Origin of the sequence: Alkaliphilus peptidifermentans DSM 18978 (assembly GCF_900101495.1) — a bacterium.
Classification (GTDB): domain Bacteria; phylum Bacillota; class Clostridia; order Peptostreptococcales; family Natronincolaceae; genus Alkaliphilus_C; species Alkaliphilus_C peptidifermentans.
In genome coordinates, this window is the sequence record NZ_FMUS01000022.1 from 1 (window position 1) to 56,331 (window position 56,331).

Here is a 56,331-nt window from a genome sequence, read left to right on the forward strand (position 1 = left end):
ATATTGATGAAGACTTAGCCGATAAGGCTAGAAGATTTATGAAAACTGAAAAAGGTAAGCGTTACTATAAACGCAGAAAAGAAACCGTGGAAAGAATCTTTGCTGACGCAAAGGAATTGCACGGCCTTAGGTATGCCCACTATCGTGGACTCCATTTAGTTCAGATGCAGTGTTTAATGACTGCTACTGCACAAAATATCAAAAAAATAGCCACTAAGCTATCAAAAGTCCAGGAATAATCTTGGGTTTTTGATAGTTTAGTAGCAGAAACAATTAAAAATTTCATTTAAATCAATTTACAAAGAATTTAACCACCAGATTAGATAAAATCTGGTGGTTTGTAATCAACCTCAGAACTGTAGCTTCGGCTACAGTTCTTTTAATTATCTATATTTTCATATTCAAGATATGTATCTACTTTAAAATTTTATATCAAGAATTAATGTTCTATAGTAATCCCACTTCTTGTGATAATCTCCTCCAAAGCTCTCGTAAAAATTGGTGCCCCTTTTCTACTATCATCTTTCCCATTCATTTTTCCTATATCTCCTATACCTATTATTATTGGTGGTTTGGGGCACTTTTCTATTATATCAACAGTATCACCATACAATACTTTTTGTGATGTAGGTTTTCCATCTTTATCTACAGCATTATCAGTAATTTTTCCATTTTTATCTATTGAGAAATCAACATGTACTCCCTCCACCTCCTGTGTGTTAGAAGCTACTGCAATAATACCCAATACCTCAATATCGGGATGTGTTAATAATTTTTGTAATACCTTTTCACCAATCCCAATATTTTCATTACCCTCATCATCAGTCATTACAACTACAGGGTCATTTTTTGCTTCTTTTACTAATTTAACTATTTCTCCTCCAGATAACGGTGTTGGGTTACCACCTGATTTAGAAATACATCTCCCTCCAATACGCTCTACTGCAATTTCAATTGCTCTCTGAGCACATCGGTCTCCATCAGTTACTATTATTATTTTCCTCTTGTTATTTACTGACATTTTTTCACCTACCTTAGGATTTTGATTTAGGATTAAAGAAGACTGCCATTAAATACCCAAATACTACCGCTGCCGTAATACCTCCTGATGTAGCCTCCACACCTCCAGTAAAAATTCCTAAGAACCCTTTTTCGTCAACTCCCTTAAAGACTCCTTTTGCAAGACTATATCCAAATCCAGGCAGAGGAATTGTAGCACCTGCACCACCAAATCTAACAAGAGGCTCATAAATACCTAATGCTGTTAAAACTACACCAGCAGTTACAAATATAACTAGAACTTGAGCTGGGTTAAGCTTTGTTCCATCCATCAGTAATTGACCCAATACACAAATTAAACCACCAACTATAAAAGCATTTACATATGACATTTTATACCTCCTAGTTTATTTTTTGCTTTCTATTGTTATAGCATGGGCAATTCCAGGAATTGATTCGCCTTGTTGAGCACTTGTAGGTGAAAACAAAGCTCCTGTTGAAACTAGAAGAACTCTATTTAAAATCCCTTCAGACAATTGCTTATTCAAATATCCGCAAAAAACCACTGCTGAGCAACCACAGCCACTACCTCCTGCATGAGTATCTTGCTTTTTCTCATCAAAAATTTTCTATTCCACAGTCGGTGAAATTTTTTACTATTTCAAATCCTTCTTTTTTCATTAATTCGATTGCGATATCTCTTCCATATTTCCCCAAGTCACCTGTAATTATTAAGTCATACTCCTTTGGTTGAAGTCCAGTATCCATTAGATGTGTCGTTATGGTATTTGCAGCAGCCGGTGCCATTGCTGCTCCCATATTGTTGGAATCAACAATTCCAAAATCGATTACCTTTCCGATTGTAGAGTAAGTAATAAATGGACCATTACCATTGGAGGTTAGTATCGCTGCTCCTGATCCTGTAACTGTCCATTGAGCTGTAGGTGCTCTTTGATTTCCTAATTCCAAAGGATATCTAAACTGCCTTTCTGCTGATGAGAAGTGACTGGATGTAGTTGCAACCACCTTATCGGCATATCCACCATCTATTAGTACAGCTGCTAAATTAAGGGATTCTGCCATTGTAGAGCAGGCTCCATATAGTCCATAGAATGGTATTTCTAGATCCCGTGCTGCAAATGAAGTGGACATCAGTTGATTTAATAGGTCTCCACCCAGCATAAATTCTATATCTGGAATTTTCAATTTAGCTTTTCTAATTGCAATTTTAACAGCTTCTTTAACAAGCTTGCTTTCCGCCTTTTCCCAGCTATCTTCACCAAATAAATCATCTTCTAAAACTTCATCATAATATTGGGCTAAAGGTCCTTCCCCCTCCTTAGGTCCAACAATTGAGGCTGTTGTGAGAATTGAAGGAGGGTTTAAAAATTTTATGGTTTGCCTTCCTATCTTTTTTAATGCCACCATTTCACCTCCTATTTAAGCAGATAATAGATTATTCCAACAATAACTGAAGAAGTAATACCATATACTAAAACAGGACCTGCTAGAATAAACATCCTTGCTGCAACACCAAATATAAAGCCTTCTCGTTTATATTCCATGGCTGGAGATACTACAGAATTTGCAAATCCAGTTATGGGCACAATTGAACCAGCACCAGCTTTTTTTCCAATTCGATCATAAACTCCTAAACCTGTTAATGCAGCACCTAGAAAAATCATTACTAAAATTGTGGCATTAGTGGCTTCTAGATGAGTTAAGCCCAGATTATTTTCAATCATATTATGAACAAACTGACCAATAATACAAATGATACCGCCTACAACAAATGCCCAAATACAATTAGTAAAATAATTTGGCTTTGGCGCAGTGTTCTCAACAAGTTTTTGGTAATTTTTTTTTTCATTTGTCTGTAACCTTCTAGTCATAAGAACACCTCAGTCAACGAAGCTCATTTACTGTAGCCTTTTTCTTTAAATTGTCTACAGACATTTCAAAGCTATCTTGTTCAAGCTGATGAATTTTATTCTTCTCTTCGATGTTTTGTAGTGTTAAAGGATCAAATTTTCTATTTGGATAATATGTTTTATTCTTCATCTTTTCACCTCTAATTTTATTTAATTATCAACCAGTCTAATAATGAGCCCAATACCTTACCAATAATTAATGCATATAAAATATATATTACATAACCCTCAAGGCGAAATCGTCTTATTAGAACAGGGATAACATTCATAACCTCTGCTAAAGCTGACGCCAATAAACCTATAAAAGTTCCAATAAAAAAACCAATTACTACAACTATTGGTGCCTTGAGGCTTATGGCAAAATCAGTTAATGAAGTAATGGCTGCAAATACTGCACCCATTACAATAACATTTTCATACCATTGAATATATTTATAGGTATTAGTTAATTGTGCAAGTCGAGGAACAATATCTAATAGAGTAAGCAGCGCAACAATTCCACTACCAACTATTATCCCATTTGACAAACCAGTTATAATCACTAAAACACTTCTCATCTTACATCCTTCTTTTTCATATCAGGATAATGATCATTATTTTTTATGAAGTCGTCCATATTCTGTTGATAAAGGTACATTTCAACCTCCAATGGACTAGGTTCTGTATTAATACGCTTTTTAAAAACATGATTGAAAAAAACAGACATTCCAGCACCAATACCTAGACTATATGGAATTTGCAATAGTAATGGAGATTCATTAGTTTCTCCTGTTATAATCCTATATATTGTTTTATGAGCTTGTTTCATATCTACATCCGAGTGGAAATTAATAATAGCAGTTATTGATCCAACAAATAGTAGTAACGTAACAATGGTTAATCTTAATATTTTATACTTATCTTTACCTTCCTCTGCTGTCTTAAAGGATAGAAGAATTTCTGGATCTCCCAAAACTGTAACTGTAGCTTCTGGGAATCTATTTCTAATAAGCTTTATTATTGATAGTACTGAAATAATATTTGCTTTATCTTTATTTAGAATTTTATCCTCATACTTTAAATTATCCACTTCTTCTTCTATATCTTTTTCTGAGTAGACTTCCACCAGTTCCTTAAGATATACTGGTTTTTTTCTATCAACCATAACCTTACCCTTGGTCTGAATATAGATCTGCTTATTAGTATCCATCATTTCACCCCTTAATTTCATACATTTCCAGTAGAACAAGGTCTGCCTTTTCTGGTGTTCGCTGCATTTTACGGTTACTAAATACATACCAAGTAGACATTAAAATAATGGATACTATTAAAAGTAAAATTATGTTCTTGCCTCTTTTAAAAAAGTTCATTACTATCTCACCTTCCTTGATTTTATTATTAACGTAATTTAAATTTTAATTCTTGTATCATTTTATAAAGTGCAATAAGTAATAGAAAGGCAATGAGGAATTAAGAGTGAAAAGTGAAGAGTGAAGAGATAATGAGAAATGGAAGTGATAATTAAAATCAAATATAATGAACATAAACATAAAAAAGGAATTTGATATCATCAAATTCCCTTCAAAATCACTTATTACTTATTATTCATTGCTAATTGAACCTACGCCATTTTCATTAAATCCTTCATAGATTTAAGTATTTTTTTCTCTATTCTTGAAACCTGTACCTGTGAAATGCCCAATACTTCTGCAATTTCTGTTTGAGTCTTATCCTTAAAATACCTTAATATAATTATTTGCCGTTCTCTAGGCTGTAGCTTAGCAATAACATCCTTTAGAATTATTCTATCAATTACTTCACTATCCTCCAGTGAATCAGTCTCTCCAACTTTGTCCATAAGATGTATCGGCGCCCCATCATCATGATGTATTACATCATGTAAATATTCTGGATGAGTACTGGAGTCCATTGCCATTACAATTTCCTCTTTAGAAATATTTAAGTCATCAGCTATTTCTTGTAAAGTAGCTTCTCGTCCTAATTCCTTAGATAGACGTTCCTTTGAATACTTTACCTTTGCTGCAGTTTGCTTTAATGATCGAGAAACTTTAATAATACCGTCATCACGTAGAAATCGCTTAATTTCGCCAATAATCATGGGCACTGCATATGTTGAAAAACGAACATCAAAGCTTGTATCAAATTTATTTATAGCCTTAATAAGTCCTATGCATCCAAGCTGATAAAGGTCCTCTTTCTCGTATCCACGATTTGCGAATCTTTTTATTACACTTCTTACCAATCCTAAATTATTACCAACTAAAATCTCTTGAGCTTTAACATCACCTTTTTGAGCCAAGCCTATTAATCTCATAGTCTCGTCATGCTGTAGTACTTCTCTTTGATCCCCTGATATCGCCATATGATTCATTTTTATCTACCCCTTATTTCACATCCTTACTTCTCGTTGAGGCTATTGAATTTTTTAACCATCTCTATTCTTGTTCCCTTTCCTGCCTCAGAATATACATTAACATTATCCATAAAAGTTTCCATTACTGTGAATCCCATTCCCGAACGCTCCAGCTCAGGTTTTGATGTGTAAAGGGGTTCCATTGCCTTTTTAACATCTTCAATCCCATTTCCATCATCTTCAATGATTACTTCTAGTTCATTATTTGTAATAGTGCATATTACCCTCACCATTCCCATAGTGTTTTCATAGCCGTGGATTATAGCATTTGTTACTGCCTCTGAAACGGCCGTTTTTATATCAGAAATTTCTTCTATGGTTGGGTCAAGCTGCGATGCAAAGGCGGCTACAACTACTCTTGCAAAGGCCTCATTTTGTGACTTGCTTTCGAATTCTAGTTTCATATAATTTTTATACTCCATTATTAACACTCCTTTACATACAATCAAAGGCTTCTTGTAGATTTTCGTATTTTCCAACGATTCGATATAGTCCTGACAAACTAAAAATTTTATCTATTTTATCAGAAACCTTAATAACTGCTACCTTCCCACCCATTTTTGAAACATTTTTATATCTACCCATGATTACACCAATTCCTGAACTATCCATAAATTCAAGGCCACTTAAATCAAATACAAGATGGCGACTTCTTTTCTTTTCAATAAGATCATCCAGCTCTTGCCGAATTTCTTCAGATACATGATGGTCAAGCTCACCTTCAAGCTTTACAATTAATTTATTATCAAATGCTTCATAATTAAATAGCAACCCATATCCCCTCCTCCTATGTAATATTAGATTTCCAGTATATGTTCTATTTTTTGTTGCCCATCTCCTTCATCAAAAAAACACTTGTTTTGTTTTATTTTAGATTATTTTGACGTATTGTTAATTTTAATTTTTTTTGTATACAATATACTGTATATATGTTATTATATTGTTAAATGATAATTGTTATTATTTATTTAAGTACATATAAATTTTATATGTATGATTCTAGAAAGGAATGATTTTTTATGAAGGTATTTAATAAAGGTAATTGGTCAAAAGAAATCGATGTTCGAGATTTTATTCAACAAAACTATACCCCCTACTATGGTGACTCTTCCTTTCTCAAGGGATCAACTGAGTCAACTAACCTTCTATGGAAAAAGGTTTTAAGCCTTATGGATGAGGAAAGAGATAATAATGGAACTTTAAATATAGATACTGAAACAATTTCAACCATTATATCCCACAAACCAGGGTATATTGAAAAAAGCATAGAAAAGGTAGTTGGTTTACAAACAGATGAAGCCTTAAAGAGATCCATAATACCCTTTGGTGGCATTAGAATGGTGGAAAATGCATGTGAAGCCTATGGTTATAAATTGAATCCTCAAATTAAGGAAATATTTAATAAATACCGTAAAACCCATAATGATGGTGTTTTTGATGCATATACACCTGAAATGATTGCAGCTAGAAAGGCTGGAATTATTACTGGACTTCCCGACGCCTATGGAAGAGGTAGAATTATTGGAGATTACCGCCGGGTTGCCTTATATGGTGTTGATCGCTTAATTGAGGATAAAAATAATCAATTATCTACACTTGAAGTAGACCAAGTGCTGGAGGATACAATCAGACTTAGAGAAGAAATATCTGAACAAATCAAAGCATTGATAGAATTAAAGGAAATGGCCTTAAGCTATGGCTACAATATATCCCAGCCAGCCAATAGTGCTTTTGAAGCAATTCAATGGTTATACTTTGCCTACTTAGCTGCAGTAAAGGAGCAAAATGGTGCAGCCATGAGTTTAGGCAGAGTTTCAGACTTTTTAGATATATATATTGAAAAGGATATAGAATTGGGTATCATTACAGAAGAAGAAGCACAAGAATTAATTGATCACTTTGTGATGAAGCTGCGGATGGTTAGGTTTTTAAGGACTCGAGACTATAATGATCTTTTCAGTGGAGACCCAACCTGGATTACTGAATGTCTGGGAGGGATAGGAATTGATGGCAGGCCATTGGTTACAAAAACCTCCTATCGTGTATTAAATACTCTATACAACTTAGGAGCTGCACCAGAACCGAATCTAACAGTTCTGTGGTCAACTAAACTACCTGAAGGCTTCAAAGCATTTTGTTCTAAAGTATCAATTGATACCAGCTCAATTCAATATGAAAATGATGATCTAATGCGCCAATATTGGGGAGATGATTATGGCATAGCTTGCTGTGTTTCTGCCATGAGAATAGGAAAGCAAATGCAGTATTTTGGTGCCCGTTGTAATTTAGCTAAGGCACTATTATATGCTATTAATGGTGGTAAAGATGAACTAACTGGTAATCAAGTAGGTCCTAAATTTGAACCAATTACTTCAGAATACCTTAACTATAATGAGGTAATGGATAAATTTAATACCTTCATTAATTGGATAGCTAAACTATATATTAATACCCTTAATGTAATTCACTATATGCACGATAAGTATTCCTATGAGAGATTACAGATGGCCCTTCACGATAGAGATGTTGTAAGGACAATGGCTTGTGGGATAGCTGGGCTATCAGTTTGTGCCGATTCTTTAAGCGCAATAAAGCACGCCAGGGTAAAGGTAATAAGAAATGAAGGCGGCCTTGCTGTAGATTTCGCTATAGAGGGTGATTATCCCAAATATGGCAACAATGATGATTTGGCTGATGATATTGCAGTTAATCTAGTAAAAAGCTTTATGGATAGTATTAATAAAAATAAAACATATCGTAATGCAATACCAACACAATCGGTTTTAACTATAACCTCCAATGTTGTTTACGGTAAAAAAACAGGTAGTACTCCTGATGGTCGTAAGGCTGGTGAACCCTTTGCTCCTGGTGCTAATCCTATGCATGGTAGAGACCATAAAGGTGCCCTAGCTTCTCTATCTTCTGTGGCAAAACTACCATATGAGTTTTCGCAAGACGGTATTTCCTATACCTTTTCTATTGTTCCTAAAGCATTAGGTAAAACTCTTGAGGAAAGAATTAACATACTTTCTTCACTATTGTATGGTTATTTTTCTCAGGGAGGACATCACATTAACATTAATGTTTTCGAGAAAGAGACTTTACTGGATGCAATGAACCAACCAGAAAAGTATCCTCAGTTGACCATCCGTGTATCTGGTTATGCTGTAAACTTTATTAAACTAACCAAGGAGCAACAAATAGATGTAATTAACCGAACCTTCCATGGTGAAGTTTAATTGTAGAAAGGATTGATTTAAACATGAGTATAAAGGGAATGATCCACTCCATTGAAACCTTCGGAACGGTTGACGGCCCTGGAATCAGATATGTTATCTTTATGCAGGGCTGTCCCCTACGTTGCCAATATTGCCACAATCGTGATACATGGAATATTACTGATGGAAAAGAAATGACTCTTAATGAAATCATAGAGGATATAAAGAAATATATCCCCTTTATGAAATCCTCCAATGGTGGTGTCACCATAAGTGGTGGTGAGCCTACCTTGCAGTTGCCTTTTATAACTGAGCTACTAAAGGAATTAAAAAGCCTTGGTATTCATACATGCCTTGATACATCCGGCTATGTGAATTCAGTAAATATAAATGAACTTCTTGAATTTGTAGATTTAGTTTTGCTTGACCTTAAGGAAATTAACCCCACTAAGCATATTTCCATTACTGGTGTTTCCAACGAAAGAATACTTAAGTTTGCCAGGTATCTTTCAGAAATAGGAAAGCCTATGTGGATACGTCATGTAGTTATTCCGGGATTAACTGATGATTTAATTGACGTAATTGAATTGTCAAAGTTTATTCAAGAGCTGGACACTGTAGAAAAAGTAGAGCTTCTACCCTATCATTCCATGGGTAAAGTAAAATGGAAAAAATTAATGCTTATTTATCCATTAGAAAACATTCGAGATGCTGTTGATTCCGATATAAAAAGAGTTTCAGATATAATGCATCAATATGGAATTAAAATAAATGGAAGTGTGGTTGCCTAACCACACTTCCATTTATTTACTCATAAACTCTTTATTTTTGATTTAGCTTTTTGATTAAGCATTCAACCTTCAACATTTTAGTATTATGTTCTCAACTCTCAACTCTTAATTCTTAATTCTTAATTCTTAATTCTTAACTCTTATTTCTTAACCCCTAATACTCCACTTAGTAGCATATTTACAATACTAATTAAGATGGAGCCAATAATTGCATCAACTAATCCTACTACGTAAAAACCATTGACTATAGAAGCTGTTCCATATAGAACTATGCCATTTAATAAAAATGTAAATAAACCTAATGTCATAATATTTATGGGTAAAGTTAAAAATATAATTAATGGTTTTATGAAGGTATTTACAAGGCCAAGTATTACTGCAGCCATTAATGTTGCTTCAACAGTGGTTACTGTTATACCTGCCATTAAATAGGCTATAATATAAATTGATACAGCACTTACTAATAAACGAGCTAAAAATTTCAAAAACGTCTCCCCCTTCTTATTAATGTCATCATTCATATAATATTCATACCCATATTTCTATGCTATACTAGTATTATATTCCCATAAAGCATTTTTTTCCAGTAAAATTGTATCTAAAGAAAAAAAATTTATTTAAACTTATTAGGAGGGTTATTATGTTTACAATTGGTATCATAACCGCCAGTGATAAAGGCTCAAAGGGTGAAAGAATCGATACTAGTGGACCATTAATAGGTGAACTATTGAAGGAAATAGGTGGTGTAGTCAAGGAGTATGCCATAGTGCCGGATGAAAGAGATAAGCTATCTGAGAAAATGATATATATGAGTGATGTTTTACAACTGGATTTAATTCTTACTACAGGAGGCACAGGATTTTCTCCAAGGGATATTACTCCTGAAGCAACCTTAGATGTAATTGATCGTAATGTGCCGGGTATACCAGAGGCAATTCGGATGAAGAGTCTCTCTATTACACCTAAGGCAATGCTTTCAAGAGCAGTTGCTGGCATCAGGAGGAAAACCTTAATAATTAATTTACCTGGAAGTCCAAAGGGTGTACGTGAAAGTTTAGAGGTAGTATTACCTGCCCTTTCCCACGGGATTGGTATACTAAAGGGGCATGAAGGAGAATGTGGTAATCATAAAGAGCATAAGCATATATAAATGAGTAATGAATAATGAGTAATTAGTAATTTTGGTAGGAATTTGATAAAATCAAATTCCTTTTAGTTTTTTTGAGGAATTTCTGGTTTTCAATCTCAATTATTCCTGGTTTTTCACTCTTCACTTTTAATTCTTCACTCTTAACTTATTAGAATTGCCCCCGTTAACTTAATTTTAGCTATATCCCTTTATTTTGGTCAATCCTCCTATTAGATGTTGTGGCTCCTTTGGTGTCGATTTGATTCATGGTTTTCCCTACTTTTCCAGATCTGTTTTCCTCTTGTTTTTTTCTTTTGTGTTTCATATATCCTCACCTCATTAATATTATGTTGCATTGTTTTTTTTATATGTAACTATATTAAAGCACATTTGCAAATCTCAGAATACAAAAATTGTAAAAGGTAATAATATTATTGTAGTAAGTAGAATTTACACTTCTACATTGAAGCTCCTAAAAATCAGTATGCTCTTTTTTTGGGCTTTTAAAATTTCTTTCAGAGGTGAAACTATGTCCAGTCAAAAGAAAAAGAAGCTCACCCCAACTCAACAGAAATATCAAGCCTTTGCAAAAGCTAGAGAACCCAAAAGGCCTGCTGTAACCAATACCATAAAGGCTTTTTTTGTTGGAGGTACAATTTGTACAATCGGTCAAGGCCTTCAATGGTTTTTTATGAAATATTTCCACTTTACTGATGTTACTGCTGGTAATCCAACAGTTGCAGTACTTATTATTGTCTCTGTACTGTTAACTGGTTTAGGTGTTTATGATCACATTGCTCAATGGGCTGGGGCTGGTACAGCCGTTCCTGTAACAGGCTTTGCCAACACAGTAGCTTCAGCTGCCATCGAACATAGAAGTGAAGGATATGTGCTAGGTGTTGGTGGAAATATGTTCAAGTTAGCTGGACCAGTTATAGCTTATGGCGTTTTTTCAGCTTTTCTGGTTGCACTAATTAAAATATTTATTCAAAAGATAGGTGGAATTTAGATGCTGAAGGGTCATCAATCATGGGTGTTTCAATCTAAGCCAGTTTTAATTTCCTCTTCAGCAGTAGGAGGGCCCTTCGAAGCTCAGGGACCTTTAGCTGAAGATTTTGATATTCTCCATGGAGATGTTTGGATTGGTCAAGATAGCTTTGAAAAGGCTGAAAAAAGACTTTTAGAAGATGCTTGTGAAGTTGCAATAAGAAAAATCAATATGAAAAAAGAGGATATACAATTTTTTCTTAGTGGAGATTTAATGAATCAAATTATATCCAGCAGTTTTGCAGCAAGAACAATTGGAGTACCATTCCTTGGTCTATTTGGAGCTTGTTCTAGCGCAATGGAGGGTTTAGCCATCGCGTCAATGATGGTAGATAGTCAAAATGCTGAATATGCTTTAGCTGCTGCCAGTAGTCACAATCTGGCTGCAGAAAAACAATTTAGATATCCAACTGAATATGGAGCTCAAAAACCTCCCACAGCCCAATGGACTGTTACTGGTGCTGGTGCTGGAATTGTAGCAAAAAAGGAGATGGGCCATTTATAACTTCTGCTACTATTGGTAGAGTTGTTGATATGGGGATATCAGATCCCTTCAACATGGGTGCAGCTATGGCTCCAGCAGCAGTGTCAACTATTGAAGCTCACTTTAAGGACTTAGAAATAGAGCCAGATTATTATGATTTAATTGCAACTGGAGATCTTGGTAAGGTTGGTCATCGAATAGCCACTGATCTTTTAACTGAGCATGGATTAATAATTTCACCAGAAAAGTTCACAGATTGCGGTTTATTAATTTATGGTGATAGTAAGCAGGTTTTTGCTGGTGGAAGTGGATGCGCTTGTTCTGCTACTGTTACCTATGGGCACCTACTTAATCGTATGAAAAAAGGTGAATTCAAAAGAATGTTAATTATAGCTACTGGTGCTTTATTATCTCCTATGTCATACCAGCAAAAAGAGAGCATCCCATGTATAGCTCATGCCGTATCATTTGAAATGTAAGGAGGTTAGTAAATTTGGAAAAATTTATTTGGGCCTTTATTATTGGGGGAGGAATTTGTGCTATAGGTCAGATTATGATGGATGTATTCAAATTAACTCCCGCCCATACGATGAGCACTCTTGTGGTAACAGGTGCAGTATTAGGTGGTTTAGGATTGTATGAGCCTTTAATAAAGCTTGCAGGAGCAGGTGCTACAGTTCCAATAAGTAGCTTTGGTAATGCTCTAGTAAAGGGTGCCCTATCAGAAGCTGAAAGAAATGGACTTATTGGCGTCCTAACAGGCATATTTGAAGTTACTAGTGCTGGTGTATCATCGGCAATAGTTTTTGGATTCATGGCAGCTTTAATATTTAAACCAAAGGGATAAAATATTGAATGAAAGGAGGTGAATTTACTTGACAGTTGGTACTCAAATGCAGCAGGTAATAGCAACAATACAAAGTGCTTCAGCTTCCTTAAAAACCTTCGCTTTAGAAACACAAGATGAAAATGCTAAAACACAATTTCAACAAATTGCGCAATCACTTGATAACTCATTACAAACCTTAAAGCAAAGGCAAGATTATATTAACCAGCAGGAGCCACAATTTAAGCAATAAATAATAAAGCGAAGGATTATATCTTTCGCTTTTAATTATTGTATTAAAATAGATTAACTTTATGGTTATATATATCTAATTATAAACAAGTATGTGTTACTACAGAAGCTCAAGAAAATTAAGTTTTTAGATGCGGCTCTAATTTATCTGTTACCTCTTTAATTTCTTTAGCCATATGCTTGTATTTTTTTTGCCATTCCTTATTTTCTGTCTCAAGTGAAAAGGATATAAAGTCAGCTTCTACTTTATTTAATGTAGCTATCAATAGCTCTTTAGTAGTTGGCATCGGCAATTGAATTGCATCGTCAAACAGATCAACATATAGCTCTCCCATTGAGTCTACCTGGGCTAGAAAAATATTATCAGTAGCTATTCCCATTTTTTCAATCTCTGTTTGAAGCCATCTACGGTTTAGTCCTAGGGTATTTAAAGGTTCGTCTAATATATTACCATCTAGTACAACAATTTGCGGCTCACTAATGGTACTAACCTGTATCCTCATATCCTTTGGAGTTAGTGGTTGTTTCTCATGCTTTGGAAGCACTGAAATATCCCCATTAGCTTCCATTACAGCAAATTCAACATCTGCCAGTTGGAATATGCTCTTTCGTCTCAGTTGAGATAAAAGCTCTTCACCGGTTATACCAGTTGAATGAAGATTTTCTTCCAATACTTTTCCTTCCTTAATTATAACAATTTCCTTTCCATAAAAATGATCGTGGGCCCATTTGGACTTCTGAATTAGAAATCTAACCACACCTAAGGCCAAAAACCAAATTAATAAACCCGACACACCCATCGCAAGATTACCAACAATGTTAAATGCAATTAATGAAATCATTGTGGCTATAACAAAGCCTGAAATTAGGTCAAAAAAAGTCATGCCCGATACAGGCTTTCTCCCCAATATTGGAAGTACCAGTACTAAAAGAAGAAATAGTCCTAAAACTCTTAGTGTCAATTGAATCCACGGTTCCATACATTTTCTCCTTCCAACTATTATTATAATCCTTTAAACTGATGCTCTTCATATTCTATTTCCCTAATCCTAATAGATAGAGTATCTAATACAGCATTAATACCAGCATTACATTCCTCCATAAGCTTTCTTGTATCTGAATTTGGATGGTGCAATTGATATGTACGTATTGTTGCTTCTACACCCATAAGAGCAGCTTGGGTCTGTTTAACTTGCGTAGCTACCGTCATTTTTTTACCTCCTTCCAGTATTCAAATATATTATGTTCAGTTTTCTATATTTCTATCTATTTTTAGCACTTTAATACTAAAGAATATTGAGGACAGTCAATGATATTAGAAATGTACATTTTAGAGTTGTTTATAAAAAGGTCATGTTTTTATTTAAAGAATATGATAAAATTATAAAGAAAATAAAGGGGGATTCAAATGACTAAATGCAATGTGAATAGTTGTCCATGCCCTAAAACGAAATGCGAAAGACACGGTAAGTGCTGTGAGTGTATTAAGCATCATAGAGACATTAAAACACTTGTTTATTGCATGAGACAAATAGCCAATTCAAAAAAACCTTAAGGTATTATAGCCCTAAGGTTTTATTATTGATTTTGGAAATTGCATAATTCAAATTATTATTCTTTGCACATTCAATATTCAACATTTAACATTTGTTTTAAACTATTATCTATCTTATAATTGGTTTATTTGAAAGCTTTAACGTTACCATTTGATCAAGCTCTTCTTCAGTAATATCTTTAAAGGTTCTAAACATATAACCATTATCCCTATAATATTCTATGACTTCAGGTAAAATTCTGGCCATTTCCCTATTTTTATCTACATCGTGAAACAAAATCACAATAAAATCCTTGCCTTTCGATGTATTTATAATATTGTGTAACATTTTATCTCCATCATTGTAGTCTGGACCTGCATCACCGGAGGAAACATTCCAGTCTATATAATAGTAGTCTTTTTCCTTTATATCTTCAGTTAACAATGGCATAAACTGCGGCCCCCCAAAATCAAAGGAGCTATGGTTTGATGAACCTCCAGGGAAGCGGAAGATTGGTGGTGATTCGTACCCCATAACATCTTCTATCGCCCTCTCTGCAGCATAAAAATCGTCATAAAATGTTTCAAAGGTACTATAAATTGCATAATTATGACTATATGAATGGGGCAATATCATATTCCCTTCTTCATAGGCACGTATTGCAATATCTTGATTTGCCACTAATAGCCTGCCGATTGTAAAGAAAGTAGCTTGTACATCATTTTCTTTTAGTATATCCAGTATTTTAGGTGTTAGTTTAGTTGGTCCATCGTCAAAGGTCAAAAAGACTTTTTTACTACCATCAGGGATAATTACTTTCTTCTCTTCTTTCTTTGAGTCATTATCAATAATTATCTCCTCTTCATTATCATCTATTTCTACAATTTCTTCTTCTATAATTTCATCAACTTCGTCTATATCTTCATTTTCGTCAATGTCTAGGTCATCAGTTAATACTGGATTTTGAATTACATCTGTATTCCTATTCCAAAATCCTTGGGCCATTCCCCTAATAGAAAATATACTAACCATAAATATAATACAAATAAAACTGATACCTACTATTTTTAATGTCCTTTTCATCAATGGTCACCTCAGTTAGTTTTCTAATATAGATTATATAATTATTATATAGGAATTTTTTAAAGATAAGGTAAAGATTTTTAAATATATTGTTAAGATTTAATAATAATTTAAGTCATTAGTTGAATATATCAGCACAAAGAAAAAAGATGAAGGTATCAATCTGTTTGGCGACTCATAATTTAAGAGTCGCCATCTTCACCTTCATCTTCTGTACTTAAAAAATCGCTAATCATTGATTTAATTCTCTCTAGTTCATCCTGAGGGATTTTTTCATACCAAGCCCCATTATTATAATAGCCTTCACCTTGAATTGATGTGGTTTCTAAATTACTAGAATCAAATGAAGAGAATATTCTAACTAGAGTTTCTATCTCTTTTGGTGTAAGTGATGTTTTTACATTGTCGCTTAGTATATCCATCATACCATTAAACTTTGTTAAGGATCTGAATGGAGTTATTTTTCCTGCAAGTGAGCTTAGAGCTTCTTGTTGTCTTTTCATACGATCGTAGTCACTGGAATGCCTTCCATCATTACTCTGACGAAAACGCACAAAATCCAATGCATTTTTACCATCAAGAACTTGTCTTCCTGGTGATAATCTTATATTTGTACCATCAGTGGGATCATTATACTCCATTCTTCTAGTAACTTCAACTTCAACACCACCCATTAAGTCCACTAACTCAATGAATCCTTCAAAGTCAATTGATATAAATCCGTAGAGCTCTGTATCAAGCCAATTTTCTATTGTCTCCACCATTAGCGCCGAACCACCCTTTGGATAGGCAGCGTTTATTTTGTTCATTCCATGTCCAGGTATATCTACATAGGAGTCTCTTGGCATTGAGATAAGTGCAACCTTCTTTTGTTGCGTATCAATTAGTGCTATCATCATAGTATCAGATCGCCCTCTATCATAGAGCTTCTTTCTTGCACTTACTCCATATAAGAGCACTGCAAAGGGCTTTGATTCAATTGATTCAATTTGTTCATTCCCTTCGTTGCCATTGTTGGAATTTCCTGCTCCCTCTTCAGCGATTGAAATTGCCCTTAAGGTAGCCTTGTACTTTTGAAATAGGGTAACCCCATATAGCACCGATGTAAAAAGGAATAAACAAATGAAAATAATGAGGTATTGTTGCCACTTCCTCATCATAAATACCTCCCTCATTTTATTGCCACAATTTTGTCTACCTTTATATAATAATTAATGTACAGGCTCTTGTCAAACAAGTTACTAGATAATTACAAGTTAATGTTTATACAATTTTACATATTTGTCCATAGTATAGCCATTTATTTACACTAAATAAACTTTATAGCTACAATAAAAAAGCAAGTCACTTCATATATTTAAAAGAAGTGACCTTTAACCTTAATCTATCTTGCTTTATAGTTGTAGTAGAACCTTCTCTGGTGTAGCTGGAAGGTCTCTAATTCTAACTCCACAGGCATTATATATTGCCTCAGTAATTGCAGGAGCAACTGTATTAATTACCACCTCACCAATGGATTTTGCTCCATAGGGTCCTGTTTCATCATAACCATCTGCTAATTCAACATATATATTCCCTGTATCCATTCTAGTAGGCATTTTATATTCCATAAAGGTATTATTTATAAGTCTCCCCTCATTTGTATATTTTACTTCTTCATATAGGGCAAGACCTATTCCTTGAACAATTCCACCTTCTGCCTGTACCTTAGCAAGCTTAGGATTAATTGGTGTGCCACAATCTACTACTCCAATAAAATCTATTACATCTACCTTTCCAGTTTCCAGGTCCACTTCCACCTCTGCAAATCCTGCCATATATGGTGGGGCTGCCTTTTTAGGAACGAAGGAACCAGTTGCAACAAGTTGTGTAAATAACATATTGTATGTTATTTTTTTCGAAAATTCAACTAGACTAATTTTTTCGTTATTGTCCTTCCTTATGATATTACTACCATCAAAGGCAATGTTTTCATCTACTGTTTCGAAATATTTAGCTCCATAGGAAATTATTAGGTCCTTCATTTTTTCAGCAGCATCTATAACTGCATTGCCGGTTGTATAGGTGGTACTGGAGGCATAAGCTCCACTATCAAAGGGAGTGATATCTGTATCAGAGGCATAAACAATAATTTTATCAATATCTACATTTAGAGCCTCAGCAGCTATCTGGCATAATATTGTATCACTGCCTGTTCCAATGTCTGTAGCACCAAGAAGCAGAGTGAAGAAGCCATCATCATTTAGCTTTAATGTTGCAGATGCCATATCAATGTTTGGAAGCCCAGAGCCCTGTTGAGATATGGCCATCCCCATACCCCTTACCTTTGTTGAAGATATTACGCGTTTAGGGTATTTTGCATTCCATGAGATTAGTTCCTTTCCTCTATTTACGCAGTATTCCAACAGACAACTGTCCATATACATTGGGTCATTTCCAGCACCCTTTGTTACTATATTATATAGGGGTGTGGTTTCCCCCTTCTTTATCATATTTATTTCCCTCAGCTTTATTGGGTCAATATCAAGTTCCTTTGCCAATTCGTTTATTGCAGATTCTAATGCAAAGGTTCCCTGGGTGACTCCAAATCCCCTTAACGCTCCTCCTGGTACATGATTTGTATATAGTGCCTTCCCATTAAATCTACATGCATCAACTTTATTATATAGGGTCAACACCTTTTTGCCTGCTGCCCCTAAGGTTGTTTGTGCGTGCTCACCATAAGCACCTGTATCCCATAGACCCTCCATATCAATTGCTTTAATTTTCCCTTTTCTATCTGCTCCAATGGTTATATCAAATGTCATGGCATGCCTTGATGTGGTGCCTATAAATACTTCCTTTCGACTATATACTATTTTAGCTGGTTTACCAGTCTCTAGTGTTACCAGTGCTGGATAAAATTCCGACTGGGCAGTTTGCTTTGATCCAAATCCACCACCTATTCGTGGCTTTATAACTCTAATTTTACTCATAGGAATATCTAAAGCATTTGCTAAAATCCTTCTTACGTGAAAGGGTATTTGGGTTGATGTTACCACCACTAGCCTACCATAGTTATCTAAATAGGTATAGGTTCTCTGAGTCTCCATCATTCCTTGAGCCTGGGCTTGAGTACTATAGTTTCTCTTAATAACAATTTCACTGGAGGCTAATGCCTCATCTATATCTCCTAAGCTAAAATCTATTTTGGCTACTATATTTTTTTGGCGATTAAAGCCCACCTCTAATTTTGTAAATATATCTTCTTCTGGATGAACTGGATTGCTGTTTTCTGCTTCTCTAAGATCAAGCACTGGCTTCAGTACATCATATTCCACCTTTATAAGCTTCATAGCCTTTGTAGCTGTTTTTTCGTCTATTGCTGCTATAATTGCAACATCATCACCTACGTGTCTTACATATTCGTCCAATAAAAATTTATCATAGGGAGATAATTCCGGATAACACTGTCCAGCCCTTGTAAAGGGTTTTCTAATAACGTTTTTATGGGTAAAAATGCAGGCAACTCCAGGTACCTTTTCAGCAATTGTGGTGTCAATCTTTTTAATTCTAGCGAAGGCATGGGGGCTCCTTAATACCTTTACAATAAGAGCATCCTTAGGCGCAAAGTCATCAGTATAGGCAGCTTTTCCTGTTACTAGGCTCATACCATCTAGTTTAGATATGCTACTGTTTACAGTTTTCATTATATTTACCCTCCATGTATTTCTTTATTGCCCTCAGTTGTCCTGTATACCCTGTACATCTACATAGATTACCATTTAGATAGTGTAGTATTTCTTCATCTGTTGGGTTTGCTATTGATTTTTCTAAATATAAAATACTCATTATTGTTCCGCTACTACAATATCCGCATTGGTCTACACCTTCATCAACCAAGTACTTTCCTATCACTTTTGCCTCATTTTGTACACCTTCGATTGTTGTTATTTCTCTTCCTTCTACTTTTGCAGATAATAGTACACAAGATAATACTGCTTTACCATCTACATGAATTGTACATACTCCACAAGTACCAGTATCACAGCCTTGCTTCACTCCAAGATACCCATTTCTCCTTAAGGTATCTACTAAAAATTCATCGGGACTAATCTCTAAAGATACCTTTATTCCATTGATTCTTGCATTAAGCTTCAAGACAGTCCGCCTCCTTCAAAGCTCTTTTTATTAGAGTTCTGCATATTTTTTCTCTATATTGACTACTTCCTCTACTATTTGAACCAAATTTCACCTCTTCTGTTAATACATCTAAGGCTTCTTCTAAGTTATCTAGATTTATTCCATTTTCATTGATGTACTCCATTGTCTTTTTTGCTAAAATAGCTCTACCTGGCCTTGCTCCAACAGCTATACACATATTCTCCTTCTTTGATACTGCAATGTTTAATATAGCATAATCTCCCTTAGAATTCCTCATGGATTTAAAGCTTGCTCTTCTGTTGTCTTTTTTAATAGTTATATATTCTAAAATATCCTTTTCCTTTGATCCATCTGTTATAAATAGTTCTATAGGAACCAATCCACCTTTATGAAGCTTTACTTTTGCATCAAGTACCATTAATGCTGTAATAAAATCAGAAAAACCATATCTAGAATATACAGTTCCGCCAACTGTTACAATGTTTCTCATCTGAATTCCAACTATATCCTTCACCGAAATAGCTAGTAAATTATTAAAGTGATTTTTTAGTATTGTAGATGATTCTAGATCTCCAAAAGTAACCATTGCTCCTATTTCTATAGAATCATCAGATTCTGTTATATTGTTTAAGCCACATTTTGACAAATCAATTGCAGTTGAAATATTTTTGCTTCCCATTCTTATGAATGCCCCTCCACCAAAAATGGTGGAGGCTTTATTAGATGTTAAATAACCATACGCTTCTTCTACTGTTTGAGGGACAACATAATTTTTTATTGTAATCAAGTTTATCACCCTTTCAATTCCATCTCTTCCCTTTCTTTTTGTTCATCTGCTAGTGTTTTTTGAGGAAGAATTAAGTTCAATGTAAATACTACAACCGTAGCAATTACTACAGCCGAACTACCAAATACCATCATTACCCAGCTTGGAAACAGGGCTAGTGATTGAGGAACCTGAGTTATTCCCATTCCAAGTGCTACCGCTAACCCAACGATGGTTATGTTTCTGCCAGACAATTCATCTTGAATTATAAGCTTGATGCCTGTCATTGTTATCATTGCAAATACTGTAATTGTGGCTCCACCTAGTACACTTTGAGGGATCGTTGTCATGACAGCACCAAATTTCGGCACAAAACCACCAAGAAGTATAAATCCAGCTGCTAGGGCTAAAACAAATCTACTAACCACCTTAGTCATTGCTACTATACCTACATTTTGACTATAAGTAGCAGTTGGTAATCCTCCGAATAAAGAAGCAATTACACTTGAAAGTCCGTTTCCAATTATTCCTCCCGAAAGCTCTTTGTCTGTTACCTCTCTACCCATTCCACCTACTGTTGTTGCAGATAAGTCTCCCACTGCTTGAACGGAGTTTACTATATACATTATGATCATAGTTATGATTGCAGATGGATAAAACTCTATTCCAAAGTGTAATGGTTTAGGAACTGCAAACCATGCAGCCTCTCTTACGGGTGTAAAATCCACTATTCCAAAGGTAATTGAAATAACATAACCAACCACTATTCCCATTAGAATTGAAGCAAGTTTGGTATACCCTTTAGTAAATTGATTACAAAATAATACTACAGATAAGGTGATTATTGCAATTCCCCAGTTTATAAATGCTCCATAGGTAGGTGAGCCTACACCACCAGCTATATAATTTATTGCTATGGGGTAAAGAGATAATCCGATGGTAAATACTACTGTTCCAGCAACAAGTGGTGGAAAATACTTTCTTATAGGTTTAATAAATATACCAACAATAATTGCGGCAATACCTCCTATAAGTTGTGCCCCAAATATACCTGCAATTCCATATTGTGACCCGATAGCAATTAATGAAGGAACATAAGCAAAGCTAACTCCCATAATTACAGGAAGGCCTGAACCTACTTTTCCTATAGGATACAGTTGCAAGAGGGTTGCTATACCCGCTATAAACATGGCACACTGTACAAGTAAAGTTCTATCGGCTGAGTTAAGGCCAACTACTCCAGCGACAATAATTGCTGGAGTAACATTTCCAACTATCATTGCCAATACATGTTGCAACCCTAATGGTGTTGCCTTACCCAATGTTGGAACTCCATTCAAATCAAATACTGACATATTCTTTGTGGTTTTCTCTACCATTATAAATCCCTCCAGTTTGATTTTTTTCTAACCAACAGCAATGTTTTGCTAGCTTAATAGTAATAAACACTCCCCTCATATGGTTTTATAGCAATAAAAAAAGCCAACACAAAAGAAGTTTTACTTCTTCAGTGCTGACCTATTAAAGCGTAACATACTTGCTATCCCTAACAATTGTCAACTTAATATTTAGTTATAAGTGCATTTTTTCACTAAGGGAGCCTTTTTAATTTCTCCTCTAGCAAAACCAGAAAATTTCTGATTTATTTGTTAATATAATAACATGCAATAATAAAAATTGCAACTACAAGATTGTAAACGTTATCCTATCTATATTCTGTTTACAATCACATACTACATCACAAAATTTCACTTGGTTATCTAGTATCACTTGCATTCTTTTCTCTAATTCTTTACTTCCTTCTATATAGAAAAGTCTTCTATTATATTCCACCAAACTATGGTTTCTATTGTTTGATATTAAATGCAATTCAAAATTAGTAAGAGTTTTGAATGCTTTAATCTCTATTAAATCTCCTTCTATAAATACTTGAATATCCTTAGGTCCTTTTCCACTGTTGAGTTTTATGAAATGTGCAGCCTCACTTTTAATTTTATTCTCATAATTTATTTTTATATCTTTATCAAGTATAAAGCTGTCCTTTATAACTGTCTCTTTAAATTGGTTTTTGAAAATATCTATACCGATTTTTTCCATTGTTAATATTAGCTCCCTTGGATTAATTGGCTTAACTACATATTTTACAATACCAGCATCCACTGCCTCCAGGATTGTTTCTGTGTCTGATAAAGCAGAAGTGATAATTATAGATGAATTATACCCCATATCTCTTATGGCCTTTATCATTTGTAATCCATCCATCATAGGCATTTTTAAGTCGGTTATAACTATATGGGGTCTACTTCTTTTGAATGCTTCAATTCCATCTACACCGTTGCCTGCAGTATATAGCTTGCCTACTCGTCGTTTTAAAAACTTAACCATCTCATCTCTTGTAAAATCCTCATCCTCCACATATAGTACCTTTAAATTTGACAGCACACTTTTTTCTTCAGCCTTCAACATTTTCATCCACCCCTTTACACGGAACTTCAATAATCATTTTAACTCCTACTCCTGTGTTCTCCCAACTAATCTTCCCATTCAAATTATTCTCTACTATTATTTTAGTCATGTACAAGCCCAGTCCTGTTCCCTGTGACTTATCTTTAGTAGTAAAATATATATCAAAAATATTATCCTTAATATCTTCGTTAATACCACCACCATTATCTTCTATCTCAGTGACTATACTCTCTTTACTTTTATATATGTTAACAGAAATCTCTCTATTTTCTACTGTATTTTGGACTAATGCATCTATAGAATTGACTATAATATTAAATATAGCTTGGGAATACTGGTTGCTATATCCGTAAGCCTTATCTACGTCAACATCCTTAAAGGAAATCTTTATATTGTTAAGCTTTAGTTTTTCTTCAAATAACTCTAAAACCGCTACAATATTATCATAAACCAAAAATTCCTCCTTGTTTGTTTTGGGGTTAGAAAAGTATCTAAAATCATCTATTGTATCTGACATCTTATTTATTAATCTTCTTGATCTTTCTACAGCGTCTTCTAAAGATTCCTTTGTTAACTCACTATGGATATATTCATCTTCTATATTTGTAATTATAAGTCCCAAATTATTAAGGGGCTGTCTCCATTGATGGGCTATGTTTGCAATCATTTCTCCCATAGCTGCCATCCTAGCCTGATATATTATTATACCTTCCTTCTTCTTATTCTCTTCCATTTCCTTTTGGAAAAGCTTTTCCAGCTGATTCATTGTATTTTTTACTGTAAGATGTATCAATAATATTACCAATAGTAAGATTAAAGCAGAAAAGGATAATACCCTCATAATCCTTTCTTGACGCTTACTTTCTTCCATTAGAATTGCTTCATAATCAAAAATTATTTGATCCATAATAGCATTACCAGATACAAGGTCTAGTTGATACAAAGTTTCATGGGTCTTTTCCCATCTATGGGGATTTATATTGCCAATTTCCACCACCGGATGAAAAGTTAGCTCTAAAACCTTATCTGCCTGAAACTTATTATAGGCAATAAATTCATTTAAATTCTTATCTTCAGTTATGAAGTGTTGCGCTATTTTTTCAGCTATTTCATCGGGATTTTCCAGGGCATATTCCCACCCCTTCAAACTAGCCCTCTTAAAGCTTTCCACCATTTGAGGATTATCCATTGTAAGTTTTTGTCGAGTAAAAAGGCTATCTCCGTAGAAATCGATTCCATAGTCGATGGGCTTAATAGATTTTAATTTAATACCCTTTTCTTCTGAATAATATAAAATACTGCTTAAATATATTGGTACCACATCAAATCCATTGACTATTAAGTCCGCCACAGTAAAGTTTCCAGCATGTTGATATAATTCCAATTGATTTGGGTTTATTCCCTCAGCTATGAGCATAGCCTGTAGTTCAATATCCAATAAATCCTTCTCTCTTCTAGCAGTTTTTAGATTAACTAGATCTACTATAGAAGTAAAGGGAGTCTCCTCCATCATAAAAAACTCAACGGCACTTCTTTGGAATATTGATGCTATAATAGATAAATCATAGTCCTTATCATTTGCTATAAGGATATCCACTGCCCCTACCCCAAAATCAGCCCTTTCCTCTGCCACTTCATCGGTAGCATTTAAAACCTCTCCATCCTCTGTAAAAGCGGAGCGAATTTCAACCTCTAGACCTTCATCCTCATAATATCCCTGCCAAAGGGCGGCATAATAGCCTGCAAATTGAAATTGATGATCCCATCTTAGCTGTAATACTATCTTTTCTGTTGCTTCAGCTGTAAATGAACCTATATTAAGTAAAAAAATTGCAATTAGAATAATTAATAACTGTCTAACCTTATTCATATTATCGACTCCCAAAAAATAAGATAAATATAAGTGCATATGTTTAATTCTAGACCTTTATACCTATAAAGTAAATAATCAATAATTAAAACAGTGAAATGAAAAAGAGCGTCCATCTAAAATGACTGACGCTAAATCTGTAATACATTTTACTTTCTCTTCTGCTGATTATATAAATCCACTACTTTTTTAACAGCACATTCTACATGATATTGTAAAGTTTCATCCTGTATACCTGTAATAAAGACATTGCATTTGTTATATGGAATAAGTATTTTAAGGGCTTCACTTTCACCAATTGCCTTTGCCATCGATGGTGTCAACTCACCCAGCATTGAATTTGCTGTAAGAATCCCAATAGGACCCATTATTACATCTACCCTAGTAGCATTATATATTACAGCATTTTCACCTGTAGCTCCATCATGTGCACCTGCTTTTATCATATTTGTTGTAGCAATTGTATTTGTACCAAGTGCAATAATATTTATATTAGAATCCTTTAAGCTTTTAAGCTTCTCTATGATGGATTTTCCCATTCCTCCACCCTGACCGTCTATAACTGCGATACGCATATTCTTTAACCTCCACATACACTATATATTTATAAAATTTGCATAATCTATTTAATTATACCAAATTATAGTTATGATAAATAGTTAGTATTTTTTTAAGAGTTGAAGCATCTATGTAAATAAATACATATTACATTAATATGTAAATTTGGAAAACTGTATAAATAAACTCAATCAATAAAAATTTACCTAAAAAAACATATAAATGTAGTGGTAGGAACAAAAGCCATGTAAATAGCTATTTATACAATTTTTCAGCCAATTTCAGTTTATTGACAATCGATGGAGCCACTGTTATAATATTCATAAATATTGGGCAACCAACCATTTTATCAGAAGATAATATGGGTCTATAGAATATAGACATATCTAGCTAAAATGACATAAACATGTATATTGTAATGGAATCATGAAGATTCGTTGTTTCTATGAATAGAAGCGATTTCTTCGTGTTTTTTTATGGAGAAATCCAAATACAGGTTAAGCTTATTTATTAAGCATTAAAGAAGGGGAAGATCTGCTATGTTAAAGGGTAACGCTATAGAATTGACTAATATTGCTGTAGGCTATGGAGATACTCCAATATTGAGGGGTGTTGATTTTAAGGTTAAGGTTGGTGAGTTCGTTTCTATTTTAGGAGAAAATGGTGCTGGAAAAACAACCTTATTTAAAAGCATACTTCAGATATTGCCTTTAATGAGTGGGAAAATAAAAATATTTGATAGAGAAGTTTCAAATGGAAGGGACAATACTTGGCTTCGATCTCAAATTGGGTATGTCCCCCAAAGGCACAATCAAGGTAATTTCCCAATTTCAGTATTTGACGCAACACTATTAGGCCGATGGGGTTCGTCATTCTCTTATTTTAAAAGACCTTCCGCTGAGGATAAGGAAATTACTATGGAAATACTAAATACAGTGGACTTAAGCCACATGCTGCAGCATGATTGCCGCAGGCTTTCAGGTGGTCAAACCCAACGGCTTAATATTGCAAGGGCATTGGTCAGAAAACCTAAAATACTATTATTGGATGAACCCACCACCCACTTAGATGCTGAAGCTCAAAATAAGTTAGATATAACTATTGCAAGTATTCGAAAGCAATATGATCTATCTATTCTTATGATTAGCCATAATCAATCCCATGCTTTAAAGCTAAGTAATCGTGTTGTTCATCTAAGTAAGGGTAAAATCCACCCTGGTTTAGGAGTGGCCCTATGAGTATTATAGAATTTTTACAGGTGCCTATTTTCCAAAGAGCCTTATTTGCTGCTATTTTAGCAGGAGGAACAATGTCTTTATTGGGAATTGTTATCGTTGTCTTTAACATGACCACCATTCGTTTTGCATTAATGCACTTTGGATTATTGGGTGGAGCAATTGGACTGGCCCTTGGAGCAAACCCCTTAACGGCAGCTATAGCCGCCATTGCCATCGGTTCACTTTTATTTGGTCCCCTATCCGATAAACTAAAGCTAGATACAGGTTTAATTGGTGCTTTTTTTATGACCGGCAGTATCGCCCTTGCCTTTCTGCTTTTTTATAAGGCGGGAGTTCCTGCTCTGGATGTTTTCAGTCTCTTTACTGGTAGTATTTTAACCTTATCACGGAACGATTTACTGTTCATCACAGTTTTAGGCACTGTTGTGGTTTTAACCTTTGTTATTCTATACAAAGAAATACAACTTATTTTTTATGATAGCGAACAGGCAGAATGGTTGGGAGTTCCAGCAAAAAGAATACGTAATGGTCTTCTCTTCCTTACGGGCTTATCCATCGGTGTAGCCATGAAGATCGTCGGTGCCCTTCTCATCGATGCCCTTATTCTTTTATCGGCTATGGCAGCAATGAGATTGGCAAAAAACTTTAAACAGCTTATATTACTTACTTCTTTATTTGGTATGGTTACAACTACAGGCGGCTTACTGCTTTCCATGGTATTGGACCTGCCAACTGGTGCAACCATAACCTTAACAGGAGTATTGATTCTATTATTTAGTACATTTATTCAAAAATAACATTATAAAATTTTAGGAGGACTCACATGAACTTTAAAAAATCTATATTATTTATTTTAATATTATCCATGTTGTCTTTGGCCATAGTAGGCTGCAGTAAACCAAGCGAAGAAATTATTGCTCCAGAGGAGAATATTGAGGAAAAGTTGAATGAGCTTAAAATAGTTGCATCCACCAGTTGGACAGCTTTAATGGCAGAGGCAGCTGGTGGTAATAATGTTACTATTATTGCACCGGTAGAGCTAAGACATCCACCGGAGTATGATTTTAAACCAAGTGACATTCAAAAAATTCAAGAGGCCGATTGGATTATTATGGCTGGTTATGAACCCTTTATGAATAAAATATTGGAATCCAACGATATAAGTGAAGAAAAGATTATAAAAGTTACCACAACAAACACTTATGATAACCTTGTAGAGCAAACTCGACTTATTGCAGAAAAGTTAGATACTGTTGATTTACAGCAGGAATGGGAAGCAGAATTCACCAATGCTTTTGATATGATTATGGGAAAAGCCGCAGATAATAAGGTGGAGAACACACGAGTTTTAGTTCATACCCATATGGCTGCCTTTACAAGAGCTTTAGGATATGATGTTATAGAAGTCTTCGGTGCAGAGGAGTTGAGTCCCGCTAAAATGGGAGAGCTTGCAAACTTAAAGCCAGACTTAATAATAGATAATTATCATAATCCACAAGGGATGACTATTGCAGAGTTAAGTGGAGCTAAAAGAGTTGAGTTAAGAAATTTCCCCGGCCCAGAGCATGGAAGTCTTATTGAGCTTTTCTTGGATAATGCCAGTAAATTAGATATTAATTAGTACCAACCAGGACCTTTCTATTTATAGAGAGGTCTTTTTGTTCAAAAAAATAGAAAAAAACCCCCGAAGGGGTTTTAATTATTCTGGTAGTGATGCTCATATCCATATAAATTTTTGCCGTCTGATAAATACCTTTTTAAGTATTCAACAGCCCCCTCAATCATTTCATCCATCTGCTTTTTTGTATATAGCAGCTTTAAAATCCATGGCAGCACCTCATATAATCTCTCAACAACTGCATTATACTTTAACTCTCCAGTTCCGCTGCCATACTTTTTTTCTGCTTCTGTTACCAATGCCAGTACAATTCTATTTACCAGCTGCTTATTCCCTCTTTTATATAGGATTAATCCAACTAGAGCAACTAAAATTGTACCAATTACCTCAACTATGTTAAGCATTAAAAAGTTTATTATAAAATTATACATTTATTTCTCTCCCTTCAAATCCCTATGAATATTGGCCATAACGATCATAGCTGCCCACACCGGCATAGGCTCATCAATTTTTTTAAGCCAGCCTGCAGAATCAGTTATAAGTCTATTATCTCCAAGATAATTAATCCCTTCCTTTTTCCACTCTGGTACACCATCACCATTCAAAATAATTAGCTCCTTTTCAACATCTGACAGAAATTCATCCCATTTAGGTAAAATTAATCTAGGGCAGTATTTCCCACTCCAGCTTTGATGGGTGCGAAGCCTTGATATTCCCCAGCCTCTTTCATGCAGTATTTTAGCAGCTAAAGCTACCCCATTCCTCCATACCCTCTGCTGGTTTCCACTTTCACACAGCTCTATCCCTATACTGGTGGTATTACCTTCTGTATTTCCAGCGTGGTAGGCTACTTCATCCAGGGGAATACATTCAATAGCTTCATCTTCATCAACCACAATGTGGAAGGATGCAGCTCTATTGTTATAGGGATTAGTTAGCCAGCCCCGTTCGTTTCTGGCTGTGGATGTGGGGTTTCCTGTGTTATGGATGGTAACTGTGGTGATATTTGCTTTTGTTCCCGGTCTTTTCTCCTTTGATTTAGGAATATGGTCTACTATATAATTCAAAAGTAATCACCTACCTAAATAATTTTTGTTTTATTTCCTTAACATCATCTTTAACATCTTCAATGATATTAAATTTACTGGATAATTCCTGAATAATATCTTGATACTTTCCTTCTCTTTTGCTATTTTCCTTAAGTACGTAAAAAAGAAGGTATCCAAATAATACTGCGAATATTCCTTGTCCAAGTAAGTATTTCATAATTTCACTTTCCATTTTGACACCTGCTTTCTTCAATGTGTGGGGAAGAGGTGGTTTTTGATAATTACTAATTTCATCATAACTACATAACTACAAGAATTTCCTCAATTTTAACTAACCCCTCTTGGTTTATTTTATATATATTTTGTTTGAAGGTAGCATTTGTTTCGCTTCCAAACAAGTTCACATTTTTTATATATTTTGGCTTGTCAGTTGCAATAATAAAGTTTAATCCTAAATAGGGCTGCATATTTTCGTGGGGCTGCCCACCACCAGCCGGCTGCACAGCTTGTGGTGCCATCATCACATTAGGTGAAGTAGTATAAGCAAATGGAAGCCTTCTTCTTATATTTGCAAAAACTGCATTTTCTGGGTTAGTAACTGCTCCTGTATTGGTGGTACATTGGGGCACATGATTATGGTTGGGTAATTGACTCTTTGTTAATGGTACTGTAGAATAACCACCTGTTGAACCTATATCTCTTTTGGTTAACCCCTGTCCCTCTCCACAACCCATAGGCACCCTGCCCTTAAGATTTGGCAAAGCAAAGTTTTTTTTACCATCACCACCATATTTATTTCCAATTACAGAGAATAAAGCAGTATTATGAGAAATGGAGAGGAGTTGTCCATCGCAGAAAACCCAACCCCGTGGTGGATAATTACCTGCAAACATACGTATTTCGCCTATAATTCCTTCCATAATATGGCCTCCTTTTTAATTTCCTGATGCACAAATACCCTCTAAAGCGATACAGAAATTCAAAACAGTATAGGGCTGCATATTATTATGGGGCAGTCCTTCCCCACTGAAGGAAAGACCTGTATCGTTCATATTAACTATTGGACTAGGGTTTTTTTTATAGGGCATTCTTACATCATTTGCCAACACATTGGCTACAGCTTCTCTTTTATCAGAAATATCAGTGCTTGCAGAGAAGGTATGGGTATGATTGGGCATTTGGATTATGGTAAGCCATTGCTCCTCTTCTCCTCCAGCTTGACCTGCTTCTGAATGAATAGGTACTCGGCCCCTTAAGTCTGGTAAAGCAAAGGTTGTTGTGCCATTTCCACCGTAGGTTGTACCTAATAAAGAATATAATGCTTGGTTTTGACTTATTTGTAGTATTTGACCATTGCAAAGTGTCCAGCCTCTTGGTGCAAAGGAAAATGGAAACAATCTAATTTCACCTAAAAAGAACTTCATTGTTTAAGCCTCCTTAAACTAAGCTTACTAATCTTGAGTTGGGAATTGCCCAGAAAGGGCAATAATATAATTTATTGCCAAATAGGGCATCATATTATCATGGGGTTGATTTCCACCTTCATAGGAAATTGATTTAGCATTCATATGGCTTAAAGCTGAAGTTTCCTGTGTATATTGTGCTATTTTATTTGACGGGTACGCATTCTCAGGAGATGCTTCTGTTCCTGCTTCCGATGTAGCTGTTATTATATGAGTATGCATTGGTAAATTGTCATCTGTTAGGGTTACTGTTTCTGTTCCTTCCATTTCTCCGATACTATAATTCTTTCCTTCAGAATACTCACCTTGATGAATTGGAATCCGCCCTCTTAAATCTGGTAATGCAAAACTGCTAACACCATCGCCACCATATGTAGTTCCAATTAAATTATACAATATTTGATTTTCAGAGATTGGTAAAAGCTGCCCATCACATAAAGCCCAGCCTTTAGGTGGTTTATCTCCAGCATACATTTTTATTTCTCCTATATATTGCTCCATACCAACCCTCCCTTAATATTTTCATAATTCGTATATAAATCAATTATTTTTGAGGTAGTTACTGATAGCCTGTGACCATGTATAATAGTATTTTAAACCCTAATATTCGTAAATTCTAAATAATATTGGTTGTAAGCTTATTATATCTTCAGGAAATACATCTATATCATCTACTGTCCTAAATATGACTTTAATTTTTGATGTATTATTTAAAGATGTAAATTGATAGTCTGTATTTTGCCAATCACTTGACTTTAAGTAATTTTCTTCTATATCATATTCTATAACTATTACCATAAAATCTAGTCCACGTGATTGTAGAAAATCTATTTTATATGACTTTGATGGTAATATGTTATGAAAAACTTTAGTACGTATTCTATTACTATCTATTGTTGGCAACCCCGTTGTAGTGTTTAATGATCCAAGCTCCCAATCTAATGAAGATGTTTCAAATAGATTTTCTTTAATTGCTAGAATGGAACCCATAGGAAAGCTGCTTAAATCAACCGGGATTCTATCTAATGTAAATATCTTTATATGTGAGTTTAAATCATCTTTATGGGATTCAAGGCTACCATTTACCTGTTGAATCTGTTGCCCTTGAGAATGTATAGCCTCATCTATTTTTAAATTATCTTCGGCAAAATCCTTGCGTTTTATATATTCATTACCTAGCCATTGATTTAAGCTGATATTTGGCGTTTTATTTTGACTTGGCATTGTATCACCTCATACGTTTTAAATTTGTTCCATAATTGCTAGAACTTTTTTGCCTAAAAATAGACAACATAAAAATGTGTATTTCCGGTGTTCTTACTTTATTATTACTACCACTATAATATTAGATAAAAGTAAATTATAGAGGTTATAAGCTGTCCAATAAATGATAACAGTCCTATTCTAAATATTTTCTTCTGACTTAGTCCATAACCAGAACAAACAGCAATACATCCATAATTACCGGAAGAGCTTTACATTTAAAACCTATACTGGTGTGTGATAAAGTCTGTAATGACTTCCGACACATTTTGATAATTATAATTCTAAATAAACATTAAGCTGTTTGAAAAATTGATTTTATATAAATCACTAACACATACCTTAAAAATTTTAAAACACATAATTAGTAAGGCCTATGAACAATAAAAGGTAAAGAAGCAATTAAAATCGTAAGTGTTCCCGAGTATCGATTACTGCTCCCATCACTTTTAGCTTGTAAGGTTAAAGTTTGGGTTGGCATATTTAGATCATTTATAATAAGGTGGACAGTATGACCGCTATGTCCCCAAGGGGCAGATCCTTCTCTAACAACAACTCCATCGGACAAAACTCTTATATACGTAGCTGCAGTCGAATTGTGCCACCCTCTAGCTTCTACTCTTATTGTTCCAGACATCTGAAAATTACTAACTTCTATAAGCGTCTGATAATCTCCTACATTTCTATCTTCAACGGACCAGTGTCCTATAGTATGAGTTGTCCCACTAGTAGTATGAAATGTGCCTGTGCTCCCTACTACTCCTCCAATATTAACACCTCTCTTTATATTCTCTGGGACTAAATTTGCAAATGAAGCAGTAATTTTACCACTACCACTATGATAACCAGCAGGTATTGTATATTGTCCATTTTGAGTAGTAATAGTATTGTTTACAGTGCCTCGATTAGGCATTGTACCGGCTATTTTACCACCACCGTTTGCAAAGGCACTTTTACCTGTGAGAATTTCACCAGCGCTCGGTACTTCTCCACTTGGCATATCAGAATAAGTACCTGTAACTCCACCAACTGCAGCTCCCTTTCTAACATTCCCTGCAGATAAATTTGAAATATTAGCTGTTACTGTACCTGCACCAGCATGGTATCCTTGGGGTATAATATATTGACCACCTTGACTAGTTAATGATGAGTTTGCATTACCTCTATTGGCCATTGTTCCAGCAATGCCAGCAATAGTAGTACCTGCTAATACATTAGCAGCAGGAACATTAACAGCATTACAGGTTACACTACTATAATATCCTGCTGTATCAGTTTGTACCAATCCACTGGGAGTAAATGTTTTAGCCCCCTTATTAGGCATAGTACCGACAATATCCCCTGCATCTGTAGAAGCCGTTTTACCAGAGAGAAGGTCAGATGCAGTAGCATTTCCAGAGCCACCTTCACCCTGTAATATAAAATTTGTGCCATCATACCTCAGTGTATAAACCCCATTTAAAATTAGCTTTCCAGCTGTTAGGGGATTTCCTTTACTGTCTTTAATTGCCTTTCCTCCCAGTCCATTTATATTTAAGGTTGAATCTCCTGTATTAGCTGCGTGAATCTTTACAGCTACACATACTCCTTCAACATATGACATAAGGCTTGGGTTAAGTGTAATAATATAGTTATTTGCTGAGCCTCCAGTTGTACCATATCCAGGCTGCCTTATATAATCTGCCCTATGCAGTTCAAAATCCTCACTAACCTGCTGCACCTGCTGCCCTTGAGAATGTATAGCCTCATCTATTTTAAAATTGTCCTCTACAAAATCCTGACGTTTTATATATTCATTCCCCTGCCATTGATTTAAGCCTATATTTTGTGTTTTTTCTTGACTTGGCATTATATCACCCCTCTATATGTTTCTAACTTATTCTAAATTTTAGTTAAGAAATCCAATATGTTTTTTATTACTACGTTTTATTGGTTTTTATAAAAGCCCATTGCTTTTATGTATTTCTGTATACATTGCGTTAGCTGAGTTTTATTTGACCTAGATTCGGAAGAATTTTCAACAGTCGAGGTATCATTGGCTTTTTCCACAGCCTCAGGGGCATACATCCCCTCCAAATCACTCGGTACCTTCTCCTCAACTTCAACATCATCATCTTTATTCTCTAAAAGGTTATAATATTCATCTTGTGTCATAAAAACACCATCTACATAACAATCCCCTACATTTGGCTTGTTGTCTAAATCAGTTATATCGATACACAGGGCGCAAGGGTTGGGAAGTCCAACTTCTGCCCCTCCTATAAGGTTAATAATATCTCCAATAACTTGGGCATAAATTCTTTCACTCATTGAAATATCCTCCTTTACCACTCAATGATTAAAATCCCGTTACCACCAGTGCCACCAGTACCTCCAGAGTATGGTTGTCCCCAATATGTTCCTCCACCACCGCCGCCACCACCTGCACCGTAGGCAGTAGCATTAGTACCGTTACTTCCGTGAGCAGGAGATCCAACACCACCAGCACCACCGCCGCCACCACCATAAATAGTTGTCAAAGTTGAAGCTGATAGTCCAGCCGTGGAGATATTCATTCCGAAACTAGGGGCACCTCCACTCCCCCCACTTCCTGCTGTACTTCCAGTCCCTGATCCACCGCTACCACCGGAGACTCCACCACCTTTGTTGAGATTCAATATTGAACCAAATACAGTATTTCCCGTACCAACTGTAACCGGAATTGAGCTTCCCGGTGTAACAGAATAAGGTCGCCTATATGTTTCTCGTCCAGCAGAGCCTCCAGAACCACCAGAACCTTGATAAACGTGTCCACCATTATTATACCCACTAGAACCACTACCACCATCGCCACCTGCACCACAACCAGTTAAATACACCAAATTTACACCCGTTGGTACTACAAAAGTACCGTTTGAAGTAAATACCCGTCTACCACTAATTGTGCCTATAGTGCTTTGAATTGCAGTAACTTTTGTATCTATAGTATTTACACTGGTTTGTGTTGCCCTACTGGATATCGTTGTATCAATCCTATCCCTATGGGCAGTAGTTGCACCCCAGTTGGCCTGTCTACTTGATACAGTAGTGTCTACATTGTCTACCTTTGCCATCCTTGTACTGCTCATATTTGCTGTTAAATAACTATATATATTGTTAACACAGTATTCGTATATTTGCCTTACTCTTCCAAATAGAGTTGTTGTACCTGCTACATCTGTATTAACACCAACCTTTGTATTAATACCTTCAGCATTAGATCTGGCAGCAGCGGCATCAACTTTAATGCCAGCAGTATCAGTTTTTATGGTATCTGTATTTGCTTTAGCAGCATCTAATGTTTCCTTATCGGCTAAAAATATTTGTGACATTATTACACCTCCTCATAGTTAAAAGCCACCTTACCACTTATGGCACTTAACCCCCATTTATAGGTTTTACCCGTTCCTGAATCCACAAATCGATGTGGCATACCTTCTGCTGCGTGGGACTCAAGATTATTATAAACCTCCTGAACCTGCTGCCCTTGAGAATGTATAGCCTCATCTATTTTAAAATTATCCTCAACAAAATCCTGACGTTTTATATATTCATTCCCCTGCCATTGATTTAAACCTATATTATGTGTTTTTTCTTGACTTGGCACTATATCACCCCTCTATATGTTTCTAATTCATCCCATGTGAGATTTAAGCTGTCCCATTCATCCCAGGTTTTGTTATAAGCATCAAATTCACTCCAGGTTAAATAGGTAAACTGAAACCTAAAGGGAAGATGGGCAGGCTTTATGTCATTAATTGCCTTTTCTAGGTCTTCAATATTTGGTGGAATTCCCCTTGCACCTACGAATTTGACGATAATTGAGCCATCAAAGCTGACGGCTACTTCTCCATTTGAATAGGCTTCTGCCACTACTTGAATAAGTCGGGCATCCACCTTTCCAGTGCCCCGCCACTTTGACTTTACAATGCTCCTTCTTTCCTCAAAGGTCTTATTTAAGTCAGTTTTTATACCCAGCTCCTCTTCGTATATTGATAGGGCCCAGGTTGCTGTATCTATATTAAGCTGCTTCTTTATATCTTTAATGTCGGCTTCCAGAAGCATAAGTTGCTTCTCCTCCGAATTAAATATTTCCTTATAGATTTTTGACTTTCGCATAAACAAAGGAAGGTAAGTAATCATTTTGCTACCCATTGATTACAACCTCCCCTAAGACAGCAACTTCATCTTCTTCAATTGTTATATTTGAGGTACCGCCATTTATGGTTAAATTAGAATAATCTTGAATACCATGGGCTTGAAGAACCAGGCTTCCTATAATAGCATAGCTGACATAGCTTTCCGTAAAGGTTATATCCTTAAGGTATTTGCTTATACTGGTCTTGACATTGTTTAGTATTTCTTCATTTGTATAGCCGCTATCAATATTGGCAGCAAAAACAACATTTATAGGCTTTGCTGCAGCACTGACAACTGTACAAAAAGCTCCTATTGGTGCAGTGCCTTCACCTATCCCACTTAAGCCGGGGTCCACATATTCCTGTACTCTATCTACTATTTCCTGACCTGCAGGCTCCTTTAGAGAATCAATAATAACAATTTTTACAGTATTATCACCATTCCAAAGGGGAAAAACCTTTGCATCTCCAACTCCCTGTACTTCCTTTGCCCAATTTTTATATTGAGCTTTATTTCCACTTGTTGCAGGAGTTTTAATTCTTTCATAATATCTTTGAAGCAGTGCTTTATCTGTTTCGGCCTCAAAGCCACCAGTAGTAGGCTCTGGGTTATTGGCATCTGTTATTCCACCAATGGTGATGGGTATAAGCTTAATTTGATTTGCAGGTACATTCCCTATGCTGCCAGCTTTAGTACACTGAAGCTTCACCAACCCAGCTGCTGTAATAACTTTAGTTTCAGTTGCTTGAAACTGTATTCCACTTTCCGTTTCAAATAAATCTCCCTCTGAAACAGTACCATTCCCCTTTAACTCCACCTGTCCAATTGATTTTGTTGCAGGCTTTCGGCTAATTCCCGTTGTCTGATGTATCCTTTTTTCAAGCTCATCCCCTGCCAGATTTTCCAGGTTAAATTTATTAATTATTGAGTCTAAATCTTTATATGCTTCTTCAAGCTTAATTGCTGGCGGTTTTGTTGCATCAAATATAAAGCTGCCCTCTGTCTTGTCATATTCATTGCTGATGTCCTTCATCATTTCCTCATGAATTTTATTGCTTGTTTTATCTTTAAACACCTAATATCACCTCCTGGGTAATGGAATTATTCACTTTAAAGGATATTGTCAGGTTTGAACCATCCTTCTCCAAATGCCAATTGGAGATATTATTTATTAGCGGATGCTTCAATAGAGCCTCACTAACCTCTCTTTTTACTTCACTTTTTATAAATTCTATGGGTAAATTTTGTCCTATTATTAAATCTTCAATAGAAATTCCATATTGGCTGGTATAAATTTTATATTTATTTCTATCTGTCCTTAACACCTTTTCTATCCAAATTTTTAAGGCTTCTATGTTGTTGATTTCTACTAGCTTACCATCCTTTAATATAAAATCTCCCTTTTTAAAATCAAATAAAAAGGATTTACCCAGCTGTAAATCCTGTTGTCCCTCTTCCTTTTCAATCTGTAGATAACCTATTTTGGGTAGCATTTTAGAAGCTCACCGCCTTATCTATAACATAATATACCTGTTCATCCTTGGTGGGAATTAGTATGACCTTATCCCCTGTTTCCAGTCCGTCTGTCAACTCAATAGTTCCTTCTCCACTGTAGGATGTGCTTACATCAGGAAGCTGTATGCTTCCATTTACCTTATATTTTCTTTGATAATTATCCAGTATATGAGATGCAAAAACCAAATGCCTTTTTGTCAGTATAATTTTTTCCCCCAGTGCAATTTTAATATTGGGGAGGGGTGAAATGACTACCCCAATTTGAATTCCAGAATTTATAATGTTATCTCTGGCCTTAAGGATTTTAGCCAGCTCAACTATTCCATTCATTTATATACCCCCAAATCTAATGACATTGTATGGTTTCTATTTTTCAGGGTATGTCTGCAGCTTAATATAAGATATTTACCCTTCATCCCTGTAATTTCTTCTTCTATTTCTATAATTCTTCCGGCTTTAACGGTATCGTCTCCCATCATTGTTAATGAATTGCTTTCTGACACCATAGCTGTTTCCTTGAGGCTGTTTTCTGCAATTAATTTAGCCCTTCCCATTTCATTATCATCTATTTCTATGACCTGCTGCAGCAAACCATATTTCTCTATTAAGGTGTTATCCCTCTCATGGGCAACAATACTGTTGTTATTTACAAGCTTTACACTGTTTTTCATTTCAACAATTGATTGATTTCTGGAGGGTGATGAAATAGCTGCCTGCAGGTTATGCTCTTGTAGATTATCAGCAAGTCTAAACCTGCCCTCCACTATTAAATCTGACTGCTTCTGTATATATAGCCTTCCTGCATCCATTTCCATTCGGTATTTTTCCCCTGTTTCCCCTTCTACTGTATCCAATATATCTTTAATGATGTCACTTATTACCTTGTCCTTGTATATTTTATTGATTAGGGTGGGTATAGGATCAATAGCTCCAATGGGTACATTGAAATCCCTGAGGATTTGGGTGATTGCCTTATCTGCAGAAACAGAATTAAATTGATATACATCTTGAGATTTGTTTAAATAAAAGGCAAAATCTAAAACAGAGTATTGAAGAGGCTGCCTTCCACTATTTTGTTCAGATACAATTATTCCCCTAAATATTTCCTCCTGGTTTTTGAGTAGTATAATATCTCCAATACTGCAGGGGTTTTTGGGAAAGTATCTGGCGTCATTAAAGGAAATATTAAAATCCAGCTGCTGTCCCAATTGATCAATATTACTCTGCCAGCTAATATCCCCCACCATAGGGGTAATATCAATTCTTTCATCCTCTTTTATAAGCCAAAGTTGATGGACCATATTACACCTTCTTCCTTTCAAGGTGAATAAACTTAAATTCCTCTAAGCTCAAGGAATAATAGATATCACCACTTCCATCCTTAACTCCATAGGTGAAATTATCGATTGAACAGGCCATATTGATTGGTGTATCTGTAATAACTAATCTTATGGGAACCCTTCTCTTCATCCATTCTTCAATCTTTTCTACATATTCCCAGCCTTGATAGGCATCATCCCTTAAAAAGGAGTAGTTCTTCATGGGAAAGAAGGATTCAATTGTCAGTGATTTAAGACCCTCCATCCCGATTAGCTTAATGTCCCCCTGGGAAATTGTTTGATAGGTTTCGTTGTTATGGGGGGATTGTATTGTGAATTCTTCTGGTACAACAGGGAGCTGTATAATTTGTTCCCTATTATTTATGGAAAGAAAAATATTAATCATAACCAGCTCTCCCTTCTATATGTTTGCCAATGCAAGCTTTAGCTTTGGCACCATTTCATTTATCACATCATTTGGAGTCATATTACTTCCATTAATATTAATTGTAATGCTTGGTGAATTATTTATGTTTTCAATTAGGCTTTTAGATTTATCAGCAGGTATAATTGTTTCGCCCCTGCTGGTATGCCTTATTTCTCCACCCTGCTCATGGATTAAAGCTAAGCCTTCCCTTGCATAGCTGGTACCTAATGCAAATTCAGGTATATTGGGAATATTAATACCAAGCTCTTTACCACCAATTCCAGGAACCCAATCAGGGACCTTAAAACTAATACTATTTATGCCATCAATTAAGAAATTAATGGGTTTAATAATGAAATTTATACAGCCTCCAATTGTCTCCTTGATAAATTCCATAACACCTGTAAAAACATCCTTAATTCCTTCAAATGCACCTTTAATATTTTCAATTGCACTATTCCATACATTAAAGAAAAAGTCGGCAACACCACCGAATATCTCCTGTATTCCAGCCCACAGCTCCATTGCCTTTTCCTTTATGGTATCCCAATTTTTCCAAACTAGAATTCCCACAGCGATGACAGCTCCAATTGCAAGGGCAACCATACCCCATGGAGACGAGGCCATTACCTTATTAAGGAAGCCTTGAACCTTTACAAGTCCACCGGTGACATGAGTGTATATTTCAGTGGCATTTTGAACTGCTGCTGTCGCTCCCTCATAAACCTCCAATGCAAAGGAAACCCCTTCTATAATAGGTCGAAATTTAGTCCAATTATTATCGATAAAATTGTGTAGACCCATGGCTTTATCAGCAATATTTGAAATGAAATCTCCTACTCCTGGAAGTCCATTATCCTTTAGCCATCCTACCACCGGTTGTGCGCTTTCAAAGGTATTTAATAGAGAATCCTTTAAGCCTTTTACATTGGTTTCAACATCAGATATAACTCCCTTGATAGAATCAATTGTCTGCTGATTTTCTGCAATTTTTAGCTTCATCCCCTCAAAGGCCGCCACACCAGACTCATGGACACCCTTTAAGGTTTCCTCAAAATCTATGGATTTTTTCTTTATGTTCTCAAAGGCATTACCGCTTTTTTCTCCAATTCCACCAAACTTGTCAGCAAACTTCATTGATTTTAACATCATCTCTTCAAAGACAGTTTTAGCTTTTTTATTAATACCTTCGAATGCTTCTCCAAAATTCTCCTGAAATTTTCCCTTTATTACTTGAGCTGTATTATTACTCCATTCCTTAATATTACTAAAGGCTTCATTAAATTTATTTGAAGCCGTTTCCTTAATATTTTCGAATGTATCAATACTCCACTGCTTTATATTTTCATAGGCCCCTCCAACTACTCCAGTGACTGTTGCTGAAATACTCTTAAAGGCATTACTTCCCCATTCTTTAATATTATTAAAGGTTTCGCCAAATTTCTCATCAAATTTTTGTTTTAAATTTTCATAGACTTCAAGTCCCTTTTTGGCTCCCTTCATAAATCCTTCTGCAAATTTACCCATTATTTCTTCTTTAATATCCTCAAAGGTTTCAATTCCCCATTGCTTTATATCATTATATGCTTCTTTAAAAATGCCAGAATTTTTTTTAATGCTCTCAAAGGCATCTATACCTAATTTCTTAATGGTTTGCATATTGTCTCCCAGCCTGCTGGCGTAAAGAATAACATTATCAACCTCAGTATTTAAATCTGCTACTGCACTTTTTAGCTCTATAATGTCATTTTTATTTAATTGTCCTAATGCTTTATTTGCACCACCGATATGCTCCTTTATTCCTGCTGCTACATTTTTTATTTCCGATTCAAAGCTTTTTAAGTTTTTAATTGCATATTTTATTCCTGTACTAAAATTTTTATCCTTTAAGGATAATACTCCCTCTACTACCATTTCCTCACCCACCTTCATAAAGAAGATAAGAGAAGGAAAAATTATCTGCTCCATCTTTCCTTCTCTTCTTCAAAATATAGCTCCATGCTTGCTGTCATAAACAGCCTTTCATCGTAGCTTAAATTTATTAAATAATCTAAGGAATAGCCTTTTTGAAGGTAGTGATGAAGAAAATATAAATCCCCATCACTACCAATTAGTTTTTTATATCCTTAACCGCCTTCACACTATCTGAGTAGCCTGCCATCTTCAAGCAATAGCCTGAAATACTGCCAATTTCCCCTGCTTCAAATATCTTCTCTACAATTTCCATAGGCTCGACACAAGAAAATTCCTCTTGAAGCTTGATATCCTTAAGATTTGGCTCTACCACACAGTTATAGACCATATGGAGGTCTGCCTTGTCTTGAGTGCTGTCATTCTGGGCAACTGACAAAGCCTCCATGCAAAGGGCTCTTGAAGGCTTTTGTATAATAATATATGAATCTAATGAAGGAACATATAATTCCTCTGTGGATTTTTCCTTTTGCTTTAACTGCTCCTTCTTTTTAATTAGATCAGTCACTGTCAGCTTTTTTATATTCTTTTTTGCCATAATATTTAGCCCCCTACTAATCTTCAATTAAATCAGGAAAATCAAAATCACTAAAGCCGAAGGGAATATCCTCCTCCAACTTGGCTTTTTGCTCAAAGGACATTAGCATTACCTCTGTAAACCATACATTGTATAATACAACTCTTTCAGTGCCAAATGCATCGGGATCAGCTAATTTCGCAACAATTTTTGATCTTATTTCCTGCCCATCCTTTATTGCCATTGCAATTTTCTTCTGTGCCCTTGAATATATCTTTTTAAGCTTCATGGTACCTTCACCATTCCAGCCCAGCATTTTTGAATCCTTTGATAATGAGCCGGCCATATTTATTTCTTCTCTATCTATACTGATTTTAGCTTCAAAGCTTTCGATATCTGCCAATAGCTCTCCATCCCACCAAACTGAACCAAATGTACCATTTATTAATCTTTTGCCATCTAACTTTTTCATTTATATATCATCCTTTCAAATTTCGTTAAATTAAAAAAAACAGATTTATTAATCTGCTCCTCCAGTTATAAAAAATGATTTTACTTAATCCTACAGTGAAATATTAAACTTCAAATCTTCTACTGAATCTAAGAATTTAAGATTTCCATTTACAAATACCTTGCTGCGGAAGGACTTTTCTTTGATTTGCTGATCACTTAAATCACTTACATCTACTCCAATTCCTTCCCAGGCTAATCTTTGAGACTGGACATCTATAGAAACCTTGTTATTATATGAAGGATCAAGAATTTCTCCCTGCAGCCCCTTAAGATATGCGTTAACAGCAGTTAAGAATAGCACCTGATTATCATATGAATTATTTACCTTGCCAATATATTCATCCTCAAAGGTTCGGGAAATATCCTCTTTAATTAAATCCATACCTTCTAAAATCTTAATTTTCTTAAATTCATCCGCCTTTTCAACTGTGGTGGTTGTCAGTGAATTTACAGCTCTGGCTATTTTGATTTTTTCTCCATCATTAATCAAAATAAGCTTTCCTGCTTGAATTTCTGAGTTAGGATCAGCAGCTTCATTAATACCCTCCACCTCTGGAAGTACATAATATGTAGCTGAACGGGTATAGGGAAGTCCTGCTAAAATTCCTGCAATTCTGCAGGTATATTCTGCTGCTGAATATGCTTCTCCCTCCACCTGAATATTTGAAGTGGCGAAGTTGATTACACCCTCATCATCTGCAATATGGTTTGCAACCACTGCCTTATAGGTTTTACTGTCATTTTTACGGCAGCCTTTAATCCATGTGGCTACATCACTTGCTGCTGATTCATCTGGCACTGCTAAATAGTTAAATAGCTTGCTTTTTAGTCTATTTAAGGCATCATTGTAGTTGGCAGCCGCAGTGTCAACCCTCTCAACTATTAATTTAGACGGATTGCCTATAAATGCCTTTTTAATTAAATCTAGATTTCTCTCTGACCAATCCTCTGGCAAAACCTCTGTAGATGATTTGTATTCCCTTGTATCAAAGGCTCCAGTATCATCCTTCAAAATCAATGCCACAACTCCCTTTTCACTTCTTTTTACTGCACTTACTGCCTTTGTTTCAAAAATAATATCAATTGTTGGTAAACCCATTTACATCAACTTCCTTTCTTTTTTTATTTAAAATTTAATTCCTGCATCAATTCATTACTTTCTTCCATTTCCTTGGTTTCAAAATAGTTCACATGGAATTCAAATTGGAAAATTCCTTCTTCCTTTTTTGTTAGAGTTTCAGTAATTTTTAAATATCTGTCCTGAACCATAAATTTAAGATCAAAGTTATCCTCCAGCTTTTCAATAATATCCAGTAGCTGAAAACCACCCTCATCATTAATTGACGGATAAATATATATCCTAATGGTCATATCTCTTTCATAATTGAATAATCGGCTGTTTTTTCTTATGTTGTCAAATTCAATAAAAAAAGAAGGTATATCCAACTCTTCATTTACATTCTTGGTTAGAACTCTACCTTCAGGAAAAGCAGCTTCAATGATTCCCACCACTATGCTCTTAATTTCCCTTAATGTAATCATTGTTTACTTCCTCCATTAATTTATTTATCTACTTTTAAACCCTTAAAGCTTTAACTCACTCCCTTCAAATTAATGTAAATAAAAAGAAAAGAATATAAATTGCAAAATAAAAACTAGCTTCTTTAAAAGCTAGAGTAAATTAATAATTTATATTCTTCCTCAATATCATATTAACATGGGTGACATGTGCCTGGAAGGACATCCTTCGGTCACGTTTCGGACTGGGCTGTTTAAAATGTTAAGTTAAGTATATGGTAAATAATCAGCTTTACATCCTCCATGTTTATTTCTCCATCCCTATTGACATCGCAGTTAGGAAACTCTTCTGCTGATTCTCCAATTCGATATGAAGCTATAGCGGCATCGGCTAGATTAATGACACCATCTTGATTTACGTCCAACACATCATAGACTGTTACTGTAGTAGAAACATTCACTGGGTGGAATAGAATACCGTCTGATGTGGCTGCCGTAGATTCAAACAAGATAAAGTCACTGGTTTCAGACATTTTTTGTGGTGTAAACTTAATATTTAATAAATCTGTATCGGTATTTACTGCACTTTCCTTTCCCATCATGATAACTATTAATCTAAGTTTACTTTGATTTTCTGAATATACGCTTTCTGTAACTGTTACATTCAAATTATGATTACCTGTAACAGAAAAGTCTTGATATTTAAAATCTTCATGATTATATATCAGTTGAAAATCCAATGCCGAGGTTTTATGTTCTCCATAAACATAATCCACCACCGACAGCTTCACATTTACTTCTTCATCAACATAGACAGCAGGCTTTGAATCTAGCTTAAGAGTAAATGTTGGTTCTGCTGCGGTAACGAAGGTTGAAGATATAAGGAATAATAGGGTTGTAAAAATTAATATTCTGGTTTTCATTTGATCATCCTTTCTTTTGTTTTTGTTGTTGTTTGTAATTATCTTTTTAGTTAATCTATTTATGCAGAAAGTAATAATATTTCTCTTATATGTACAGTTGCCTTTGTGTTTCCTGTCCCTGAATGAAATGACTGTATTCGTGCTTCTATATTACCCGTAAATCCGTTAGAATGAAATGAAACATCGGAAAGGCTTAAACTCAAAATACCATATCCTCCTTCATATGCTCCGCTTGGTAATTTGAGATGAGTTCGAATATATCCATTAGTAGTTAACATATTTCCGAAACATGAGATAACCTTTCCCAACGCCTCTGAGTCTCTTGGTCCATAATATTCAGAATACCTCATTTTTGTCTCTACTTCCATCATAACTACTATTTGTGTAGGCTTAAAATTTAATGAAGAAGATGATATAGAGATGCTTGTTATAGAATCTACTGTAGTGACGGGTAGATTATGTGTAATATCAGGCGTTAATAAAGCAAATATTCCTTCTTTCAAAGATCCCGTTAATCCAAATAAAGAAATATCTTTTTTAATATTTTCTGCTACATAATTAGCATCTGTCAATTGTACGCTATTACTACTTGATCCGCCATAATAACCTGCTTGAGGTCTTAACCTTAAGGTGGTTCCGCTTCTAGATATAGCTTGAGCATCAACATGCCCTGTTCTGATAGGCATAGTACCAATTATTTTATTCCCACCATTGGCAAAAGCACTTTTACCTATACTGATATCCCCTGCTGTAGGAACTTCTCCAGTTGGCATATCAGAATAAGTGCCTGTCACTCCTCCGACTTCAGCCCCCTTTCTAACATTCCCTGATGATAAATTTGTAATATTGGCTGTTACTGTACCTGCACCAGCATGGTATCCTTGAGGTATAGTATATTGACCACCTTGACTAGTTAATGCTGAGGTTACATTACCTCTGTTGACCATTGATCCAGCAGTACCAGCAATAGTAGTTCCTGATAATACATTTGCAGCAGGAACATTTACAGCGTTACAGGTTACACTGCTATAATAGCCTGCTGTATCACTTTGTACCGATGCACTAGGATTAAATGTTTTAGCTCCTTTATTAGACATTGTACCAATTATATCTCCTGCATCTGTAGAGGCTGTTTTACCAGAGAGAAGGTCAGATGCAGTTGCATTACCACTAGCACCTTCACCCTGTAATTGAAAATTTGATCCATCATACCTCAATGTATAAACACCATTTAGAATTAACTTTCCAGTTGTTAAGATATTTCCTCTACTATCTCTTATTGACTTTGCCCCTAACCCGTTGATATTTAAGGTTGAAGCTCCTGAATTAGCTGTATGAATCTTTATTGCTACACATATTCCTGGAGTATAAGACGTAAGAGGAGGGTCAAGTGTAAGGGTATAATTGTTTGATGTTCCTCCCGTTATACCATAGCCAGGTTGTCTTACATAATCAACTTTATGTTTATCAATATCACTTTTAACCTCATTTACTGCATTTACTAGATTACTGCTATTGGTAGTCTCTAATTCTTGCATATTGCCGATTTTATTAAATTCTTCATTTACATCTGAAGAAAATTCTTGTCGAGTAATTTTTCCATCGCTCATAAAAATCACCTCTCTTGGTTAATTAAAAATTAATTGTTATGTATAATTATTCGCATTACTTATGACGCATAAAGTTCCCTGTGTGAATTTATCACCCCTCATCACTGGCACCGCCTTAATAAAAGTCATAGTATATATTTATATTTCTGCAATAAGAAGTATTTTCAGAGTGAGAGTTACCTCCAGCCATGTGTAAATAAATAGGTGTTATATATGGCACGCGTAATATTTGCGTAATGGTGACGTAGTCAACTGAACGGCTACTCACAAAGACACCCGACGGATGATTAGGATATGTGTTTATGCTTCCTATATCGTCCGTCCAACCGTGTGTTGAAATTGCAAATCCAAACAATGGACTAAAGTGCATCAAGACAGAATTAGAAGAATTATTTGTTTTCATATCCCACGTTACCTTTAGCTCACCTACACCAAGCGGTACAAATTTAGCTACTAGTATATATTTAGAAGAATTACCTGTTACAGACCTCTCTGGCGCGAAACTATGCCTTAGTGTATTTGAGGGTACTACCATTCGAGCAACATTTAAATTATCAACGCTTGCTTGACTTGCCCTACTTGATATAGTAGTATCAATCCTGCTCGAATGGGTACTTGTCGCCCCCCAACTGGCCTGTCTGGAGGATATAGTTGTGTCTATTCTATCCCTATGAGTTGTTGTTGCTCCCCAGTTGGCTTGTCTTGAAGATATAGTATTGTCAATACTGTCTACCTTTGACATTCTTGTACTACTCATATTTGCTGTCAAATATTCATAGATTTGTCTTAATCTTGCAAATAGTGTTGTATTTCCTCCAACATCTGTATTAGTACCTACTTTTGTATTTATGCTTCCTATATCATTTTTTACTGCCTCTACTTGTTGTTTATTTGGTAATGTTACTTGTGGCATTACCCAGTCACCTCCTCATAGTTAAAAACTGCATAACCATCTAGCGTTGACCATCCATATTTATAGACAGTTCCATTATCAACAAATCTATGTGGCATAGTTTCTGCCTTATGCGCAACAAAATCATCATTAACATCCCCAATAGCCTGTGTATTACTATCCAAAGCATCTGTTAAGCCTATTACTCGATTTTGTGGCATGGAATCAACAGCTATTACCTTACCGCTTACTGAGCCAGCTTCTCCTATGGGAATGTTTTTCCATATTTCAATTGTTACTTTTGAAACGGTTTCTAATGGCTGATTTAATATAACCTTTCCTTTTTCTAAAATATTTCCAGCTTCATTTCTTACAGCATCTACAACCATAAAAAAATCACTGTCTCTGGGAACAGTGTTTATGTATAATTTTACTGTATCGGTTTTTTTATCAAAGGTTTCTAGTGGAATTTCTATATCTGTTGTACCGATGGCAATATTGCTGAGCTTATATTCATAGACGTTTAATTTGGGAATTCCTGTTTCTGTTACCAATGTGATTTGTTGATCTGTATAATTCTTGGCATTTTCCTCTGCTCGGTCTGCCTTTGCCTGTGCTGCTGCTGGGGTTTCCTTTTCGTTAAGCTCCTGCCCCATCTGGTTCATATCTGCCTCGGTGACAATGTCATTGAATTTCCAATCTGTTCTGGCCATCCTATATCCCCTCCTTTACTTGAATGGTTTGAATCATCATGGTGTCGGCATGAATTGGAACATATACAGTATTATCACTTATGCCATTGTTGCTGCTGTCTTTAAGCTCTATACTATTTATTGCTGCAACAGAGCCATTCGGTACTATATAATTTAAGGTCACTATGTTGTCGCTTGCAGATTTAACTAAAAAATCGGTTATTTCGTATTCTCCTTTATTTAAGACTACTTTAGAAATATTGGAATCAACAAATTCGGCAACATTATTAAGAAATTTTGATGTAATCATTTTATAACCACCTCCTGCTGTAGTTCTGCAAAGGGGGCTGCCCCTAATGGCCAGATTCCCAATATTGTTTGTCTATCTAATTCCCTCTTGGAAATATGCTCATCTAAGGTAATTGTGTTCTCTATGGCTGTCTGCTGCTGATAGATCATATTAGCCGGCTTAATTGCATATATGGTTCTTTCTACTTCTTTAAATATACTGGCATCATATATTGCTGCTGTAACTGTTAAAATAAAGCTGTCCACCTCTGCTATTGCCCGTCCATTCCCTACAAGGAAGTCTAAACGCTGTTGCAGGTATGCTTTTGTAAAGGGGGGCTTTGTGGAGTATCTATTTATTATCCTTTTCCTTCTAAAATCAAGGGTTTCTGTATTGGGGTCTGCCTGTATGCCAAGGATTTTTTCCCTTCGTTTAACAGCCTCTACACTGGAGGTTAAAACAAATTTATCATTAAAATATTCCTCTTTAGCAGCCTGTATAACCTCCAGCTCTTTATTCTCAGTATTTGCCAGTTCAACAAAGTCTAATATCTTTAAAAAGAATTCGGGCCAGTATTTTTCTATCCTATTCATCAACTGTCACCCTTCCTAACCTTGGTATTTCCTCTGCTCCTAAAATAATATTAGATGCTGTGTCATTTAGCAGGGTATTATTAACATCTTCTACTCCAGCTACAGATAGTATTCTAGCATCTATTTGGGCTGTTCTAACCACCAATTGTATTTGGTTTTGCCAGTCCTGTCTAAGCTCCAATAAATATGCTTCTATAGCTGCTTCTATATTTTCTTGCAGCTGACCTATGGTTAAGCCCGCCTGGGGGGTTATTCTTGTTGAAATGTCTATGGTTGTAGCAGTTACTCCGGTGATGGTCATTTTATGGCCTATGGGAGCAAAGCCCAACCCCTTGCCACTATTTGGTATAGGATCAATAATATTCTGTACTTCTTCTATTAATGTATTGGATGGCTCATTATAATCTGCAGCTATAATTGTAGCCTTTACTGTACCTCCCCCCTGCCATACAGGGAATACCTTCAGTCCACCAACTCCATCAATGGAATTTATTTTCTGCTTGTAATCTGAAACATTACCACCAAAGGAGGGTTCATTTACTATTTCATAGTATCGCTGTCTTAGGGCTTTATCCTGTTCCTCATCCTCACCAGCCACCAATACATCCCTCAATTCAGCTCTTTCCAGACCTGAAATAAAATTTATTGGAAGTATTTGTCCAAACTGTTGATTACCCACCACACCAGCTGTTTCACACTCAAGTATATAAGCTCCTGCAGAAATTTCACCAACCACTACATATGTCAGGCTGCCTATGCTATATCTGCTGCCGATTGGTACATTTAGTGGGCTGTTGGAGCTATGGTAAAATTCTCCTTTTCTCCTTGCCTTGGTTGCTGGCTTTCTATTAACTCCTAATTCTGCCGCTATTCTTGTTAGGTACTCACCGGTGGCAGTATCTGCAAAGGAGAGGTTATATTCAATATCAAGTTGGGCATACATTTGTGCCAGCTCTGCTGCAGCAGGAGCTAAAGCTGCATAAATAACAGAGCCCTCTCGCTTATCTATATTGGTTGGTAATCTATTTAGCATTCGCTGCAGTATGACTTCATAGCTGTGTACATTTTTCAATTATCTCACCTCCTGTGTAAACTTAAAATCCCCATAGTTGGTAATCACTGTAAAGGCTGCTGTCATACCATCTTTGTTCATTATAATGTTCATATTTTCTATTCCTTGAATTCTGTCATCCTGCTTTAATGCAGCCTTAATAATTCTGGTTATTTCTGACTTAACATACAAAGGATTTTTTCCCATCAGAGACCTAAGCTCATGGCCGTAATTAAAGCTATAGATTATATATTTAAATCTCTCGGTTTGAAGAATCATAAATACTGCCTGCTTGATGGCCTCCAGTTCATCAAGCATCCCTGTTATTCTTCCCTTGGTAAAATCAAGCCTCCATGTGTAGGAAGGCTCTTCTATCTCCTGTACTGATGTATTGGATATTCCTCCTTTTGGGATCATATTGCTGCCTCCTTATCCAATATTAAGTATTTTTGTCCACCCTGAAGGCGAAGAAGAATTACCTTATCCCCTTCCTTTAGGCCTGATCTAACAATGATTTTATTCAGTGCTGCAGCTGTAGAGCCATTGGAACATTGATGGGTATGGGCTAAGTCTATTTCATATCCTGTTAAGGATTCTGGCATAACTATAAATTCTGAGGTTAGGGTAAACCTTTGATCTACATTGACTTTAATAGGATTTGTGGATACCACAGTTCCATAAAATATACCTACTGGATTTGTTGAATCCACCGCCTGCATCCCTGCTGTTTTAATTACATTTAACAGGTTCATCTATGTCACCACCTTTAAATCTAAGCTCATGGTATGATCTGCACCATTGAAGCTGTGGGTACATTCATCTATAATAAATGGCTGGTTAATCCCATATTCCTTAATAATGATTGGAATATAGGCACCAGCCCTTACTCTTATATCTCCTAAAGCTTTTATCTTCAATGTTTTTGACTCTCTATTCTTTAATGTAATCAGCGTATCCAGCTGTTGATTTATTTGTGCTGTATTCATATTTTCTTCAACTGACTGGTACAATTGCAAAATTCCCCATTTGTCAATATTATTGCTGTCCTGTGCCATATATATTTCACGTCTGCCGGTGGCTTCATTATCTTTATATAGCTTTATTTTATTGTAGGTATCTGTATCAATAGAGGTTTTATTGCTGTAGTCTATCATTAGGCTATCGTCACCGATATAAAAATCCAATAAAAGGTCCTCTGAATTCCTTAATGACAAAGCTCCAAAATCGTCAAAAAGAAAAAAGTTCTTATTTGAATTTATTAAGGTAAGGGTTAAGGCCTTACAAATAATATCTAGAAGAACCTTACCATCCTCCACCATTGTAGGTATCCGATAGGCTGTATCATCTATCTTACCTAATTCTAAGGTGAAATCCTCTGCTATTCTTCTAACCACAGCAGAAGCAGTTACATCGTTGAATACATAGGTATCCTTTGCCATTAAGTATCGTATTTGATCATAGCAGGTGACACTAACTGTTTCGTCTTTTCCTTCGTCAATTGTGAATATATATCCATAAAATATATTAGCACTCCCCATCTTTACCTTAACCACATCACCGTTATTGTATTGAAAGGCAGGGTCTTGATAGAGACAATTCTTGATTAGTGTAAAATCCAAGCTCCCTGCTTTTCCAATGGAGCTGGTTTTCCAGGAAATATTTGAAACGATATTGGTTATATCCCACATGTTACCGTTTTTATTATCAATAGTAATCTCAACCAATTAATTCACCTCCGGAAGCTTTAAAACCTTACCTATGGACAACCGTTTTACTTCTGAATCAGTTATATTATTTAACCTTTGAAGCTCCTTCCACCTACCTCCATCACCAAGGATTTTCTTTGCTACAGACCATAGAGTGTCACCTGCAATCATTGTATATGTTTTAGGAGCTTCCCGGTCATCCTTTCTTACAGGGGGCTCCTTTTTTACTGTAACATCATTATTATCTGAAGTTGATGGAACTACTACAACTTTTTTAGGAGAATGGAAAATATATTTTTTTAATTTAATGCTATATTCAATATCTCCACCACCGCCGGCCTCCTCCTTCCAGTTGAAGTCTTCAATACTGACGGCTTCATTAATATCAAAGCTATCACCAGTAAAAATAAAGCGGATGGGCTTTTTAGTCTTCATCCACTTTGTTATATAATCAATATATCCTTCAGGCTTTAATAGCAGATTTGTTGCAATAAAAGGATATTCTTGTGCAGGGAATATACTTTTAAAGGAATACTCCGTCAGTTTTATGTCCTTAATAACATTTATCTCCCCTAAGCCTGCCACATCATAGGTTGTCCCCTTACCCCCATCGCTTATTTCTATTGAGCTGGGGTTAATGGGAATTTGAAAACCCTCCTGCTGGTTGTTGTAGCTAAGCCATATACCATAAGACATTTCATCCCTCCTTGCATGTTGATAGAATCCCATTTTCCATTTTCAATTTTCCATTTTCAATTCTTAATTTTTGTTTGTTTTTTCATTCACCATTCAACATTCAACATTTAAGAATACATATGTAGCTAGTTAATTTGCCATAAAACTCTAAATTGTGCTAATGAAGTTTTATACCAAATCCCTAGCAAAGTGACTGACTCAAATCAAAGATTTGGTCATCTACTTTTCTCAACTCTTAATTCTTAATTTTTATTTGTTTTTTCATTCAACATTCAACATTCAATATTTCTCTTCTTTTTCTTTCAATTTTCCATTTTCAATTCTCAATTTTCAATTTTCAATTTCTATTTTATTTCTCCATTCCTATCCCCCATAAACTCCTTCAGCTGATGCAGCTATTTCATTTTCTAGGGCATCTGTTATTCTGGCTACTATAGTATCTATACTAAAGCCCCCCTCTGTTATATCTCCTGTTTGAACTGATACTGTAGGAGTAAGGGATACAAAGTTTTGTATATTTTTCATTTCTGCTAATTCACGCATTGTTTTTAAATCCTCATTGGATATATCAACTAAATTTTTTATTTTACCTACTTCATTAACTGTGTTTATGCTTTCTATGTCAAATACTTCTTTACCCATACTCATGCCTAATATATCTGGTTTTTCGGGCATCTTAAATTTGTCTGTTATGCTGGAAATACCATTCATTAATCCTTCACCAGCACTTTGCCCTAAAGCATAGCCTTTTTTTGCTGTTTCACTTATATTTTTAAATTCCATTCTTTTAATACTGATTACATCTTTATCACTTGTTGGCTTCGTTAGCGACTCCATCATTGAGTCTATTCCACTGGTTAAATCCTTTTCAATACCAGGAATTTTATTTATAAGCTTCTCAATACCTTGTATAATTGAATTAACAAATCCTAATACATTCATGGTTAAGTCATAGAATAGCTTTTTTACAGCATATACAGGATCAATAAATAGATTTCCAATAAATTCTGCAAAGCTTGCAAAATAATTCCATAGATAAGCCATATAATTATATATAGCAGCATATAGTCCACCGAATATACCACCAACAAATCCAATTACTTGATCTGCTGTAATGCCAAATTCTTTCAAGATACATATTAGCACTCCAATGGCTAAAAATATTAGCATAATTGGAATATGGGTAGTTGCCCAGGCAATCCCTGTTGATAATATAGCAGTTACCATTGCCCAAATTTTTGGTATTATAAATGCACCCAATAGTCCGCCAGCCGCCCAAACAATAGGCTCAATTAACCCCCAATTATCAACCACTGCTGCTCCTATCCAACTAATTCCATTTATTAATCCAATAACAGCATCTGTAACTAAACTAAATCCACCAACTAATACCAGCAATAACCCCTGTATCTGAGGTAAATGGGTTTTAACTGTATTCATAAGTCGCAGCATTTCTGGAATTAACCCAAAGCCTATAACCTTTTTAACATCTCCCCATGAATTCTTAAATTGTGCAAGCTGTCCTTCTGGTGTGTTTGCCATAGCCCTGGCAACTCCATTTAGGTTACCCTCCAGCATTTCCACAACCATAGCTGCCCTTTGGGCCTCGGTACCAGTTTTTAATATACGCTGTTCTGCTTCACTTAAGGCATCTATGTTAATTCCTGCTGCTGACAGTGCCTGTGTATCACCTAACATTGCTTTCCCCATTATATCTGCCGTCTGCATTATTTCCTCTTGACTGACATTTGCACCGTAGGTTGCTGCAGCAAGGTTATACATGGATTCCGTCATCATCTTTACATTGTTAGGGTCATGTACATATTCTGCCAGCTTTGCCATACCGGTAATTCCCACATCATCAGCTATTGTAGTTCCATTGCTTAACTGAGCAGCATATTCCTTCAAGGAATCTATACTTTGCTTATCTACTCCTCTTTTATTTTCCATTATTGATTGAAGCCTTATTTCTGACTTTAGCTGTTGATTGGCAGCCTTAACAGAATCACCCATAAATTGCTTTATTTGATTTAGGTTTAAATATTCACCTGCCAGCTTTTTAAAGCTTTTAATAATAGTACCTGCTGTTTTATTACCCTTATTTAGTTGGTTATTAAGCTTACTTTGTCCAGCAGCTGCATTCTGTGCTGAAGCCTGTAAATTGACATTGGTGGTGGCTAAATTATTTTGGGCTATTGATAGGGTATTTGTATTATGAACATTGTTCTGAACCATGCTGTTATACTGATTCATTGAAACAAGGGTTACATTTATAGTTCTATTGAAATTTATCATTGGGTTTATAAGAGTATTAAAGTTTTGCAAAGATTTTGCTATAATATTCATATTTGCCTCCCTTCCTGAAAAACCCATAGGAGAATTTATTCTAAAATTATTGGAGAAATTGCATAATTAGTTTCAAAATTATGCAATTTCCTTAAATAAAGAATTACTTCCTTCGTGACTTTCTTTTCCTTTCTTCTGAAACTCGAATATCTATTAGGGCAATTATTGCAGCCTTCTGCTGAATTGAGTATTCAGCAAATTCCCACGGCTTTATATTGTTTTCGTGGAAGGCGTAATAAGCATAATTCCACTCACTATCGCCTTCCTTTATTAGTTTTTTACCTCATCCACAATTTCATTAATGTCAACATTAAATCCATTTGTCTTTTGAATTTTTTCCACAAGTGAGGAATATTCTCCAGCTAAGAGCATTTTCTTGATTAATTCATCTGAACCAATTACCCCATAGGATTTTTGAAGTTGTGCATCCTTTAGGTTTGGAAAAACAACACTGGCTACTATAAGCTTAGATAAATATTCCTCTGGGCTGGTTTCAGGAACTTTAATTCCATTCTTCCCCTTTGTTAGCTTCGTGGCAGATTTTCTTATGGTCTCATTCTCAGCTTCTGTTATGGCCTTAATTTTCCACGAAACAGCCTTACCTTCTTTGTTCTTAAATCTTTCTGACACCACAAATTCTTCTACTATATCACTCTCAACATTCTGTGCGAAAAATAATTGTAAATCATTCACATTATTTTCCTCCTTATCCTCTTGGACTATTGAAGCTATCTAAAATATCAAAACCATCAAAGGTGAAGGAAATCTCTTCATCCAATTGGTCTTCAGAGGTTGCATCAAATTTAGCTGCTACAACCCCATCAATATTACAGTTTTTTAGGAGAATGGTTTGCTTTCCTGCACTGGAGGCAGGATCTTCATTCACCACCTGTAAATCAAAGTAAAAGTCTCTTCCATGCTTAACATACTCCAGCATTAATTGACGGAATAGTGAAGTTATATAATAGATGGTTAAAGTACCTGTTCCACTCCATCCGGCAGCCTTCTTACCTACATTTGTTTTTCCCAGTACAGGAACATCAGATTTACTTTTTTCAATACTGGATTCCAATGACTTGGCATAGAATAATTCTTCTACATTATCATTTAGTATTACAAAGGCTTTGGCATATTTTCCACTTATGGCATCCTGTTCATTCATATATTTCATTTTAGCTCCTCCTATCTCACTCGAATTTTAAAGTACAATTTTTCAATACTGTCTACTGGTTGAATATGTGTCTCTATATATACAGCTTCTGCTTCGTTACCCTCTTCAACTGATATATCTGTTTGAGAGTTAAAATTCTGTATAGCTTCAATATTTTCCAGTAGCTCAAGGTAATTAATGCATTCACCCTTTAAAAGGTTTCTCCCATCTTCATTGTTACTAATTTTACCAATATAAAAGTCACTGAATATACGTTCAAAATCGTTATTTATACTGTCCAAT

The 56,331-nt window shown here is 35.4% G+C and carries 73 protein-coding genes and 1 pseudogene (1 of these 74 only partly in view); 12 read left to right on the forward strand and 62 right to left on the reverse strand.

Going from position 1 to position 56,331, the window contains the following annotated elements:
* Positions 1 to 239: transposase (locus tag BLP68_RS14710; protein WP_408606036.1), on the forward strand; the 239-nt coding region annotated here is incomplete at its 5' end.
* 200 nt (positions 240 to 439) lie between these two features.
* Here BLP68_RS14710 and BLP68_RS14715 read toward each other — a convergent pair.
* The 12 genes from BLP68_RS14715 to spoIIAA all read right to left on the reverse strand — a co-directional run bounded on the left by BLP68_RS14715 (position 440) and on the right by spoIIAA (position 6,114).
* Positions 440 to 1,021: a stage V sporulation protein SpoVABEA gene (locus BLP68_RS14715; RefSeq protein ID WP_091545312.1), complete on the reverse strand. Its 582-nt coding sequence runs from the start codon at positions 1,019 to 1,021 to the stop codon at positions 440 to 442.
* A 13-nt stretch (positions 1,022 to 1,034) separates the two neighbouring features.
* On the reverse strand, positions 1,035 to 1,391 hold the full coding sequence (spoVAE, locus tag BLP68_RS14720; RefSeq protein WP_091545314.1) for a stage V sporulation protein AE: 357 nt from the start codon (positions 1,389 to 1,391) through the stop codon (positions 1,035 to 1,037).
* A 15-nt stretch (positions 1,392 to 1,406) separates the two neighbouring features.
* Positions 1,407 to 1,565: a hypothetical protein gene (locus BLP68_RS22345; RefSeq protein ID WP_330389183.1), complete on the reverse strand. Its 159-nt coding sequence runs from the start codon at positions 1,563 to 1,565 to the stop codon at positions 1,407 to 1,409.
* A 52-nt stretch (positions 1,566 to 1,617) separates the two neighbouring features.
* Complete coding sequence (locus tag BLP68_RS14725) at positions 1,618 to 2,424, reverse strand: stage V sporulation protein AD (protein WP_330389184.1); 807 nt, start codon at positions 2,422 to 2,424, stop codon at positions 1,618 to 1,620.
* Between the two features lie 11 nt (positions 2,425 to 2,435).
* Positions 2,436 to 2,891: a stage V sporulation protein AC gene (spoVAC, locus tag BLP68_RS14730; RefSeq protein WP_091545316.1), complete on the reverse strand. Its 456-nt coding sequence runs from the start codon at positions 2,889 to 2,891 to the stop codon at positions 2,436 to 2,438.
* 13 nt (positions 2,892 to 2,904) lie between these two features.
* The gene (locus tag BLP68_RS21825) at positions 2,905 to 3,060 is read right to left on the reverse strand and encodes a hypothetical protein (RefSeq protein WP_176759053.1); all 156 of its coding nucleotides are present in this window, start codon (positions 3,058 to 3,060) and stop codon (positions 2,905 to 2,907) included.
* A gap of 16 nt (positions 3,061 to 3,076) precedes the next feature.
* Complete coding sequence (locus BLP68_RS14735; protein ID WP_091545318.1) at positions 3,077 to 3,487, reverse strand: stage V sporulation protein AB; 411 nt, start codon at positions 3,485 to 3,487, stop codon at positions 3,077 to 3,079.
* A complete protein-coding gene (locus BLP68_RS14740) occupies positions 3,484 to 4,119 on the reverse strand; it encodes a stage V sporulation protein AA (protein ID WP_091545320.1) in 636 nt (211 codons plus the stop codon). Before BLP68_RS14740 ends, BLP68_RS14735 begins: the two co-directional genes overlap by 4 nt.
* A 4-nt stretch (positions 4,120 to 4,123) precedes the next feature.
* Positions 4,124 to 4,279, reverse strand: a complete 156-nt coding sequence (locus tag BLP68_RS21830) for a hypothetical protein (RefSeq protein ID WP_176759054.1) — start codon at positions 4,277 to 4,279, stop codon at positions 4,124 to 4,126.
* A 251-nt stretch (positions 4,280 to 4,530) separates the two neighbouring features.
* Complete coding sequence (gene sigF, locus BLP68_RS14745; protein ID WP_091545322.1) at positions 4,531 to 5,301, reverse strand: RNA polymerase sporulation sigma factor SigF; 771 nt, start codon at positions 5,299 to 5,301, stop codon at positions 4,531 to 4,533.
* 26 nt (positions 5,302 to 5,327) lie between these two features.
* Positions 5,328 to 5,765 (reverse strand): anti-sigma F factor, encoded by a 438-nt coding sequence (gene spoIIAB, locus BLP68_RS14750; protein ID WP_091545324.1) that lies wholly within the window; start codon positions 5,763 to 5,765, stop codon positions 5,328 to 5,330.
* Between the two features lie 13 nt (positions 5,766 to 5,778).
* Entirely contained in the window at positions 5,779 to 6,114 is a 336-nt protein-coding gene (gene spoIIAA / locus BLP68_RS14755) for an anti-sigma F factor antagonist (RefSeq protein WP_091545326.1), read from the reverse strand.
* A 248-nt stretch (positions 6,115 to 6,362) separates the two neighbouring features.
* On the opposite strand from spoIIAA, the gene pflB reads away from it, so the two are divergent.
* Complete coding sequence (gene pflB / locus BLP68_RS14760; protein WP_091545328.1) at positions 6,363 to 8,582, forward strand: formate C-acetyltransferase; 2,220 nt, start codon at positions 6,363 to 6,365, stop codon at positions 8,580 to 8,582.
* 23 nt (positions 8,583 to 8,605) lie between these two features.
* Positions 8,606 to 9,352 (forward strand): pyruvate formate-lyase-activating protein, encoded by a 747-nt coding sequence (pflA, locus tag BLP68_RS14765; RefSeq protein ID WP_091545330.1) that lies wholly within the window; start codon positions 8,606 to 8,608, stop codon positions 9,350 to 9,352.
* Positions 9,353 to 9,492: 140 nt separating this feature from the next.
* Here the strand turns inward: pflA and BLP68_RS14770 are convergent, their stop codons facing one another.
* Entirely contained in the window at positions 9,493 to 9,837 is a 345-nt protein-coding gene (locus tag BLP68_RS14770; RefSeq protein WP_091545331.1) for a phage holin family protein, read from the reverse strand.
* 155 nt (positions 9,838 to 9,992) lie between these two features.
* Between BLP68_RS14770 and BLP68_RS14775 the strand changes: the two genes are divergently transcribed.
* A complete protein-coding gene (locus BLP68_RS14775; protein ID WP_091545333.1) occupies positions 9,993 to 10,502 on the forward strand; it encodes a MogA/MoaB family molybdenum cofactor biosynthesis protein in 510 nt (169 codons plus the stop codon).
* 178 nt (positions 10,503 to 10,680) lie between these two features.
* Here the strand turns inward: BLP68_RS14775 and BLP68_RS22280 are convergent, their stop codons facing one another.
* Positions 10,681 to 10,806, reverse strand: coding sequence for a hypothetical protein (locus tag BLP68_RS22280; RefSeq protein ID WP_278278238.1), 126 nt, complete (start codon positions 10,804 to 10,806; stop codon positions 10,681 to 10,683).
* 204 nt (positions 10,807 to 11,010) lie between these two features.
* Between BLP68_RS22280 and spoVAC (BLP68_RS14780) the strand changes: the two genes are divergently transcribed.
* From spoVAC (BLP68_RS14780) to BLP68_RS14795, 4 genes and pseudogenes are all read left to right on the forward strand, one after another.
* The gene (gene spoVAC / locus BLP68_RS14780; protein ID WP_091545335.1) at positions 11,011 to 11,490 is read left to right on the forward strand and encodes a stage V sporulation protein AC; all 480 of its coding nucleotides are present in this window, start codon (positions 11,011 to 11,013) and stop codon (positions 11,488 to 11,490) included.
* Positions 11,491 to 12,491: pseudogene (gene spoVAD, locus BLP68_RS14785) on the forward strand (stage V sporulation protein AD).
* Positions 12,492 to 12,505: 14 nt separating this feature from the next.
* Positions 12,506 to 12,859 carry a stage V sporulation protein AE gene (gene spoVAE / locus BLP68_RS14790; RefSeq protein ID WP_091545337.1) on the forward strand — a complete coding sequence of 118 codons (354 nt, stop codon included), beginning with the start codon at positions 12,506 to 12,508 and terminating at the stop codon, positions 12,857 to 12,859.
* 28 nt (positions 12,860 to 12,887) lie between these two features.
* Positions 12,888 to 13,091, forward strand: coding sequence for a DUF1657 domain-containing protein (locus BLP68_RS14795; protein ID WP_091545339.1), 204 nt, complete (start codon positions 12,888 to 12,890; stop codon positions 13,089 to 13,091).
* Positions 13,092 to 13,209: 118 nt separating this feature from the next.
* On the opposite strand, the gene BLP68_RS14800 is transcribed toward BLP68_RS14795, so the two are convergent.
* Positions 13,210 to 14,070 carry a DUF421 domain-containing protein gene (locus BLP68_RS14800; RefSeq protein ID WP_091545340.1) on the reverse strand — a complete coding sequence of 287 codons (861 nt, stop codon included), beginning with the start codon at positions 14,068 to 14,070 and terminating at the stop codon, positions 13,210 to 13,212.
* Between the two features lie 23 nt (positions 14,071 to 14,093).
* Positions 14,094 to 14,300, reverse strand: coding sequence for a hypothetical protein (locus BLP68_RS14805; RefSeq protein ID WP_091545342.1), 207 nt, complete (start codon positions 14,298 to 14,300; stop codon positions 14,094 to 14,096).
* Positions 14,301 to 14,498: 198 nt separating this feature from the next.
* Between BLP68_RS14805 and BLP68_RS21835 the strand changes: the two genes are divergently transcribed.
* Positions 14,499 to 14,645 (forward strand): hypothetical protein, encoded by a 147-nt coding sequence (locus BLP68_RS21835; RefSeq protein WP_176759055.1) that lies wholly within the window; start codon positions 14,499 to 14,501, stop codon positions 14,643 to 14,645.
* 109 nt (positions 14,646 to 14,754) lie between these two features.
* On the opposite strand, the gene BLP68_RS14810 is transcribed toward BLP68_RS21835, so the two are convergent.
* From BLP68_RS14810 to BLP68_RS14850, 9 genes are all read right to left on the reverse strand, one after another.
* A complete protein-coding gene (locus BLP68_RS14810; RefSeq protein WP_091545344.1) occupies positions 14,755 to 15,708 on the reverse strand; it encodes a polysaccharide deacetylase family protein in 954 nt (317 codons plus the stop codon).
* A 182-nt stretch (positions 15,709 to 15,890) separates the two neighbouring features.
* Positions 15,891 to 16,865 carry an LCP family protein gene (locus BLP68_RS14815; RefSeq protein WP_176759056.1) on the reverse strand — a complete coding sequence of 325 codons (975 nt, stop codon included), beginning with the start codon at positions 16,863 to 16,865 and terminating at the stop codon, positions 15,891 to 15,893.
* 237 nt (positions 16,866 to 17,102) lie between these two features.
* A complete protein-coding gene (locus BLP68_RS14820) occupies positions 17,103 to 19,397 on the reverse strand; it encodes a xanthine dehydrogenase family protein molybdopterin-binding subunit (protein WP_091545347.1) in 2,295 nt (764 codons plus the stop codon).
* Positions 19,378 to 19,848, reverse strand: a complete 471-nt coding sequence (locus tag BLP68_RS14825) for a (2Fe-2S)-binding protein (protein ID WP_091545349.1) — start codon at positions 19,846 to 19,848, stop codon at positions 19,378 to 19,380. The genes BLP68_RS14820 and BLP68_RS14825 overlap by 20 nt, the downstream gene beginning before the upstream one ends.
* Entirely contained in the window at positions 19,838 to 20,638 is an 801-nt protein-coding gene (locus BLP68_RS14830; RefSeq protein WP_091545350.1) for an FAD binding domain-containing protein, read from the reverse strand. The genes BLP68_RS14825 and BLP68_RS14830 overlap by 11 nt, the downstream gene beginning before the upstream one ends.
* Positions 20,639 to 20,643: 5 nt before the next feature.
* On the reverse strand, positions 20,644 to 21,996 hold the full coding sequence (locus BLP68_RS14835; RefSeq protein ID WP_091545351.1) for a uracil-xanthine permease family protein: 1,353 nt from the start codon (positions 21,994 to 21,996) through the stop codon (positions 20,644 to 20,646).
* 304 nt (positions 21,997 to 22,300) lie between these two features.
* Positions 22,301 to 23,083, reverse strand: a complete 783-nt coding sequence (locus BLP68_RS14840) for a Na-translocating system protein MpsC family protein (protein ID WP_091545352.1) — start codon at positions 23,081 to 23,083, stop codon at positions 22,301 to 22,303.
* Complete coding sequence (locus BLP68_RS14845; protein ID WP_176759057.1) at positions 23,070 to 24,953, reverse strand: ABC transporter substrate-binding protein; 1,884 nt, start codon at positions 24,951 to 24,953, stop codon at positions 23,070 to 23,072. Before BLP68_RS14845 ends, BLP68_RS14840 begins: the two co-directional genes overlap by 14 nt.
* Before the next feature lie 149 nt (positions 24,954 to 25,102).
* Positions 25,103 to 25,528 (reverse strand): DUF3842 family protein, encoded by a 426-nt coding sequence (locus tag BLP68_RS14850; RefSeq protein ID WP_091545355.1) that lies wholly within the window; start codon positions 25,526 to 25,528, stop codon positions 25,103 to 25,105.
* A gap of 522 nt (positions 25,529 to 26,050) precedes the next feature.
* Here BLP68_RS14850 and BLP68_RS14855 point away from each other — a divergent pair.
* The 3 genes from BLP68_RS14855 to BLP68_RS14865 are packed head-to-tail and all read left to right on the forward strand — an operon-like array spanning position 26,051 to position 28,370.
* Positions 26,051 to 26,749, forward strand: coding sequence for a metal ABC transporter ATP-binding protein (locus tag BLP68_RS14855; protein WP_091545357.1), 699 nt, complete (start codon positions 26,051 to 26,053; stop codon positions 26,747 to 26,749).
* Entirely contained in the window at positions 26,746 to 27,546 is an 801-nt protein-coding gene (locus BLP68_RS14860) for a metal ABC transporter permease (RefSeq protein WP_091545358.1), read from the forward strand. The genes BLP68_RS14855 and BLP68_RS14860 overlap by 4 nt, the downstream gene beginning before the upstream one ends.
* 26 nt (positions 27,547 to 27,572) lie before the next feature.
* Positions 27,573 to 28,370: a metal ABC transporter substrate-binding protein gene (locus tag BLP68_RS14865; protein ID WP_091545359.1), complete on the forward strand. Its 798-nt coding sequence runs from the start codon at positions 27,573 to 27,575 to the stop codon at positions 28,368 to 28,370.
* Positions 28,371 to 28,444: 74 nt separating this feature from the next.
* On the opposite strand, the gene BLP68_RS14870 is transcribed toward BLP68_RS14865, so the two are convergent.
* The 37 genes from BLP68_RS14870 to BLP68_RS15050 all read right to left on the reverse strand — a co-directional run.
* Positions 28,445 to 28,798 carry a hypothetical protein gene (locus tag BLP68_RS14870; protein WP_091545361.1) on the reverse strand — a complete coding sequence of 118 codons (354 nt, stop codon included), beginning with the start codon at positions 28,796 to 28,798 and terminating at the stop codon, positions 28,445 to 28,447.
* On the reverse strand, positions 28,799 to 29,434 hold the full coding sequence (locus tag BLP68_RS14875) for a peptidoglycan recognition protein family protein (protein WP_091545362.1): 636 nt from the start codon (positions 29,432 to 29,434) through the stop codon (positions 28,799 to 28,801). It abuts the gene before it with no gap.
* 10 nt (positions 29,435 to 29,444) lie between these two features.
* The gene (locus BLP68_RS14880) at positions 29,445 to 29,648 is read right to left on the reverse strand and encodes a BhlA/UviB family holin-like peptide (protein WP_091545363.1); all 204 of its coding nucleotides are present in this window, start codon (positions 29,646 to 29,648) and stop codon (positions 29,445 to 29,447) included.
* A 67-nt stretch (positions 29,649 to 29,715) separates the two neighbouring features.
* Positions 29,716 to 30,336: a phage tail protein gene (locus BLP68_RS14885; protein WP_091545365.1), complete on the reverse strand. Its 621-nt coding sequence runs from the start codon at positions 30,334 to 30,336 to the stop codon at positions 29,716 to 29,718.
* Between the two features lie 15 nt (positions 30,337 to 30,351).
* Positions 30,352 to 30,840, reverse strand: coding sequence for a phage tail protein (locus BLP68_RS14890; RefSeq protein ID WP_091545367.1), 489 nt, complete (start codon positions 30,838 to 30,840; stop codon positions 30,352 to 30,354).
* A gap of 27 nt (positions 30,841 to 30,867) precedes the next feature.
* Complete coding sequence (locus BLP68_RS14895) at positions 30,868 to 31,380, reverse strand: phage tail protein (protein ID WP_091545369.1); 513 nt, start codon at positions 31,378 to 31,380, stop codon at positions 30,868 to 30,870.
* Positions 31,381 to 31,479: 99 nt separating this feature from the next.
* On the reverse strand, positions 31,480 to 32,103 hold the full coding sequence (locus BLP68_RS14900; protein WP_091545370.1) for a hypothetical protein: 624 nt from the start codon (positions 32,101 to 32,103) through the stop codon (positions 31,480 to 31,482).
* Between the two features lie 403 nt (positions 32,104 to 32,506).
* The gene (locus BLP68_RS14905; RefSeq protein WP_091545372.1) at positions 32,507 to 33,991 is read right to left on the reverse strand and encodes a hypothetical protein; all 1,485 of its coding nucleotides are present in this window, start codon (positions 33,989 to 33,991) and stop codon (positions 32,507 to 32,509) included.
* Between the two features lie 77 nt (positions 33,992 to 34,068).
* Positions 34,069 to 34,452 (reverse strand): hypothetical protein, encoded by a 384-nt coding sequence (locus tag BLP68_RS14910; RefSeq protein ID WP_091545374.1) that lies wholly within the window; start codon positions 34,450 to 34,452, stop codon positions 34,069 to 34,071.
* 14 nt (positions 34,453 to 34,466) lie between these two features.
* Positions 34,467 to 35,492 carry a hypothetical protein gene (locus BLP68_RS14915; protein WP_091545375.1) on the reverse strand — a complete coding sequence of 342 codons (1,026 nt, stop codon included), beginning with the start codon at positions 35,490 to 35,492 and terminating at the stop codon, positions 34,467 to 34,469.
* A 2-nt stretch (positions 35,493 to 35,494) separates the two neighbouring features.
* Positions 35,495 to 35,767: a hypothetical protein gene (locus BLP68_RS14920; protein ID WP_091545377.1), complete on the reverse strand. Its 273-nt coding sequence runs from the start codon at positions 35,765 to 35,767 to the stop codon at positions 35,495 to 35,497.
* Entirely contained in the window at positions 35,767 to 36,315 is a 549-nt protein-coding gene (locus BLP68_RS14925) for a YmfQ family protein (protein ID WP_091545379.1), read from the reverse strand. The genes BLP68_RS14920 and BLP68_RS14925 overlap by 1 nt, the downstream gene beginning before the upstream one ends.
* Positions 36,308 to 37,375, reverse strand: coding sequence for a baseplate J/gp47 family protein (locus tag BLP68_RS14930; protein ID WP_091545380.1), 1,068 nt, complete (start codon positions 37,373 to 37,375; stop codon positions 36,308 to 36,310). The genes BLP68_RS14925 and BLP68_RS14930 overlap by 8 nt, the downstream gene beginning before the upstream one ends.
* Positions 37,368 to 37,793: a DUF2634 domain-containing protein gene (locus BLP68_RS14935; RefSeq protein WP_091545382.1), complete on the reverse strand. Its 426-nt coding sequence runs from the start codon at positions 37,791 to 37,793 to the stop codon at positions 37,368 to 37,370. Before BLP68_RS14935 ends, BLP68_RS14930 begins: the two co-directional genes overlap by 8 nt.
* Position 37,794: 1 nt before the next feature.
* Complete coding sequence (locus BLP68_RS14940; protein ID WP_091545384.1) at positions 37,795 to 38,145, reverse strand: DUF2577 domain-containing protein; 351 nt, start codon at positions 38,143 to 38,145, stop codon at positions 37,795 to 37,797.
* Positions 38,142 to 39,116, reverse strand: a complete 975-nt coding sequence (locus BLP68_RS14945) for an XkdQ/YqbQ family protein (protein WP_091545386.1) — start codon at positions 39,114 to 39,116, stop codon at positions 38,142 to 38,144. The genes BLP68_RS14940 and BLP68_RS14945 overlap by 4 nt, the downstream gene beginning before the upstream one ends.
* A gap of 1 nt (position 39,117) precedes the next feature.
* A complete protein-coding gene (locus tag BLP68_RS14950) occupies positions 39,118 to 39,540 on the reverse strand; it encodes a hypothetical protein (protein ID WP_091545388.1) in 423 nt (140 codons plus the stop codon).
* A gap of 15 nt (positions 39,541 to 39,555) precedes the next feature.
* Positions 39,556 to 41,529 carry a hypothetical protein gene (locus tag BLP68_RS14955; protein ID WP_091545389.1) on the reverse strand — a complete coding sequence of 658 codons (1,974 nt, stop codon included), beginning with the start codon at positions 41,527 to 41,529 and terminating at the stop codon, positions 39,556 to 39,558.
* A 142-nt stretch (positions 41,530 to 41,671) separates the two neighbouring features.
* Positions 41,672 to 42,070, reverse strand: coding sequence for a phage tail assembly chaperone (locus BLP68_RS14960; RefSeq protein ID WP_091545391.1), 399 nt, complete (start codon positions 42,068 to 42,070; stop codon positions 41,672 to 41,674).
* A gap of 16 nt (positions 42,071 to 42,086) precedes the next feature.
* Complete coding sequence (locus tag BLP68_RS14965) at positions 42,087 to 42,521, reverse strand: phage tail tube protein (protein WP_091545392.1); 435 nt, start codon at positions 42,519 to 42,521, stop codon at positions 42,087 to 42,089.
* A 90-nt stretch (positions 42,522 to 42,611) separates the two neighbouring features.
* The gene (locus BLP68_RS14970) at positions 42,612 to 43,661 is read right to left on the reverse strand and encodes a phage tail sheath C-terminal domain-containing protein (protein ID WP_091545394.1); all 1,050 of its coding nucleotides are present in this window, start codon (positions 43,659 to 43,661) and stop codon (positions 42,612 to 42,614) included.
* 23 nt (positions 43,662 to 43,684) lie between these two features.
* Entirely contained in the window at positions 43,685 to 44,104 is a 420-nt protein-coding gene (locus BLP68_RS14975; protein ID WP_091545395.1) for a phage tail terminator family protein, read from the reverse strand.
* A 230-nt stretch (positions 44,105 to 44,334) separates the two neighbouring features.
* Complete coding sequence (locus tag BLP68_RS14980) at positions 44,335 to 45,003, reverse strand: dockerin type I repeat-containing protein (protein ID WP_091545397.1); 669 nt, start codon at positions 45,001 to 45,003, stop codon at positions 44,335 to 44,337.
* Between the two features lie 59 nt (positions 45,004 to 45,062).
* Positions 45,063 to 46,613 carry a hypothetical protein gene (locus tag BLP68_RS14985; protein ID WP_091545398.1) on the reverse strand — a complete coding sequence of 517 codons (1,551 nt, stop codon included), beginning with the start codon at positions 46,611 to 46,613 and terminating at the stop codon, positions 45,063 to 45,065.
* Positions 46,614 to 46,728: 115 nt separating this feature from the next.
* Positions 46,729 to 47,526 (reverse strand): hypothetical protein, encoded by a 798-nt coding sequence (locus BLP68_RS14990; protein ID WP_091545400.1) that lies wholly within the window; start codon positions 47,524 to 47,526, stop codon positions 46,729 to 46,731.
* Positions 47,526 to 48,218 (reverse strand): hypothetical protein, encoded by a 693-nt coding sequence (locus tag BLP68_RS22155; protein WP_091545401.1) that lies wholly within the window; start codon positions 48,216 to 48,218, stop codon positions 47,526 to 47,528. Before BLP68_RS22155 ends, BLP68_RS14990 begins: the two co-directional genes overlap by 1 nt.
* 1 nt (position 48,219) lies before the next feature.
* Positions 48,220 to 48,507 (reverse strand): ketopantoate hydroxymethyltransferase, encoded by a 288-nt coding sequence (locus BLP68_RS15000; RefSeq protein WP_091545403.1) that lies wholly within the window; start codon positions 48,505 to 48,507, stop codon positions 48,220 to 48,222.
* Positions 48,504 to 49,079, reverse strand: a complete 576-nt coding sequence (locus BLP68_RS15005; RefSeq protein ID WP_330389188.1) for a putative phage tail protein — start codon at positions 49,077 to 49,079, stop codon at positions 48,504 to 48,506. Before BLP68_RS15005 ends, BLP68_RS15000 begins: the two co-directional genes overlap by 4 nt.
* Positions 49,072 to 50,151, reverse strand: a complete 1,080-nt coding sequence (locus BLP68_RS15010) for a baseplate J/gp47 family protein (protein WP_330389189.1) — start codon at positions 50,149 to 50,151, stop codon at positions 49,072 to 49,074. Before BLP68_RS15010 ends, BLP68_RS15005 begins: the two co-directional genes overlap by 8 nt.
* Positions 50,152 to 50,547 carry a DUF2634 domain-containing protein gene (locus tag BLP68_RS15015; protein WP_091545406.1) on the reverse strand — a complete coding sequence of 132 codons (396 nt, stop codon included), beginning with the start codon at positions 50,545 to 50,547 and terminating at the stop codon, positions 50,152 to 50,154.
* Entirely contained in the window at positions 50,544 to 50,882 is a 339-nt protein-coding gene (locus tag BLP68_RS15020) for a DUF2577 domain-containing protein (protein ID WP_091545408.1), read from the reverse strand. Before BLP68_RS15020 ends, BLP68_RS15015 begins: the two co-directional genes overlap by 4 nt.
* Entirely contained in the window at positions 50,883 to 51,854 is a 972-nt protein-coding gene (locus tag BLP68_RS15025; RefSeq protein ID WP_091545410.1) for an XkdQ/YqbQ family protein, read from the reverse strand.
* The gene (locus tag BLP68_RS15030; RefSeq protein WP_091545411.1) at positions 51,855 to 52,532 is read right to left on the reverse strand and encodes a LysM peptidoglycan-binding domain-containing protein; all 678 of its coding nucleotides are present in this window, start codon (positions 52,530 to 52,532) and stop codon (positions 51,855 to 51,857) included.
* A gap of 363 nt (positions 52,533 to 52,895) precedes the next feature.
* Positions 52,896 to 54,878, reverse strand: a complete 1,983-nt coding sequence (locus BLP68_RS15035; RefSeq protein ID WP_091545413.1) for a phage tail tape measure protein — start codon at positions 54,876 to 54,878, stop codon at positions 52,896 to 52,898.
* Between the two features lie 270 nt (positions 54,879 to 55,148).
* Positions 55,149 to 55,571, reverse strand: a complete 423-nt coding sequence (locus BLP68_RS15040) for a phage tail assembly chaperone (RefSeq protein WP_091545415.1) — start codon at positions 55,569 to 55,571, stop codon at positions 55,149 to 55,151.
* A 13-nt stretch (positions 55,572 to 55,584) separates the two neighbouring features.
* The gene (locus BLP68_RS15045; protein ID WP_091545416.1) at positions 55,585 to 56,049 is read right to left on the reverse strand and encodes a phage tail tube protein; all 465 of its coding nucleotides are present in this window, start codon (positions 56,047 to 56,049) and stop codon (positions 55,585 to 55,587) included.
* Positions 56,050 to 56,060: 11 nt separating this feature from the next.
* Positions 56,061 to 56,331, reverse strand: the 3' end of a protein-coding gene (locus tag BLP68_RS15050) for a phage tail sheath family protein (protein ID WP_091545418.1). Its footprint extends 1,046 nt past the window's final position; 271 of the gene's 1,317 nt are visible here — the last part of the coding sequence; the start codon falls outside the window, past its right edge; its stop codon occupies positions 56,061 to 56,063.

Excerpts from the sequence above, each read along its gene's own strand:
- BLP68_RS14715 (WP_091545312.1), bottom strand. The coding sequence starts at position 1,021 with ATGTCAGTAAATAACAAGAGGAAAATAATAATAGTAACTGATGGAGAC.
- spoVAE (WP_091545314.1), bottom strand. The coding sequence starts at position 1,391 with ATGTCATATGTAAATGCTTTTATAGTTGGTGGTTTAATTTGTGTATTG.
- spoVAC (WP_091545316.1), bottom strand. The coding sequence starts at position 2,891 with ATGACTAGAAGGTTACAGACAAATGAAAAAAAAAATTACCAAAAACTT.
- BLP68_RS21825 (WP_176759053.1), bottom strand. The coding sequence starts at position 3,060 with ATGAAGAATAAAACATATTATCCAAATAGAAAATTTGATCCTTTAACA.
- BLP68_RS14735 (WP_091545318.1), bottom strand. The coding sequence starts at position 3,487 with ATGAGAAGTGTTTTAGTGATTATAACTGGTTTGTCAAATGGGATAATA.
- BLP68_RS14740 (WP_091545320.1), bottom strand. The coding sequence starts at position 4,119 with ATGGATACTAATAAGCAGATCTATATTCAGACCAAGGGTAAGGTTATG.
- BLP68_RS21830 (WP_176759054.1), bottom strand. The coding sequence starts at position 4,279 with ATGAACTTTTTTAAAAGAGGCAAGAACATAATTTTACTTTTAATAGTA.
- sigF (WP_091545322.1), bottom strand. The coding sequence starts at position 5,301 with ATGAATCATATGGCGATATCAGGGGATCAAAGAGAAGTACTACAGCAT.
- spoIIAB (WP_091545324.1), bottom strand. The coding sequence starts at position 5,765 with ATGGAGTATAAAAATTATATGAAACTAGAATTCGAAAGCAAGTCACAA.
- pflB (WP_091545328.1), top strand. The coding sequence starts at position 6,363 with ATGAAGGTATTTAATAAAGGTAATTGGTCAAAAGAAATCGATGTTCGA.
- pflA (WP_091545330.1), top strand. The coding sequence starts at position 8,606 with ATGAGTATAAAGGGAATGATCCACTCCATTGAAACCTTCGGAACGGTT.
- BLP68_RS14775 (WP_091545333.1), top strand. The coding sequence starts at position 9,993 with ATGTTTACAATTGGTATCATAACCGCCAGTGATAAAGGCTCAAAGGGT.
- BLP68_RS22280 (WP_278278238.1), bottom strand. The coding sequence starts at position 10,806 with ATGAAACACAAAAGAAAAAAACAAGAGGAAAACAGATCTGGAAAAGTA.
- spoVAC (WP_091545335.1), top strand. The coding sequence starts at position 11,011 with ATGTCCAGTCAAAAGAAAAAGAAGCTCACCCCAACTCAACAGAAATAT.
- BLP68_RS14800 (WP_091545340.1), bottom strand. The coding sequence starts at position 14,070 with ATGGAACCGTGGATTCAATTGACACTAAGAGTTTTAGGACTATTTCTT.
- BLP68_RS14805 (WP_091545342.1), bottom strand. The coding sequence starts at position 14,300 with ATGACGGTAGCTACGCAAGTTAAACAGACCCAAGCTGCTCTTATGGGT.
- BLP68_RS21835 (WP_176759055.1), top strand. The coding sequence starts at position 14,499 with ATGACTAAATGCAATGTGAATAGTTGTCCATGCCCTAAAACGAAATGC.
- BLP68_RS14810 (WP_091545344.1), bottom strand. The coding sequence starts at position 15,708 with ATGAAAAGGACATTAAAAATAGTAGGTATCAGTTTTATTTGTATTATA.
- BLP68_RS14815 (WP_176759056.1), bottom strand. The coding sequence starts at position 16,865 with ATGAGGAAGTGGCAACAATACCTCATTATTTTCATTTGTTTATTCCTT.
- BLP68_RS14820 (WP_091545347.1), bottom strand. The coding sequence starts at position 19,397 with ATGAAAACTGTAAACAGTAGCATATCTAAACTAGATGGTATGAGCCTA.
- BLP68_RS14835 (WP_091545351.1), bottom strand. The coding sequence starts at position 21,996 with ATGGTAGAGAAAACCACAAAGAATATGTCAGTATTTGATTTGAATGGA.
- BLP68_RS14840 (WP_091545352.1), bottom strand. The coding sequence starts at position 23,083 with ATGTTGAAGGCTGAAGAAAAAAGTGTGCTGTCAAATTTAAAGGTACTA.
- BLP68_RS14845 (WP_176759057.1), bottom strand. The coding sequence starts at position 24,953 with ATGAATAAGGTTAGACAGTTATTAATTATTCTAATTGCAATTTTTTTA.
- BLP68_RS14850 (WP_091545355.1), bottom strand. The coding sequence starts at position 25,528 with ATGCGTATCGCAGTTATAGACGGTCAGGGTGGAGGAATGGGAAAATCC.
- BLP68_RS14855 (WP_091545357.1), top strand. The coding sequence starts at position 26,051 with ATGTTAAAGGGTAACGCTATAGAATTGACTAATATTGCTGTAGGCTAT.
- BLP68_RS14860 (WP_091545358.1), top strand. The coding sequence starts at position 26,746 with ATGAGTATTATAGAATTTTTACAGGTGCCTATTTTCCAAAGAGCCTTA.
- BLP68_RS14865 (WP_091545359.1), top strand. The coding sequence starts at position 27,573 with ATGAACTTTAAAAAATCTATATTATTTATTTTAATATTATCCATGTTG.
- BLP68_RS14870 (WP_091545361.1), bottom strand. The coding sequence starts at position 28,798 with ATGTATAATTTTATAATAAACTTTTTAATGCTTAACATAGTTGAGGTA.
- BLP68_RS14880 (WP_091545363.1), bottom strand. The coding sequence starts at position 29,648 with ATGGAAAGTGAAATTATGAAATACTTACTTGGACAAGGAATATTCGCA.
- BLP68_RS14885 (WP_091545365.1), bottom strand. The coding sequence starts at position 30,336 with ATGGAAGGAATTATAGGCGAAATACGTATGTTTGCAGGTAATTATCCA.
- BLP68_RS14890 (WP_091545367.1), bottom strand. The coding sequence starts at position 30,840 with ATGAAGTTCTTTTTAGGTGAAATTAGATTGTTTCCATTTTCCTTTGCA.
- BLP68_RS14895 (WP_091545369.1), bottom strand. The coding sequence starts at position 31,380 with ATGGAGCAATATATAGGAGAAATAAAAATGTATGCTGGAGATAAACCA.
- BLP68_RS14900 (WP_091545370.1), bottom strand. The coding sequence starts at position 32,103 with ATGCCAAGTCAAAATAAAACGCCAAATATCAGCTTAAATCAATGGCTA.
- BLP68_RS14905 (WP_091545372.1), bottom strand. The coding sequence starts at position 33,991 with ATGCCAAGTCAAGAAAAAACACAAAATATAGGCTTAAATCAATGGCAG.
- BLP68_RS14910 (WP_091545374.1), bottom strand. The coding sequence starts at position 34,452 with ATGAGTGAAAGAATTTATGCCCAAGTTATTGGAGATATTATTAACCTT.
- BLP68_RS14915 (WP_091545375.1), bottom strand. The coding sequence starts at position 35,492 with ATGTCACAAATATTTTTAGCCGATAAGGAAACATTAGATGCTGCTAAA.
- BLP68_RS14925 (WP_091545379.1), bottom strand. The coding sequence starts at position 36,315 with ATGGGTAGCAAAATGATTACTTACCTTCCTTTGTTTATGCGAAAGTCA.
- BLP68_RS14935 (WP_091545382.1), bottom strand. The coding sequence starts at position 37,793 with ATGCTACCCAAAATAGGTTATCTACAGATTGAAAAGGAAGAGGGACAA.
- BLP68_RS14940 (WP_091545384.1), bottom strand. The coding sequence starts at position 38,145 with ATGAATGGAATAGTTGAGCTGGCTAAAATCCTTAAGGCCAGAGATAAC.
- BLP68_RS14945 (WP_091545386.1), bottom strand. The coding sequence starts at position 39,116 with ATGGTCCATCAACTTTGGCTTATAAAAGAGGATGAAAGAATTGATATT.
- BLP68_RS14950 (WP_091545388.1), bottom strand. The coding sequence starts at position 39,540 with ATGATTAATATTTTTCTTTCCATAAATAATAGGGAACAAATTATACAG.
- BLP68_RS14955 (WP_091545389.1), bottom strand. The coding sequence starts at position 41,529 with ATGGAGCAGATAATTTTTCCTTCTCTTATCTTCTTTATGAAGGTGGGT.
- BLP68_RS14960 (WP_091545391.1), bottom strand. The coding sequence starts at position 42,070 with ATGGCAAAAAAGAATATAAAAAAGCTGACAGTGACTGATCTAATTAAA.
- BLP68_RS14965 (WP_091545392.1), bottom strand. The coding sequence starts at position 42,521 with ATGAAAAAGTTAGATGGCAAAAGATTAATAAATGGTACATTTGGTTCA.
- BLP68_RS14970 (WP_091545394.1), bottom strand. The coding sequence starts at position 43,661 with ATGGGTTTACCAACAATTGATATTATTTTTGAAACAAAGGCAGTAAGT.
- BLP68_RS14975 (WP_091545395.1), bottom strand. The coding sequence starts at position 44,104 with ATGATTACATTAAGGGAAATTAAGAGCATAGTGGTGGGAATCATTGAA.
- BLP68_RS14980 (WP_091545397.1), bottom strand. The coding sequence starts at position 45,003 with ATGAAAACCAGAATATTAATTTTTACAACCCTATTATTCCTTATATCT.
- BLP68_RS14985 (WP_091545398.1), bottom strand. The coding sequence starts at position 46,613 with ATGAGCGATGGAAAAATTACTCGACAAGAATTTTCTTCAGATGTAAAT.
- BLP68_RS14990 (WP_091545400.1), bottom strand. The coding sequence starts at position 47,526 with ATGCCACAAGTAACATTACCAAATAAACAACAAGTAGAGGCAGTAAAA.
- BLP68_RS22155 (WP_091545401.1), bottom strand. The coding sequence starts at position 48,218 with ATGGCCAGAACAGATTGGAAATTCAATGACATTGTCACCGAGGCAGAT.
- BLP68_RS15000 (WP_091545403.1), bottom strand. The coding sequence starts at position 48,507 with ATGATTACATCAAAATTTCTTAATAATGTTGCCGAATTTGTTGATTCC.
- BLP68_RS15005 (WP_330389188.1), bottom strand. The coding sequence starts at position 49,079 with ATGAATAGGATAGAAAAATACTGGCCCGAATTCTTTTTAAAGATATTA.
- BLP68_RS15015 (WP_091545406.1), bottom strand. The coding sequence starts at position 50,547 with ATGATCCCAAAAGGAGGAATATCCAATACATCAGTACAGGAGATAGAA.
- BLP68_RS15020 (WP_091545408.1), bottom strand. The coding sequence starts at position 50,882 with ATGAACCTGTTAAATGTAATTAAAACAGCAGGGATGCAGGCGGTGGAT.
- BLP68_RS15030 (WP_091545411.1), bottom strand. The coding sequence starts at position 52,532 with ATGTCTTATGGTATATGGCTTAGCTACAACAACCAGCAGGAGGGTTTT.
- BLP68_RS15035 (WP_091545413.1), bottom strand. The coding sequence starts at position 54,878 with ATGAATATTATAGCAAAATCTTTGCAAAACTTTAATACTCTTATAAAC.
- BLP68_RS15045 (WP_091545416.1), bottom strand. The coding sequence starts at position 56,049 with ATGAAATATATGAATGAACAGGATGCCATAAGTGGAAAATATGCCAAA.